Below are 57,671 nucleotides of genomic sequence, written 5' to 3' on the forward strand. Positions count from 1 at the left end.
CTCTGCCAAAAGCCTCTTTGAAGGAATCATGACCACCTGCTATACCCATACCCAGGTAGATTGCGGCATGGCTAACATCAATGATCTCGTAGCCACCCGAGGTATGGCTGGCATGCTCAATACCATCTGGCTCATCCTCTGTGCCATGTGTTTCGGTTCATGTATGGTAGCCAGCGGCATGCTCCACGCCATTACCCACATGCTCCTGAAAAGCATCCACAGCACCGTATCGCTTGTCTGCAGCACCGTGACATCAGGTGTCTTGCTCAATCTCGTTATGGGCGACCAGTTCCTGAGCATTATTATGAATGCATCTATCTACAAGGATGAGTATGCCGAACGAGGCTACCGTCCGGAACTCTTGAGCCGTAGTACAGAGGATAGCGCTACCGTAACGAGCGTATTGGTTCCATGGACAGCCTGCGGTATGACGCAGAGTACGGTTCTTGGTATCCCGACACTTGTCTATCTCCCCTTCTGCTTCTTCAACATCATCAGTCCTTTGATGAGTTGTCTGGTTGCCATCCTTGGCTTCGTACCCAACCCACAACCCAGGGAAAACAAAGCATCTGCAGCGGAAGAGTCTGATATCCATTAATATGAATAGGAGATTCATAGATATAGGAGGCTAATTTAATACCCAACTTGCATTTGATATCTTGCCAATCTATACCATCATCGACATGATAGAGACTGTAGAATAACCCATAATATAATGAAAGAGAGTCCTTTAAAAAACCGGACTCTCTTTTAATACTGAGCTCCTTTAAACCAGTCCGTTTAAATCAATGGAATATTTGGTAGGCAGCTTCTGCTCCTTCTTGATAAACATCAGCATGTAAATAGGGAGATAAGTGATTTTTCCCACCTTCTTCACATTATCATTACACAGCACATAGGCTTTAGAAATCTGATAAGTTGTTGAGTTCACCACATTCGTAAGCGCTTTGTGACGCTCGTAATCCTTGCCCGATTTAACCTCTATCGGCAACACCTCACCATTTTGCTCTATCACAAAATCCAGTTCACCCTGGCGCTTGTTGTTATAATAATACAACTGGAAACCGTGCGCCCAGAGCTCTTGTGCTACGGCATTCTCATATACCGAACCAAAGTTGATGGACGGTTCGTTATCCAAAATCTTCAGTTGAATGCCATCCGCATAAAGACTTGCCAAAAGACCAATATCTGCCATAAACAGCTTGAATAAGTTTCTGCTGCTCGACAAAATCAACGGCACAGTAGGCTCCTCAACATTATATACCGGCAAAGCTACACCGGCATCCTTCAACCACAAGAAACTGTTCTGATAACGTGCAAACTTGATGTTTTCATTCAGGTTCTTCAATATGAAACGCTTGTTCTTGGCATCAAGCTCAGCAGGGATCCTGTCAAAGATTTCCTGAATATACAATTTATGGTCAGGGTCATATTTCGCTATATCCTGCTTATAGAGACGTATGATAGCCTGCTGCTCTGCCATTACATCTTGCAGATTATTGGTAGCCAGATATTTATCAACAGCTGCAGGCATTCCACCTACTATAAGATAAAGGCGGAATACCTCCATCATCTTTTCATGGATGAATTCATCTACAGCAGTTCCTTCAGTAAAATGCTTCCTCAAAGCATCTATAATTCTATCGTTGATACCAACTGCTGTAGCAAACTCCTCCAAATCAAGAGGATACATATCTTTCACATCCATATATCCCACTGGTGCAGAACGGAGATTCTTGATCTCCACACCCAATAGGCTACCGCTTAAAACATAGCGATAGCTCCCCTCTTCCACCAGAAATTTGATGGCAGTTACGATTTCCGGGCATTCCTGCACTTCATCAAAGAACACAAGGGTACTGCCCTTGATCAAATCCTGGCTGGTCACAGTGGAGAGACGCAACAAGATGTCCTGACTATTCTTCGCCTTGCTGAAGACCTTTACCAAGCCTGGATTTTCGATGAAGTTGATTTCTATGAATCTTTCAAAATGTTCATGACCGAAACGACGGATAGAATATGTTTTTCCTATCTGTCTTGCTCCTGTCAACATCAAAGCTTTCTTATTCGTTTCGAAGAAATCAGCTAAATATCTGTCTATCTTACGTTTAATCATATCCTTGTCCCCTTTTCTATTATTAAACGGACGTATTTTGTCCGCTTTTCCATGGCAAATATACGATAATTTGTCCGTTTTTCCAAGGTATTTACGCATCTTTTTGTCCGTTTTTCCAAATTTTAACACTCACAATTGTAGCAGTTCCCCAAAGTGGACACAAAAAATGATTATTAATTATTTATATTTTTAAAAGTACACATATCTATCAAATTTCGTTCCTTTTCATTTGCAAAAGTAGACAATCTCATCCATATTTGCAAGTTTTTCTTTATAAAAGTGAACAAAAGAAGCATTATTACGAGACAAGATCTAAACATAAAACGGGGCATCAAAGCCCTGCGCCATGTTTTTGCGGGATGGGACCGCCGGGGGGCAACTTGCTGATGGGACCGCCATGCTAATGGTGGAGATACATTGGAGACTGAATAATATAATTATTCTTTGTCTATTCGTTTAAGTTCTGTTTTCATCTTTTTACCATAGGCTTCGCCTCGTGGAGCAAGATATTGAAAGAATATAGTATCGCCAGAAAACTCAATTTCTAGAGTAAATAGTGCTCTATAGTCACCTAAACGAATTCTATATATATTACGATACCCAACAAGTTTCTTGCAGTCAGAGATATCTTGAATACCTTTGGCTGCTTTAACTTCTACAATCGTACGTCTTAAAGAATCGAGCATCTTGCCTGAAAGACGTTTGGAAGCTTTGACAAAGGCTTTGGAAAATTCGACATTCATACGCCTAACCACTTTTCAAAATCTTCTTGTTCTTCTTTGTTGGCACGGATGAGACCCTCTGGCTGCTCTTTTCTTAATTTAGCATAGAGCTTTGCGTCTTCGTAATCTTCGGCTATGCCATTGAGTATATCCTCAATATAGTTTTTGAGGTTGGTTCCTTTCTGAATAGCCATAATGGATAGAGTCTTAAAAGTATCATCTTTTAAGTCAATGATCTTTCTTTTAGAAGGTGTTACAGAAACTGTACTCATAAGTGTATTTATTTAAATGGTTCTACTTTGGTGCAAAGATACATAATATATTTCATATATATGGTATATCTCTATGTATAATTAATAAAGATTAATAGTTAGATGGATGATAAAACTGCTTTTCAACACATTAAGTATTTACCTTTGCATCCGAATTCTTAAAAATCAGAATTATGGAATTGGCATTAATCACAGCCAGAGACATTTTTTCTACTACCATACTTCTACCCCTATAGGTTCTTTACCAGTACGTTCCAGACAGCTTTTGCGAACCATGTTCTCCAGTTTCTCCACCATTTTACGTTTGTTTTCCTTAGAAGCATTCCAACGGCGTAGAGCCTCTTCTCTTGTTAACTTTGTAGTATCCAAATATTCTTCCTCCTATTTATTCTAGTTCAACATTCAGCCACCAAAATTACACATATTCTTCGAAACCACCAAGAAAATCACAAGAAATCTGCAAGTTATCATCAAATTACCACGAAATTAACCGTAAACTATAAACTATTAACTGTAAACTATAAACTGCTATCCCCATGCGGTCCCATCCCGCAAAATATGGCGATGGCTTTGAAGCAGCATTAGGTCTCCCCCGCAACAGCCTGGCGGTCCCATCCCGTACAATCTGGCGAGGGCTTTGATGCCCCGCCAACCTTAGAGCGTAGCGGTTCCGAGCGACGAGGAGGAGCGGTTTCCTCCCTCTTCCCTGAGGGTGAGAGGGTCGGGGTGAGAGGTGGAGCCTTCCTTAACGGTAAGGAAGGACGGGTAGGTTTTCGAAAAAAACTATTGCCCTTACGCATATTTGTGCAAATTACACTTATAATCATGTGCTTTATGATGTGTGTGCGCAAACAGATTGCATGAATGTGCAAACGTTTGCACAAATAAATAGAGCCTTTTTGAGAAATTTTCTTGCCTACTATAGATAATCCTCTTATATTTGCAGCCGAAAAAAGATACCAACTAGCGAACGAAGGCTAAGTTTAATATAAACGGAACCAATATATAAAAGTAAAGATATGATGAAGCAAACATTCATTAAATCAGCAATGTTGCTGCTGCTGATCCTTTCAACGGCAACGACGCGAGCGCAGGAGGTCGCTCTGAAGACCAACTTACTGGGATGGGCTTCCACATCTGCCAACGCCGGCATCGAAATCGGCACGGGCAAGAAAACAACCTTCCAACTCTTCGGCACCCTGAACCCCTGGAAGTTCTCGGGCGACAAGAAGATGAGATTCTGGAATGTTATGCCAGAATACAGATGGTACACCTGCCAGAAGTTTGGAGGCCATTTCTTCGGAATTCATGCCTTAGGCGGTGAATACAACATTAAAAACATTGACATGCCCTTCGGCATCCTGCCGAAAACTCTGGAGGGCAGGCACTATGAAGGCTGGTATGTAGGTGGTGGCCTCACCTACGGCTATCAGTGGTTACTCAATAAGCACCTCAATTTCGAAGGGTCTATCGGTTTGGGATATGCCTACAGTCCTTACAAGCTTTACGGACGATGCGAAAAATGTCTCGACAAAGACCACCGCAACTATGTGGGCCCAACAAAAGCCGCACTATCTCTCATATACGTGTTCTAAGAATATAACTTAACAGTGGTTTTAAACTGACAATATAAACACGTAATAACTAGACAGAATACAAAAAAATTTAGGGAAATCATAATATGGATAAGATGAAGCTTTATGCGGTCATTTCGCCCCTCTACATACTCCTTTCTCAGGGCATCATGCCTGCTCAGGCTCAACAGCTGGCAGGGGGAAAGATTCAGGTAGACAGCGTCTTGGCACGCAAGAACGGCAACCGGATGGACGTTGCCTTCCGTATGAACCTGAACGATTTGAAGATGAAATCAGAGCAGCAGATTGTTTTCACACCGGTAATGGTAGGAACTGATTCTATCGCTCTCAACCCTATCATCATCCAGGGTAGAAACCAGGCTGTAAGATACCGCCGGCTTGCCGACAGCAAGAAGAATCCGCAGGCACAGGTTCTTACCCGCAAGAACAAAACCAGTCAGCAGGTTTACTTCGCCCAGTCTGTTCCTTATCAGAAATGGATGAAGAAGTTCAAACTCTCGGTAAAGGAAGATCTTTGCGGATGCGGAAACCTGATAGAACAGGACAATACGCCGATTGCGGATATCGACCGTACACCTAAGATTACGAAGGATTTCTTCGTGCAGCCGAAGGCGGAAGCCAAGAAGGTGAGAGCCGAAAAGGGTGAAGCTTACCTGAGCTTCAAGCTCAACAAGAGTAATATTCTTGCCAACTTCCGTGAGAATGCTACTGAGCTGAAGAAGATTACTTCCACCATCGACCTGGTGAAGAACGACAAGAATGTTGAAATCACAGATATTGATATCCATGGTTTTGCTTCGCCTGATGGTTCGTATGCCAACAACAAGCGCCTTGCCAACGAGCGTGCAGCTGCCCTCCGTAAATATGTGAGCAGCCTCTACACCTTAAACAGCAAGCTCTTTACCTATCAGGCTACACCGGAAGACTGGGAAGGATTCAAGAAGAAGATTCAGGCTAGTCATCTGGCTGATAAGGAAGCAATTCTCGAGATAGCTAACTCCTCGCTGGCTCCCGACGATAAGGACCTGAAGATCAGAAAGCTCCATCCGGCTAGTTACCGCTACATCCTGGATCATATCTATCCTCGTCTCCGTCATAGCGACTATACGGTAACCTACACAGTTCGTCCGTTCAGCATCGAAGAAGCCAAGGAGATATTGAAGACCAAACCACAGCAGCTTTCTCTGCAGGAGATGTTCCTGGTGGCACAGACTTACGAGCCGGGTTCGCCAGAGTTTAACGAGGTATTCGACATCGCCGTCCGTCTCTTCCCAGATGATGAGACAGCGAATCTCAATGCCGCCTGCACCGATTTGCAGAAAGGTGATCTTACTTCTGCCGAAAAGCATCTTGCCAAGGCAGGCAACTCGAAAGAGGCAGAGCGTGTAAGAGATGTCTTCAAGCAGATAAAGGAATTGGAATAACAGAAAATTAGAGAATAACGATTATAAACAAGCTTAACTTTCAAAGATTATGAAGATTAAACATTTATTTGGCTTGGCTGTCATCGCAGCTATGACAGCAAGCTGTTCAAGCAATGAGGACCTGGGAACCGCAGGTCCAGGTACTGGTACTAATGAAACTGGTGTTGGTTATGCAACTTTCACCATCAACTTGCCTTCTACAAACGGCACTCGTGCAGCTGGCGACCCTGAATTCACACCAGGTGATGCGAAGGAGTATGATGTAAACGATGCAACCTTGCTCATCTTCAAGGAAGCTGGAGCATCTGAGAATGAATACACCTTTGTGGAAAGCGTAAACTTGGGTTCAATGGCTCCTTGGAAGGATCCATCTGAACCAGGCGTTACAACTCATGCCAAGATTACCGTAAAGTTGGACAAAGTAAATACTACAGAAAAGTTCTATGCATTGGTTCTTCTGAATAATGGAACAAAGAGCAGCAAAAAAGTGGACCTCCCTGGCGAAAATCAGACTTTTTCAGCATGGAATGAAGCAACAGCAAATGTAACTGACAAAATCGCTAATACTGATGATGGTTTCTACATGGCAAACGCTCCTTTGTACAAGGACAACAAGGTTACAACATTGGTTCCTATCGAAAGCGCAAAGATTTACCCTACCGAGGCACAAGCAGCTTCTAATCCTTCTACAGACATCTACGTTGAGCGTGGAGTTGCTAAGGTAACGGTAACTTCTGCTTCAAGTGCCAAAAAGACTATTGCAGATGGTACATATAAGGGTGACGAGGTAACCATCCAAAAATGGGGCTTGGACGTAACCAACAAGAAGAGTTTCCCTATTCACAAAACTGATGGTACTGGCTATGATGATATTTGGTCTAACACAGCAACCCCTAGCAGTCCTACTAACAATGCAACAACTTTACGCTTCGTAGACAATAATACTGCAACAGCTGCTAAGCGTGTATATTGGGGTGTAGACCCTAATTACGACATCGCTGAGTTGAATGATATTGAGACTGGTGTTGGCAAGAGAACTGAGAATTTCAACTACGTCGTTAAGGATGAATTGACAGCAACCACTTCCGATGCTCAGTACTGTCTTGAGAACACATTCAACCTTGACAATATGATGCAGGGTCAGACCACTCGTGTTGTCTTCAAGGCTAAGTATACACCAAAGGGTTTCACAAAGGACGCAACATTCTATATGGTAGGTAAGAATACTGCCATTTGGGATGAGACAAATCTTAAGAAAGAAATTGTGGCAGCCGTTACTAAAGTTGTAACATCAGCAACTACGGCTAATACAACCGTCGAATTGACAGCTGCAGGAAACGACATCACAAAGGCAGGCAATCATTTGTTGGCATTGTGTAACATCTCAGTAGCTGGTGTAACTCTCGACCAGACCAATATAGATGCCATCAACGCAAAATTAGGTCTCAAGGAAGGCGAAGGAATCAGCACCTACCAGAATGCAGAGGCTTATTATATAGCTCGTGTTAAGCACTTTGGAGTCCTCACTCCTTGGGAAGCTGGACAAAGTTATGGAACTGACAACTTAAGTTTCCTAGGACGTTATGGCGTTCTCCGCAACAACTGGTATGAATTGACCGTTGACAAAGTAAGTGGTCCAGGCTATCCTGATGTTCCAGATGTTAAGCCAGACGTTCCAGATGATGAAAACTTCAAGTACATCAGCGTCAGCGTGAAGATCCTCGACTGGGCTAAGCGTTCACAGGACGTAGATTTGTAATCCATTACACATTATTATATATAGCTCAGCCGCTCTAGCGCTAAGGAGCGGCTGGCTATCTCGGAAAAATAAGAATCTATTTATACACTTTACTTTTTCATAAAACAGATAAGCATCATGGCAAACAAGAAGTTTAACAGTTGGATCAAGAATATATGCATGGGATGGGGCTTCATCATGGCCGGCAGTATGCTCAGCAGCTGCAACGACTTGATGCACGACGACCTGCCTCCTTGTGACATGGGTGTTGACTTGCAGTTCAAGTACGACTACAACGTGCAGCGTGCCGACATGTTCAATGATCATGTGGGCGGACTCTGCGTATTCGTATACGACGAGCAGGGCAACTTCATTGCTCGCCATGATGCCTATAACGATGCGACATCACAGCCGCTCAAGGACCCTAACTATGCCATGCGAATCAATCTGGAACCGGGCAAATACAGATTCGCAACCTTCGCCTTCCAAAAGAAATACGAAGATGCACTCGCGCAGCCAGGTGCCAAATTCCAGATAGCTCTGCCACAGCAGGGTGACAACATCACCTCCCTCCATGCCCGTCTCGACCGCGAACAGGGCAAGGTAAACAACCAGAGCCAACCGCTCGATACACTCTGGCAAGGACTCAGCAACGAACTGGTTGAAGTAAAAGACCTGCAGGTTACACGCCATACCATCGGTCTGGTTCGTGATACCAAGCAGCTCACCATCAGCCTGCATCAGACCGACGAGCCTGCCAACATCAATGCCGATGACTTCAGTTATCAGATAACCAATGCCAACGGCGATATCAGTTACGACAACTCTCTCCTCCCCGACGAGGAGTTGACATATACCCCATACTACACCTGGACCACTGAGTTTAAGGATACCGAGGGCAATGTAAAGGAGCGTACCGCTCATGCCGCCCTCATGTTCTCCCGACTCATCTGGCATCCGGCAGAAGAAAACGACAAGAACGCCATCCTCACCATCACGAACAAGACTACTGGCGAAGAGGTGGCACGCATCAATCTTGCAGACTTTCTGGCTCAAGGCCGTGGTGCCTTCGAAGCCCGCCATTATTCAGAGCAGGAATTCCTGGACCGAGAGTACGACTACAAGCTCGACTTCTTCCTCCAGGGCAACCAGTGGAAGTATGTGCAGCTCAGCATTTCCATCCTGGATTGGAGCAAGCGCATCCAGCGTGTCGATTTCTAACCGTTTCAGGTGTCAGAGCCCCTTCCGGGCATTTAGCTCATAAGAGTATTTGACTTTTAAAATTAGAAACAATGAAAATACGAGATTTCATTTTAAGTTTAGTTAGTTGGTTTATATTGTTGGTTACAGTAAGTTGCTCTGACGAACTTGGAGGCGAGCGCGCCCCCATTTCGTCAGAAAGCAACTTACATGTACTCGTGCCAACCGTGCTCAGCAGCCGCGGCACCCGTACCGACGATGCTTCCGGCCTTCCTACCTATAATGCTACGGTAGATGAATGCCAGATCAACGACCTGACCCTCTATGCCTTTCCGGTAAATAATGACGGCAAGCTCCTGGTAGAGACGCTCCCTGCCCCATTGGCTACAATGATGGTAGAGCAGCATGTAGCTAACTATCAGCTCACCATCGAGCCGGGCACTTACCATATCTATGTGGTTGCCAACATGAACAAGGTGTTGAGTGGTAAGACTATCAAAACTGAAGATGAACTCAAAAATATAGTACTCTATTACAGACCTACAAGTACACCAGGTATGCCTGTATGCACCAATATCCCGATGATTTACGAACCTAAGGATGTGAACGGTACTATCATCGATACAAAAATAGAAAAAAGTGGTAAGAAATATACAGAGGTAGCAGCTAACCTGAAGTTTACATGCGTAAAGGTTAAGCTCAACCTCATTATGGACCCAACTGCGAGCGATAATCTTTATGACAAGAGCTATAGCATAACAGATATTGCTGCTCAGAAGCTTACTCCTTCTACCCATTTATTATGGGATGGAAAGTTTACCCAGACAAATGTTTCTTCTGAATATGCTACAGGTATCGAGAACACCATTTACCGTAGTTCATCTACTGGCGAAGCTAGCACTGGACGCTATTATCAGAACGGAGAATATACCATCGATGAAACCAATGCTAACGAAAACAACAAGGATGTGGTATCTATTACAGATAGAACCAACAAGGGTACACCAATCCCTACGAACTTTAAGCAATGGCTTTTTCAAGGTACTTACTATCTGCCAGAGCGTTATATCTCTAAAGTAGAGGAACAGTCGGTATTGAAGATTAACGGTATAGTTAATAGCAGCAACAAGAATCAATATACCATTAAGCTGGGACATAAGCAGAACGCATCAGATGCTCTGCCTACATTCCCTCGTGGAACCTATTATGAGATTATCGGCAAAATCAAGAGTCTGGGAAACATGACTCTCGACTGTAATGTGAGCGTAAAGGACTGGACTCCTGTAACGATAGATGCCGACTTCAACCATACTACTTTGTGGGTAAGCAAGACGAAGGCGAGCGTAACATCTACCACGACAGACTCCATCGACTATGAGTCGAACGTAATGCTGACAGACGCAGATTTCGGTTGCGATGAAAAGGTAACAACATCCAGTGGTGTGAAAGATGTGATTGTGTTAGATGCAGTGAAGAATCATAGAATCACATTCAAAATCAACGAGGACATTAAGTTCTCCGACTATAATAGAAAGTACAAGGGTACGGCAAAGGTTTGGATTAAGGCTGGTAACATTAAGAAGTATCTCGATGTAGAGTATGATGCCTCTCCTTATTTTGAGGTAAATCCACAGGAAGTAACCATCTATTGGGGTAGCGACAACAATACCAAATTGGTACAGTTTAAGACCAACCTGGGCGGTTTGGCTTTCACCGATAACGGAACCTCTTCCACCGTAGGTAAGTCAACCATTCAGGCATCTTGCGATAAAACTGATACTCCAGAAGGAACCTTCAAGATTGTGGCAACCAGTAACCCTGTTACCACGACAGTACATTATCTCACTGTGCAGCCAAAGGAATCTCCAGAAGGCTTCAACTTTGTCAAGAAAATCAAGGTAACGGTAAAGCCTGCCGTAGGTAACTATCGTATCAACTTCCGTGCCATCAACGACCGCGCACATTATAAAGGAGATAATAGTAATGGAACTGATAATTATAAGGGTACACCTGAAGAAAAAAAGGAAGAGACTTATAATGGAACTCCAGGAAATACCAACTGGGCAGATGGATGGTTAGACCTTTCGGATGATAATGACAAGCGAATTTATATACCTCAAACAGACAATCATCGTGTCTATGTCTATACCCAGATTGGTGAAACAACTGGAGCTGTAGCCAGCTCTAAAGTTTGGAAATTTTCAGTTGAATGGCCTGGTGATAAGATGGTTGAGGATAATACGAATGTGGGGTGGTATTACAAGGACTTCTCCAAGGATGCCCAGTCGATATCTACAGATTTTGGTGCTACGGGAACAAGAACCATCAAGCCTGGTGAAACATTGATTATGTTCAGTAACAATACCAATACGAATTGGGGTTTTACGCTTCATCGTTGCCCTCACCACTTGGAGCCGGGTATTCCTCTCTTCGACTATGAGGATAAAGAGGGTTGGATTGTCTATGATCCTACATCAGATCCTACTTGGAACATATATGATGACATGCCAACTATTGAGAACATCAACTTTACCATTTACACCAAATTCCAGACTTATGGATGGTTTAATGTATATGGTGCCGCCAATGGCAAAAATGGTAATAACGATAATACAGAGCGCGAGTCTTTTACCATCTATGATACAGCGGGTAAAAGTTGGTCATGCGAGAATTTGAATAATGGTTGGTATAAGACTGTGATTACCCTCAAGGCTGTTAAGGGAGACCACGGGAAGGCCATCAGAATCAAAAAAGACAACAAAGCTACGGGTGGAGAAAGCGTCCTGCTATTCAATGGCAACAGCTATGAGAAGCATAGTGACACAGGCTGGTACGATGGCTCCTCTTGGCACGCTGGCAAGCCATTCTGATGTGAAATAAATAAGATTAGTATCAGATTTGAACACTGTTATAAATCAGTTTAAGCAATGAAGAAGATCAAACATTTAATGATATGGATTGGATTGCTCCTCAGCCTTGTTTCCTGCAAGGATACGATGGAGGCTATCGGACTCGGCGGGGATGAAATCCCTGCCGAGGGACTTGTCTTGAACCTTCAATTGACCAACTTCACCAAGCAACAGATTGGTACAAGAGCGGGGACCTCGGAGACATTCAATTCGCTCTGGGCTGTGTTCTATGGAGATAATAACGAATACTTAGACAAGGCAGATTATTCTACCTTAGAACAGCAGCCTGATGGCAGCTACAAGGTAAAGATAACCAATGTACCTGCTGGTACCAAGAATGTACATCTTGTAGCCAATGCCAGCGACATGACGGAGAGCGAGGCGCATGACTTGCAGTCTCTCACTGCTGCAGAGGAGAGAGACCCTCAGCTTGATGCCCCTATCTGCTGGGGTGAAATTTCAATAGATAAACTTTTGGAAGCTAATCCTTCTGTTACGATGTTGCGCCAATGCGCCAAGATTAGTTTGGAGATAGACAATAGCATCCAGAGTAATTTCACCAATGCAGGCTTGTACGTCTATAACATGGCAACCAAGGCAGCCATAGCTCCTGCCAATTATACCGAGCTAACTACTACCGATGACTTGGCGGAATCTACCGCTCTCAGAACGAACCCATTGGGCGGCGGTACCGCAACCACCGTGGCAGTAAATGAAACTTCTGCAGGCAAGGCAATGGTGATTATCAAGGCGAATTATAAGAAAAGTGAAGAAGAAGATTATAGAGAAGGATATTATAAGGTGGCACTCTACAAGAATGACAAAAAGGCCCAATATGCCTTGCTCCGCAACCACCATTATACCATCAAGGTAACCAAGGTAAACGACTATGGCTTCTCTACGCTTGATGAGGCTAAGAAGAGTCAGCCAGAGAATAGACTGGAAGTAGAGGTGCGGGACGATAACCCTGAAATCACCAGAATGATAGCTTGCAAAGACTATGAACTGGGAGTGAGCGATTATCAGGAGGTAAATGCAAACACAACAGAGGCTACCGTAACCATTGTTACTACCTTGCCAAAGGCAACGAGTAGTAATGGTAAGCTATATGATGTCAAGATAAGTAATTCTTGGATAACCGATTGGCAGCAAGAGACCGAGAATAATATACAAGAGACAAGCAGCTCTTCTAAAGGCAAGAAATATACCTTGAAGCTTAAGCTTGAAAAGAATAACCAATCAGAGAATCCACGTCCAGGAATCATCACCGTTACTTCTGGCGACCTTTCTCTTGATATAACCATCAAGCAGGCTGGTTTCGACTTTAGAAAAGATGATTCTGAGAGACGCGTTACCATGCAGTATAATAACTCCACCGTAGCTGACAACTATTTCAGCTGGTTGGACACTGATGTGCAAGGCATCACTCCTACAGATATGCAAGGGGCTGTGAGAAATGATGGTTTGCATTTCTGCGTGGGAACAGCAAATATCACGTATCTTATCCCTTATCTAGATGGAGATTATAAGATTAACGATGATAGTAGAATCAAAGTGGAAAAAGATAATGGCAAATGGAAGGTAAGCCTTACCAATACTACGGCAAACAATGATTTGTGGAAGTCTTCATTTACCATCATCAACAAGGCTGGCATCAAGATCACCTATCCTGTTTATCATACTGGTATCTTCCATAAGATAGATGATACTGATTATCAGCTGACAGAAAACGGGGATAACACGAAGGTGAAGGGCTGGTTCTATTATGGTGTGGTAAAGGTACAGGGAAAGAAGGCCGATGGAACCACCACTACCTATTATATGTTAGACCGCAACCTAGGTGCATCCAACAATGGTTACTATGCCCCAGATGTGGTGGCACTGGAAAATAACAAGAAAGCCATTGGTGGCTATTTCTGTATCTCTAAAAAACAGAACACCAGCGATGCCAATCAGGATCTCTCCAGCGCCTTGGCACCAGAAGGCTATACCATTCCAACTGATGCCGTGTTCGAAGAGTTAGTTAATGCTGGCAATCTGGAGGTGGTACCACAGTCCACATCGTTAGGAGAAACTTACAACTGCGTGCGTATCAAGACGGTGGATTCCGAGTTGCCGTACATCTATCTGCCTATGGGTGGATTCTTGGAGGGCGAGAGCCATAAGAACCCTATCCATGTAAATCTCTGGACCAAGACTTTGCTGTCAGGTACGCAGGGCTTCAGTACCACCAGTCATGAATATGGTTTCTGGTATAGATACTTTGATGTTTACAACAAGAGGATAGGATTATCCAATATGAGATTCGTGAGTGGTAGCAACGGCATGAACAATGGCCGCTACAAGGGGATGCCAATACGCCTGATTCTGTCAGATAAGTGATAAATATAATAACATCTTTTACTTATATATAATTAAAGTATAAAAAACAGCTGTTTTACAAAGAAGAGGGTGTGTCATAAGCCACACCCTCTTCCTTGATTCTTAGCTTCACTCAAATCTGCAACTTCATTTCATCAATACGAACGCCAAAATCATCCATATAGCGCTTGTATATATAAGAGGCAACTTGTAATATTCCCATCATAGTCATTATTCATTTTATAGTTTATTGCCGCAGAGTTCCGCTTTTTTATTGAAACCGCCAAAGAAAATCAAAAGAAATCTGCGAAAATCCGTGTAATCCGTGCCTTATCTATATCCTAAGAAACTTATGACACACCCTCACAAAACGGGTGAATGAGAGCAAGAAAACGAATGAATGAGAGCAAGAAGAGGGGTAAAACAAGGATTTTAACCTACTAAAACAGTTCTTTCAACTGAGAAAAGAAACATTTATACTTAGATAAAATCTCCGTTCATAGACGTTGAATGTCCGTTCAACGTCGATGAACCGCCATTCATAGACGCTGAACCGCGGTTCAACGTCGATGAACGGAGATTTCAATAGGGTTAAAGAACATTTTATCCTATAATCAACCAAGACTTTTCCCGAGATTAACCCATTATTAATACAGCAAGAAGGAAGAAAGGAGATAAGAGGAAGCCTGAAAAGAAATAAAAGGTATAAGGAAATGAGATAAGGGGCATAAATGAAGAAAAGATGTTTTTAATTTGGTAGTTTCACCATTTATTCGTATCTTTGCCAACAAAGAGAATATCACTTAAAAGAAAGGCGAGCAATTATGGCAAGAAAACTATATCCGATAGGATTACAAACTTTCGAACGAATCAGAGTAGAGGATAAGTTCTACATTGACAAGACGGAATATGTATATCGTATGGCACATACTGATGGTACTTATTTCTTCCTGAGCCGTCCACGCCGTTTCGGAAAGTCGCTGCTGCTGACTACCATGAAGAGCTATTTTGAAGGAAAGAAGGAGCTTTTCAAAGGACTCGCCATCGAAAAGCTAGAAAAGGATTGGATAAGCTATCCGGTGCTTCATTTCGATATGAGCATGGGCAAACACATGGAGATAGCCCAGCTGGAAAGATATTTCGACCAGCGACTTGCAGAACAAGAGCAGAAATGGGGTATTACGAATCCGGCTATTGATGCCAACGACCGCCTCATCTCACTTATCCAGACTGCCTATAGGGAAACTGGCAAGCAAGTGGTAATACTGATTGACGAATATGATGCCCCTTTGCTTGATGTGGTGCACGAGGATGAAAAACTGGAAGAACTTCGCAACGCCATGCGCAATTTCTACAGTCCGCTAAAAGGATGCGAGAAATTGCTCCGCTTCGTATTCCTCACAGGCATCACCAAATTCTCTCAGCTCAGCATCTTCAGCGAATTGAACAACATCACCAATATCAGTATGGACGAGCCGTATGCCGGCATTTGCGGAATTACGGAAGATGAACTGGTGAACGGAATGCGGAATGACATAGATGCACTTGCTGAAAAATTAAACTTATCGTATGAGCAGACGTTAGCTAAGTTAAAGGATAATTATGACGGCTATCATTTTACATGGCCTTCTCCAGACGTTTATAATCCGTTCAGCTTATTAACCTGCTTTGCCAAGCAGAAAATTGATTCCTACTGGTTTGGATCTGGCACTCCTACTTATCTGATCAATATGATGCGCAATTTCAACTTTCTGCCAGCGAACCTGGGCGAGAGCATGGAAGCCGGAAAGGATGACTTTGATGCTGCCACGGAAACCATGACCACCATCATGCCGCTGCTCTATCAAAGTGGCTACATCACCATCAAGGATTATGATGAAGAAACGGAACTCTATACCCTAGCCATTCCCAACAAGGAAATAAGAGTTGGATTGTACAGAAGTTTGTTGCCTCATTATCTGACCTCAAAGACTGCAATGTGCAATACCACCATCGCCAAGATGTCGGTGCTTATTAAACAGCGCAAGATAGACGAAGCATTACAGTTGCTGAAATCGTTTTGGGAGACGGTGCCTTATTGCAACAACACCCATTACGAAGGGCATTACCAGCAAACGATGTATATCATCTTTGCCTTGCTCACGAATTTCAGGATTATAGTGGAGCAACATACGTCAAAGGGGAGAATTGATATAACCATGGAGACGGATGAAACTATCTATGTAATGGAGCTGAAGTTTGGAAAGACTGCCCAGGAGGCTCTTGAGCAGATAGAAAGCAAGCATTATGCCGATGCCTTTGCCATGAGCGGCAAGGAAATTATCAAGGTAGGTATGAGCTTCAATATCAAAGAAGACAACACCATCGTGTTCGATTGGAAATCATCAGAAATTTAGATGACAAAAAAAGCGTGCAGGCGACTATGATGTGGCTTGCACGCTTTTTCCTTTTATATTTATCCTACAGCCACGCTGCTCTTGATAGTTCAGTATCACACCGAAGTACCTCTCCACCATCAGCAAGAAAGTCAGCGGCAAATCACCGAATAAAAGTTCTACAAATCACCGAATTTCTTCCTCAGTTATTCTCATGGTTTATGCAGTATAAAGATTTAATTGACGCAAAAGTTCCCTACCTCAGCAAGCTTTCCCCAGGCGGTCCCATCCCGCACAACCATGGCGAGGGCTTTGATGCAGCATTAGATCTCCTCCCGCAACAGCCAGGCGGTCCCATCCCGCAAAATATGGCGAAGACCTTTGATGGTCCGCCAACCTTAGAGCGAAGCGGTTCTGAGCACCGAGTAGGGCGGTTTCCTCCCTCGCTCCTGAGGAGAGAGGGTCGGGGTGAGAGGTGGAGCCCTCTTTAAGGGTAAAGAGGGACGGGGTGATTTTCGAAAAAACAGCACAGAGGGCGGTTACATCCTTCTCATTTCGAGAAGGGTTTCTGTCCCCTACAAGGGGAAGAGGGCACTGAAAAAGTCCCTTCATGGGTTATGGTAGTTTAACATTCTGCTTTTAAAATAGCCTCCCTAAAAGTTGCATATGTGCAATATTTTTTGTATCTTTGTAGGAAAATACAAGGATTATGCTAGAGCAACAACAGACCATATCATTCAGTGATTATTCAAGTTTGTATGACTTGATTATACCAAAAGACAACCTGCTCCGCCAGATTAATGACCTGGTGGACTTTAGTTTCGTATACCAGGAATTGCAGGATAAGTATTGTCATGACAATGGGCGTACGGCAGAGAGTCCTATCCGTATGTTCAAGTATCTCCTGTTGAAGGTGATTTATAACATATCTGATGTTGATGTTGTTGAACGTGCTCGCTATGATATGTCATTTAAGTACTTCTTAGGATTAACTCCTGAGGAGACTAAGTTGATAAATCCTAGTTCCTTGACCAAATTCCGCCGACTTCGCCTGAAGGATATGGAGTTGTTGGATCTGCTCATCAAAAAGACAGTTTCTATTGCTATAGAAGTAGGTGTCCTAAAGTCTAAAACCGTCATTGTTGATGCTACCCATACATATTCTCGTTCTAACCCTATTAGTGCAGCAAAGAGTTTGGAGTACTATTGCAAGACCGTAATCAAAGTCATAAATTCTATAGATGATAGTATGGTATTGCCAGAGCTTCCTGAAGAGAAGAAGTATTCTTCTATCATGAAAGCTGCCAAGGCGATTGTTGCTACAGTAGAAGCTGACGCTGCAACTGCCAATATGCCTGCAGTCAAGGAGCGTCTCAATATGCTGAAAGAAACCATTGAGGATGCAGAGATACGCAGTATAACCTCTAAAGATGAAGATGCTCGCATTGGGCATAAGACAGCAAATTCTTCATTCTTTGGTTATAAGACGCATATGGCTATGAGTGATGAAAGAATTATCACCGCAGCTACCGTCACTTCTGGCGAAAAGTGCGATGGACAGCAGTTGCCAGCACTCATAGAAAAGACTGAATCTGCAGGAATGGAGATTGATGCTATTGTTGCAGATACTGCATATTCTAGTAAATCAAACATAGAACTCACAAAATCCAAAGATATAAAATTGGCAGCTCCATTGAATCCTTTAGTAGAAAAAGGAAATCGCCAAAATACGCTCAATTTTGAATATAACAAAGATGCAGATATGTATGTTTGTCCTGCAGGACATATGGCTGTAAGGAAGGCTAGGGAATTCCGTACAAATGATAAAGCTCATAAGAACGATAGATTCCGTTATTTCTTCGATATCGACAAATGTAAAGTCTGTCCTCTGCGTAATGGCTGCTATAGACCTGGAGCAAAATCTAAGTGCTTTAACGTAACAATAAAGACTGAAGCTCAGAAAGAATTACTTGAATATCAGAAGACACCTGAGTTTGCTCAACTTCAGAGGAAACGATACAAGATAGAGGCCAAGAACTCGGAACTTAAGAATACCCTTGGATATGATAGAGCACTGTCATATGGTTTGTCGTGCATGGAAATGCAGGGCGCATTGACTATTTTCGCTGCAAATGTCAAAAGAATCCTCAAATTAATGCATAAAGCATAAGAGAGAGGATATCCTCATGAATATGCCCTCATATAACCCTCTGTAAGTCGTTATAAAGGTATCTAAGCCATTGTGTCAGGCAGAATAGACTTAAAATCTGTCCGTCTGAAAACTGCTCAGAAGTACAGTAACTGGCTGCTTTTTTATTTGTTTTTCCAAAAACAGGCACCTTTTTCAGTGCCCTCGGGGAACCGAAGGGGTTGTAAAGACTATTGAAGAGAGGCTTGGTGAGAAAGGTGGAGCTCTCCTTACAGGAGAGACGGAGAGGTAGAAATACAGCACTGCAGACTTTACGTCTGCCCTATCCGTGAGATCCGTGAAATCCGTGTGCGAATGAGCAATTGCCTATCATTCACTGCGGACTTCACACCCGCCCCATCTGTGTAAATCTGTGAAATCTGTGGGACAGAAAAGAGTTAAGAAGGATCAAAAAGATTACCTCTTGTTTTTTATCTTATATATCCCAACAAATCAAGATACATCATTCTTGACTCTAAGTGTTCATCTTCAGGAATATGATTTGCTTCTTTCTCTAAATCTTCTGTAGAGTACAAGAATTTGAAGCCATTCTTTTCTTAAAAATGAAGCACATTTTCCTTATTATAAGCATCAACAACAATGAAACGGCAACCAGTCTTATTGTCTGGTAACAAAAACCAAGATATGATATAGTCTATCGCTTGTGATCCAATACCATCATGAGTACTTTGAAAATCCTTGGCTACTCCAAGTCTTCCAATCAATACTGCAGGATAACTCCTTGTTCTTTTAGAATTAGGAATTTTCCTCTGTATTCGATTTCTTGAAGCATTTGGAATTAAAGCTGCCTTGATACTGTCGTTAGCTAATGTAAAGGCACAGACTATTTCATCCTTACCACTTCTTTCAGTTGCAAAGAAATATGTCTTCCCTAATAATTGCCCATCATAGAGACAAGCCTCTCGATGAAAGAAGTCATCAAGGTCTTTATCGCCACAGCTAAAAGTATCAAGCTCCTCTTTTGTCGTAACTCGATAAAGAGAGCAATTACTTTGCAAAAGGACTCTTTCCTCCATGCGCTTTCAAATTAGCAGTTGAGCGAATCAAAATCTTCTCAACGTCATCAAATGACATTCGCAATGCCTTTCTTTGTGGATTGCGTTCATTCTCCTCTGCCTCACGAACAAATCGTTCAGCGGTCTCACCTGTCAAAACAGGAATGCTTCTTATCTCTAATGCCATAATCTTCTCCTTTTAAACGTTTAACTCTGCCACAAAAATACGCTTTTTCTTCGAAACCACCAAGAAAATCACAAGAAATCTGCAACTTATCATCAAATAACCACGAAATCAATCGTAAACTATAAACTATTAACTGTAAACTATAAACTGCTATTCCCAGGCGGTCCCATCCCGCACAACATGGCGAAGACCTTTGATGGTCCGCCAACCTTAGAGCGTAGCGGTTCTGAGCACCGAGTAGGGCGGTTTCCCTCTTCTTCCCTGAGGTTTCTGTCCCCCGCTAACGGGGGAACCGAAGGGGGTGTAAAGACCATTGAAGAAGACCGAGATGAGAGGTGGAGCCTTCCTTAAGGGTAAGGAAGGACGGGTAGGTTTTCGAAAAAACTACTTCTTTGCCAAAGAAGAGCCAGAGCAATTCGAAAGTGCATACGTTCCAATCACCCCATAAATTAAATTCATTTTTATTGTTCCTCATCTTCCCAGAACTCAGGAAGAAGAGTATAATACTTATCCTCAGGCGTAGAATCTATGTGCTTCAACACATAACAAAGCCAACGCTCAGGATTTTTATCTAGCACCTTACGCTGTAATGGTGATATACCAAAACCAGTACATAAACCTATATCCACTTATCCAAATAACATTTAAAATCCTCTATACCTATAACCTCCACTTTAGGAAAAGGAATATTTTCCAGGACCTTAAAGTGCTTGTCTTCTGTAACAATACACTTTGCATTTGCAGCAATGGCACAATCTACAAACTTATTGTCATCTTTATCTGTCTCAATTAAAGCAAAAGTATAATGAGGATCTTTGCGAATTACATTGGGTCTAGTCAATATAGCATAAACGATGGCCTCAGAAACTTGAGGGGATATATTACGAGATAAAACCTCTGAATACTCCTCTATTATTTCATTGGACACACAAAGGTTATAATCGCCACTAAGAAAAGCATTCCACACCTTACGATACGGACTTCTAGGGGCGATTGACATAATCAAACTATTTGTATCCAATACAATATTCATAACCTAAAGATTATAATATTGGTTTATTGTACGGAGTACGTTCATGGAGATGCCGGAAACTCTCGATACGTTCTTCATTCAGGGTTCCTTCATTCCACATCCTATCTAATTCAGCATCAGCCATCTGAACAAAATAATCGGAGATTACCTTATTCAAATCTCGCAAAGCCTCAGGAGTCTTGATAAATGACAGCATATCGAGGATTTGCAATTGAGCTTGATTCATTGTTGCTACCTGTGCCATAATAATTCATTTTATTAATATCTAACCGCAAAATTACGCTTTTTCTTCGAAACCACCAAGAAAATCACAAGAAATCTGCAAGTTATCATCAAATAACCACGAAATCAACCGTAAACTATAAACTATTAACTGTAAACTATAAACTGCTATTCTATAATGAATTGTGCATGCAAAGTTAAGAAAAAAACAATATTCAAAGGCAAAAAAACAAGAAAAATCTCAGAAACTTATAATTTTTTATAAAAAGAACAATATATTATACCTTTTCTTACGTAATCTAGATTTTTTTGTTAACTTTGCAGGAAAAGTACAATATAATACACTACTTGATATGAAAATTCAAGAAGTAATGAAATTGCAGCATAAGAGTCTGATATCCATTAATATGAATAGGAGATTCCTAGATATAGGAGGCTAATAGAAATGAAAAAAGAATCAAAAGTAAACCAAGCAAAATATGTAGAACTTAATTTGTTTCCTGAGGAAAAAGAGGATCATCAGAAAGACTCTATCTCTTCAGAAGACATGGAAAGCGATACTTCTCCAGACAAAGAGTATGACTTGACTGATTTGTTTGAAAGACTTTCCCAATCAGCTTTTCGCAGCCGATTCCATCTCTCGAAGAAGGATAAGGAATATATTGCAGAAAAGGGTTTGGCTACCATCCGTAAGCATGCGGAGGATTTCGTTGCCAAACGCCTTGCTCCTGCCGTGATTCCCAATGACGGCAAGCAGACGCCTATGAGAGGGCATCCTGTATTCATTGCCCAGCATGCTACAGGCTGCTGTTGCCGTGGTTGTTTCTTCAAATGGCATCATATACCTGCCGGAAGACAGCTGACAGGAGAAGAACAGCAGTATGCTGTAGCAGTACTGATGGCATGGATTGAAAAACAGGTTTAAAAAGCATGAAGTTTTAGCAGCAAAGTTTAAATTAATTATCCATTGTTGTCAATTTTGCAGAATATTTAGTCAAAATTGGCAAAAACTGTTTACTCCAAATCTATAAACCGGGTTGGCACGTAACTTGCTCCTACATAGAGTGAAAGCCGAAGCCGAAAGGGCAAGGGGAACGACAAGAACCCTAAGTAATGACAGTTGAGGGTTTCTAGAAATCCTTGAGCCTCGTAAGCCGAAGCAATCGTTATTAAAAAGGATATATTAAAAACAATGAGAAATCCCGACTGAGCCGGAAGGCGAAGAGAGGACGAGAAAAATAGAATTAGGAGGTTTTACATGATGTTGTTAGCTCGTAGAAATAACAGTGTTTCAAATTGGTTGAACAGTTGGTTTAATGACAACTTCTTTGATACAGGCTTGATGCCACACATGAACGCAACAGCTCCTGCAGTCAACGTCAAGGAAAGTGCTACAGCTTATACGATGGAGGTTGCAGCTCCTGGTTTGAAGAAAGATATGGTCAAGATGAACATCGATAAGGATGGCTATCTGAATGTATCTATCGAGAACAAGGATGAGAAGAAGGAGGAGAAGAAGGAAGAGCATTACTTGCGTCGTGAGTTCTCTTACAGCAGCTACTCTCAGAGTTATGCTTTGCCAGAGGATGCTGATCAGGAGAAGATTTCCGCTGAGGTCAGTGACGGTGTCTTGAAGATTGAGATTCCTAAGATAGCCAAGGAGGAGAAGAAAGACGATGTTAAGCACATTGAGGTTAAGTAATCTTTCTTGAAGTGCTATGCAGCTTTCAAGATACATTCATTGCATCGAGGAAATAATTAAAACTGGGGGCTAGTCCTGATTATGGGGCTAGCCCTTTTTTTGAATATATGAATTTAATTTTGGGGGTGTAATTTAAACTGTGTCAAGGCTTGTTCTTAACTTTCATTCCCACTCCCTGCTGGGGGCATGCCCCCAGCAGGGAAGTCTTTTCGGCTGCAAAGTTACATAATTTTAAATCTATCTCCAAATTTTATTGCCAATTGTTGAGAAATTTGTCCCCAATTTGCCAGTGGCATAGTCCATTTCTTACGGATGTTGCGGTAAGCTAAGTACACAAGCTTCTCCAAAGAATTATCCGTAGGAAAGACCCCTTTAGTCTTTGTGACCTTTCTTACCTGTCTGTGATACCCCTCAACCGTATTGGTCGTATAAATGAGTTTACGGATGGCTGGAGTATATTGGAAATACTCTGTCAGACGTTCCCAATTGTCACGCCATGACTTGATGACAATTGGGTACATCTCTCCCCACTTAGACTCTAACAGGTCTAAATTAGCAGCAGCGGAGTCTTTGTTTACTGCACCATATACTGTTCTTAAATCCTTGATAAACTCCTTTTGATGCTTACTGCCAACATACTTGATAGAATTGCGTATCTGATGGACAATACAGAGCTGCACAGAACTCTCAGGAAATACGCTTTGGATGGCATCTGGGAAGCCTTTGAGACCATCAATACAACAAATCAAGAGGTCTCGAACACCACGGTTCTGAAGATCCGTAAGAACTTCTAGCCAGAAGTTAGCTCCTTCACTCTTAGACACATACATACCTAACAGTTCTTTTTGGCCTTCCTTGTTGATACCAAGAATGTTGTAAATGGCTCGTGTGACAGCTCTGCCATTCTCATCCTTTACCTTATAATGGATAGCATCAAGCCAGCAAATGGCATATACAGGATCGAGCATGCGAGACTTCCAGGCGGTGATTTCGGGTAATACACGGTCTGTTATAGAGCTGATAGTATCGGCTGATAGAGTTGTGTTGAACTCACGCTCAAAGTAGCTGCTGATGTCACGTGTGCTGGTGCCCATGGCGTACATCTCAATAATCTGGTCTGCCATGCCATTGGCAAGAATAGTCTCACGCTTCTTTACGGTCTCAGGTTGGAAAGTTCCGTCTCGGTCACGAGGAGTCTCTATAGTGACCTCACCATATTTTGTTTGAACCTTCTTACCCATCTTACCATTACGACGGTTGCCGGAAGAGCGTTCCTCTTCACTTAAATGAGCGTCCATCTCACCTTCGAGAGCTGAGTTGAGAATACGCTCTAACAATGGAGCTAATGCTCCGTCCTTGCCAAATAAGGCTTCACTACTACGCAACTGCTGAGCTGCTTTCTTGTAATCAATTTCTAAGTTGTCCATAATATAAAAACTGTGTTAAACTACTTTTATTGTAGCTTGACACAGTTTAGTTTACACTCTCTTAATTTTGGAAAGGATCAAGGATGATTAGAATATTTATTTCACTTGCTTTCTTCGTCTTTCTGTCCCAAAAAATATGATTTTATGTCCAAAACTCTTCTTCGCCAGTGGGTTGCATCTTGCCCCCGCACTTTGGGCAAGTATGCATATCCCACCTGTGAATCCTGTCAGAACCACATCTTAGACATAGCCTTCCTACAAGAGAATTAAAACTAGGTGCAGCATCACCAATTACTCCACCCACCACAAGAGGTACTATGTTCCTGCAGTCAGGACAAGACATGGCTTCGATATGCTGTCCCATGAAGCCACGTCCCTCATATACTTCGGTCTCGTACCCACAATCCTGGCATCTGAATATCTTCTTTTGTGACATAAATAATCTCCTTTCTTACCATTTTAACACCCAACTTGCATCGGATATCTTGCCAATCTATACCATCATCGACATGATAGAGATTGCAGAATAACCCATAATATAATGAAGTAAATAGGTTTGATGCTTCATTATATTATAGGTTAAGCTTAAACCTTTCTTTAAACATAGCCATCTCTCTGGCAGGGATTTGAAGCAGAGTAGCTAAACTTTCCCATTGACTAACTGCTGCTTGAACCTCTTGGATGATGATTTCAGCTTTCTCCCTCTTAATCATGTAGCTTTCAGATGAATCAAGCAGAATATTGATGTCTGCCTTGTTTGAAGATTCATTGATCAGAAGACTCTGATATTCATTGAGGGTAGGATTCATATCATAGGCTGGTGATAGAGTCCAGCCCTTTGGTGTGAGTAGAAAGCCATGGTTTCTGAAGTGGTCATCAGAATTTCCAATGCAGATGTTGAAGACAACCCTTCGGTAGAGTTCCAGAAGATTTTTCTCTACGTCGCAGTGTCATAGCTTTAATCTTAATTATAATATGCAAAAATACATAATTTACTTTATTATAAGATGGGTTATCAAGTTTTTTTAAGAATAATTAGATGTATTAAATTAAACGCAGAAATCTGCCGGCATTACTGCCAGCAGACCTCTGCGTTTTAATTATATTGAAAATCAGATATTTGTTACTCTGAAACAGCAGCCTGTTCTATCTCTGTTGACTCCTGCTGGGCGTTCCCCCAAAAACTGGGGAATAGTAAGATTATGGCACCACGTAACATCATCTATAGCAATAATGCTTCCTTCGATTTAAATATTCCAGGTCTTCTTGGTGAGCATAGGCTTCCTTTTCAAACCTGATGATTTTGATAATCCTAGTCATAAGCCACAAGATTGCTGAGTTCGTCGAGGAAGTTAATCATCATGCTTCCGGTTCCTCTAGACTGGGAAGCTGCCCTTTCTCCGGCAATTCCCATGGCTTTCATGGCATGAAAAGATGCTTCCAGAGGATCGGAGTTCACAGCAAGGAATGCCCCAACGATACCAGTGGCAGTACATCCCATTGCAGTAACCTTGCTCATCATGGAATGTCCTTCATGAACATAAGCCATTCTTTCGCCATCCGTGATGAAGTCTATGGCTCCAGTTACAACTATGATACAGGAAAGTTGCTGAGCCAGTTTCTTAGCCTGTTTCTCAACCTCATAGGTTTCCTGGTGACTATCCACTCCCTGCATGCCTATCTGGTGAGAGTACAATGCCTGAATCTCACTGGCATTTCCCTTGATGACTGTAGGGTGACACCTGAGGATAATCTGTGATGCTATATCCATACGAAAGCGGGTGGCTCCTACTCCAACCACATCAAATACGATAGGAATTCTTTTTTTCATGGCAGCTTCCCCTGCCAGTATCATCGAGTGAGCTGTGGTGCTTTCCGGAACGCCCAGGTTGAGAGCCAAGGCATTGCTCTTGCTACTGATTTCCTCCACTTCTTCCTCGGCACGCGCCATGATTGGTGATGCTCCAATAGCCAATAGGCTATTGGCAACAAAGTTCATAGCCACATAATTGGTTATGTTGTGTACGAGAGGCTGCTGCTCTTGTATCAATCGTAAATCTGTCTTCATTTGTTTCACTACATTATTAATATATACTGTACCCATTGTCCCTGCACCATTGTTTGGCATGCTCAAATCCTTGGGCAGTGGCTCTGAAGATGTCCCCTTTGAGCAGCTTTCAGCCACCATTGGTGAGCCTTTACGTGGTCTTCTTTAGTTCCCTGACCCAGGTAAAATGCATTGGCAGCGTTAACCTGTGATTGTACATCTCCTTTTTCTGCTGCAATCAGATACCAATGAAGAGCTCTTTCGAAGTCCTGTTCCACTCCATCTCCCTGGTAGTAGCATTCTGCCACATTGTAGCATGCGTAAATATCACCCAGTTCAGCAGCCTTCATGTACCACTGAAATGCCATCACATGATCCTCCACAACACCGATGCCTTGCGCATAGCAGACACCCATGTTGTTCATCGCCATTAAATCTCCTTCAAGAGCTTGCTGACGATATTTGTTTGCCGTTTCACGTTCCTTTTTCATTTCTGTAATCTCAACTTGGGTGCAAAGGTACAACTTTAATTTTGAATTTCGACACCCTAAAGATACAAAAAGAAAAGGCAGCTGCAAGCATCTTCACAAACGCCTACAACTGCCATCTCTATAATATATATGGAAACTTCTTTCTACAATTCTCTCAAATTTTCATGAAACATCGCCTGTTAAGCGAAGTTCTTCATGTTGGATCTTGCACCATACTCAGCGCATGCTGCAACTACCAAAGCTAAAATCATTCCTAAAATCATCATAATCTTATCCTTTCTCTATATCAATCTGTTATCCTTATTTACATCTTCTTTACCTCATCTAATATCCATTAGAGAAGCTTCATTGGAAGCATCCTATGGATGCCTCTCAAAGCTTGCTTACTTGCCGAGGCTGATCTTCTTGTTTACATTTACAACCTCTGCAAAAAGAGCTGCTACAACTGCCAATGTCATTCCTAATATCATCATAATGTTACCCTTTCTTTACTTTAATTATTCGTTATTCAATCTTTTCGAGTGCAAAGATAATGCCTTTTTGTGTGCGCACACATTTTTTGGGAAAGAAAATGCAGAAAAGGGTATGATTTCTTGATTTCCGTCAAAAACAGTCATGACAATTGGAACAAAATGGCATACCAGTATGGATATATAAATATTAAAAATTTGGATAATACATCTAAAATTAGTAACTTTGCACTCATGAAGAATTTTGCAGCGATAGATTTTGAGACTGCCAACCAGCAACGAACCAGCGTTTGCTCCGTGGGCATTGTGATAGTAAGGGATGGTGAGATTGTGGATAGCTACTACAGTCTCATCAAGCCAGAGCCTGAGTATTATTCCTATTGGAATACTAGGGTGCATGGACTAACCATGGAGGATACCATGAACGCCAGGGTATTTCCTGAGGTATGGGCTGAGATTGAGCCAAAGATAGAGGGACTGCCATTGGTAGCCCACAACTCTCCCTTTGACGAGGGATGTCTGAAGTCTGTGTTCCAAATGTATCAGATGGACTATCCCGATTATGAGTTCCATTGCACATGCCGAGCCTCCAGAAGAAAGTTGGGATCTCTCCTACCCAACCACCAACTACAAACCGTAGCTGCTTATTGCGGGTACGACCTAACCCAACACCATAATGCCCTAGCTGACGCAGAAGCTTGTGCTTGGATTGCCAGGAAACTACTATAACTCTTACAACTCATTTTAATGTTTTTTGTCACAAAAATGACAATAGCACTACAAGGGAGTTGCTTTCACGGGTTCATACCGTGAAGCACTCTTTTTGGATTGGTACATCTCTCATTATCCAATAAATAATGTGTATGAAGAAAATAATTTTTCTCGATTTTGACGGTGTACTAAATACCGAGTACAACCAGAACTTGCTTATGTATCATGGGAAATCCTGGAAAGACAAGTATGGAGCTTTCTTCGACCCGGAGACAGTGGCTGAACTAAAGAGAACAGAGCCATTAAGATTCTTAACGGATAAAGGATTGTTTTTCTACAAGTATAACCGTAATTTATGGAATTAAGATATGGACATAAAACATGTATTTGAAGACTCTCGCATAGTCATGCTGGAGAAAGACATTGCAAGAATAAACGAGTATTGCCGATACTCGGATGAAGAAGAGCTTGTGATGAAGCACTTGCTCAAAAAGCGTTGCAACGTACTATGGCAATTGAATGTGTATGACGATGAGACGAAGCAGCTCCTCATCGGTTTCAATGATGCACTTCGAAAGGCATGTACGCAGCTTTATCACCGGACGATGACAGTTTATCAAGAATACCTGCATCGTAAGGACATTTCTGGAGATTTTGAGGTGGAAGGAAAGATATTCCTTGGTTACGAATATCCTGCACATCACCCCATTCAGACAGAAACGGCAAAACAGGTGTGGGATACTCTCACATGTGGAGGTTTCAATACACTCTATGATGAGGGTTGCGCATGGCCGCTCCGATTCAGTAGAGAGCGGTCTTCTGAGCAAAGTATCAATGAGAAATTGGAGAATTGGTTGGGGATGGAAATTAAGAACGACAATTGGAATGAGGGACTGGATAGAGAATGGTCGAAAGATATGCATCTTATACAGCCCTTTCATAATCTATACGATCATTGCTACTTCTCATTATACGACCTCATATATGTCCGTGAGTTCAACCTGGAAGTACATATGGAGTTTGATGATAAAGTAAAATATTAAACATCAAGCCAAACAAGCCGCTGGAACTCTACAATCTGCGAGAGGATCCTGAAGAGAAGCATAATCTCGCCAAGAAATATCCGAAAATGGTAATCGGTTTTGACAAGGTGATGAAGGAAATGCGTACTCCATCAGAAAACTGGCCAATACCGGAAGATGCGGAAAGTGGGAAAAAGTAATCGGCTTTGTAAAACTGAGGGCGTGTCATGGACTTATGACACACCCTCAGTTTTTTATCCGTTTTTCAAGATTTTACGGTCTTTAAGCGACGTGTTTTGCGACAACGTGTTGGCTGTAGAATATGCATCGAGCAGCCAGCGTAACAATTATCCATCACCAAGACTTTCTGAATTGGAGATGTTGTAGCGATAGCAGCCATTCTGTCGGCAATCGATATTTACCCAAATGTTTTTCCTGTGTCGTCATACGTCACTCACGTTATTTTTTACTTATCCAAAAAGCTGACAACCTCTGGAATCTCTTTATTCAAGAAGTCGTACCAAAGCTGAGGGCTATATCCCAAAGATGTATGATGAATCATATAGAACGGCAGCTTGTAGCCGTTAGCAAATTGCAGTTCACCTTTCTTAGGATAAGAGTTGTTGATTTTTTCATCCAATGTTTGGATAGAATACTTCACACCTTTCTCGTCAAGAATATTCATGCCTTTGTCGTTTCTTAGACCAACAAATATGCAAACATCTGGCTTGATGATCTGCACGACATCAGCTAAGCACTTCCATGCCGTCTCGTAATCAGCCAAGGAGGGCACCTCATGTGTGCCTTTCATAGGCTCCTGTATGAAGTTATAAGAAGCTATTTTGTTCCAAAAGCCCTCGACATCCATGTCGCTTTCATCCAAGAATGTTTTCTGAAGGTTAGTATGGAATTTCCAGCCACCTTTTTCTATTGCACAATTAATGATTCCTCTTGTATACTCCTTGTCTGTAACACATCTATCATATTCCTCTGGGCAGAATTCGCCTTCATCATTCACCGTATAGTGCGAGTCACCCATGATAAGCACACGCTTTGGTGCCGAAGCATAGTTGCAACCTATCCAAGGATAGTGTACAAGATTCTCAACTTTATCAAACTGCGAATCAAATTGTTTGTCTGATGTTGTCATAATAACCTAATTTCCGCAACACTATAATTCAATATTATTTATAAGAACCTGAGCAACAAAAAGTTGATTAGTTTTTTGCCATGTCAGAAATCTCACTTGTCTTAGTGTTGCATTTAAAAACAAATAAAACTCTGAGTGACACGGCAAAAATACAAATAAAATCTAAGAAACACACTCCTTTTGGGGACTTTTTTTCAATTATGGAGCCATTTGATGCTTTTTTAGCTCAAACCATAGATTCCACCTTGGGATTGAGATGTACAGTGTTTGATTATCAACATAGTGAGATTCTACGCTCTCTGATATACGTATATCTTTGTGGTGGTTCATGTCTTGAGGATATTTCAACACACCTTATAAAAATTTTATAAAAATATCATAGCCTTCAAAGATATTTTTAATCTGTGCCATTTAGACTATAGAGAAAAATATGAAGGCCTCCGAGATAAGTTCATGGGTGGAAAGGACATCACTTTTCATGACATAGACTTCATCTATGATGGTTTCTCTATGTTGCTAACCAACATGGAGACTCATACTTATGGAGAAAGCAGCAGAGTGGATTACCTGAAGAAACTGATAAAGTACATCGAGATGGATTCTGACAATGAGTTTTTTAATCTGCAGAAGCTAGTCGTATTATGTAAGGTGTCCTCACTTCATCCTCTTTCTTTGAAGGAGGAAGAAAATATCAAGAGTGAGTTCCAAATGTTGGCAGGAAAAGGAAAATTAATCTTTGGTACGAGAGAGGTAAGTTCCTGTGTAGTTGATTTGCATTTTACGATACTTATTCAGAAATACGAAAAACGTCAACCATAAACCTACTCGGATGACTACAGGCATTTCTTTGACTGATATTTAAAAGACTTGTCACCAAGGTGGAAACCATTCTCTATTGACCTCCATCTTGGTTTTTAAGTTCATTAAACTGTGAGACATTGTAAAACTCCGTAAAAGCACCACTCTTGCTTTGATTTCCACAAGAATGAGCATGACCAAAGACATGAAAACGAGGTTGAGAACGATAGACCTCTAACAAAAGAGGAAGGCTTCCCCTACCCTCGTCAAGTATGCCTTCCGGTGGAATATGGGTTTTCAGGAAGTCCATTTTGCCAGCAAGGTGGATATTTTGCTCCTTACTTTGCAGGCTTCGCATGGATATATTCCCAAAACTTATCCCATCAAACTCAAAGGAGGAATCATGAAGGAAAACTACCTTTTTAGGTAAAAGCGAAATTGTCTGCTCTAAGCTGTCTTCCAAGAACAGCTCATGATTACCTGCGGCAAAAATATAAAGTTTGGCGGGATGGCTTAACAACCAGGAAAAGAAGTCCTCTGTGCCATCCTTGCCAAAGCCAGGCACTACATCGCCAGCACAAAGCAGGATATCAGCTTCTTCTGGGATATGAAGCCGATTGTGCATCCCATGAGTATCAGAGAACGCAAAAATCCGATGTTCCTTATAGTTGAATAGCATAAATCTAAATCTTATAAAGTTAATACTTCAATGGTGAATGTGGGCGGAATCTCTTCCGACCACATTTTTTGCATTGGCTTCCTATTTCATTTTTTAAGTGATACGAAACCTGTTTTCTTATTTTCCCTGGCACATTTTATAAACATCAAACCATAAACCATGCAACATGTCAAGCAGTTTGATTTTATCGTCTGAAGATATGGGTAAGCCGGCAATCTCCTCTGGTTCGAAGCTGACGGATGAGACTTCATTTTTTAGCTCTAGCAAGAGCATATCCATTCGTTTCTCCAAGTATTGTTTCAACCAAGAGAGTTTGTCAAAATCACAAGTTGGAATTTTGATGTTTGATACATATTTTTGTTTCTTATCACCTGTCACTGAGTACAAATTCGCAAACCATATATCGCCAAAGCCAACACTCAAACTGAGTTCTATGCTATATATCTTTCCCATATAGGAAAAAACATACTCACTTTGAGCTTCATCACCTATGTCAAAGTCAACCCATTGATTCATCTTCATATGCTTGAATGATTAACAATAGTTGTTCTTCACTTGTGCCCAATGTCTCCTGTACAAGATCCACCTTTGTTGTATCCATAAATGATTGTGACACAGGAAATATGTTCCTTTGCCACAAAATAAATATACAATGAAGAGGAGGAACATATGGGGGCAATGCTCCATCTATAAACAGATTTTCTTGCCGCCCAAGATTGTGGTTTTCCCATTGGAATTGATAGACGAGATTATCCTACATGAAATGAGTCATCTCAAATTTATGCATCATAGGAAACAATTTTGGGAGTACTTTAGTTTCCTGCAAGGAAGAGATGCCAAACTATGCAAGATAAAGGAAAGTGTATTTTTCGCCAAATACGACGAAATGATAGAGTTCTTACTAAAATAATTCAACTTGTGCAACATATTTTCCTACTTTTCCGTTATCTTTGTACCAAAATTTTAAGAAACAAAATAAAACAAGATAATATGGCAATCAACCAATTAAACAAATATGTCTGGCTCGTGGAAACCATCCACCGGGCAAAGAAAAGGGGCGGCATCACCCTGAAGGAAATCCAAAGCAGATGGTTGGACTCTGACCTCAGTGAGGGAACGGAACTCTCCCGAAGAACCTTCATCAACAACATCCATAGCATCGAGGAACTGTTTGAGATAAACATCGAATGTGGCAGCGGATACCGCTACAACATCGAGTATGGCGACTGTTTCGATGAAGGAAGTACCCGAAGTTGGATGCTCAATGCCTTCTCCCTCCATGCCATGGTTGGCAACAGCCGCAAGCTCAAGGAACGAGTCCTTTTGGAAGATATGCCTTCTGGCAGAAACTTTCTGGAAGACATCATCAAGGCCATGCGTGACAACCATGTCATTTTCATCTCTTACTATAGTTACAATTCCGAGAAGTATTATGAGTTTGACATCCATCCTTATTTCGTGAAGGCTTTCAAGAAACGCTGGTATGTGGTTGCCTATAGCCCTGGCACGAACGATATCCGTTGTTATGCCCTTGACCGTATGGAAAATGTCATCATCTCAGACAAAGTTTTCAAGATGCCAAAGGATTTGGAACCGGCCGAATATTTCAAGGATTGCTTCGGAATCATCAATAACGAGGATTCCGAAGTTCAAAAGGTAGTGCTCAAGGTAGATGCCTTCCAGAGCAACTACATACGTAATCTTCCTCTCCATGAGTCTCAAAAGGAAATGAAGCGTACCGATGAATACTCCATCTTTGAGTATCACCTGAAACCAGAGTTTGATTTCGAACAGGAGATTTTCTCTAACATGGACACCATGGAAGTACTGGAACCACAATGGCTAAGGGAAGAGGTGAGTGAAAGGTTGAGAAACCTTGCTAAGAAATACAAGATCTGCCCTTCTTCTTAACTCCTCTCAACAAATGATTAAGGCGGTAAATACGTAATTTTGTATTTACCGCCATTTTCATTTCTGCCAAGGAAAATGATATTGATGCAAACTATTTTGAATCATAAGGAAACGACGATTCGTGCCTATCGCTTTCTGATCAAACTTACCTTTAGGAGTATTGAGCACTCCATCGAAATCCAAAAATATATACTTCTCCATAGGGGATATTTAATTTTGATTATACATTAGAATCCTATCTTTCTCTTGGCCCTGGCACCTTCCAACCTCTCGCTCTCGCAAAACTCGGTAAGAGACTTGACCATCTTCTCCGGGCTACCATGCAAAATAGTCTGAATGGTGTAATGACGGGCAATATTCTCAATCTCACCACCACTGAAATCATAGCGGGCAGCAAGGAAAGAAGCATCAGCATCCTCCAAAGAAGGTATCATCGCTTGCCAAATCTGTGAACGGCAAGCCAAATCAGGCTTCTCAAATTTCACTTTATAGAGGAAACGACGCTCAAAAGCCTTGTCCATGTTCTCTGCGAGGTTGGTTGTGGCGATGAGAATACCATCCAGCTGCTCTATCTCCTGAAGGATGATGTTCTGAATACTGTTCTCCATCTTTTCCACAGCTCTTTCCGCTCCCACCTGACGCTTGCCGATAATAGCATCAGCCTCATTGAATAACAGGATAGGAGCCTTGACAGATTGCTTCACCTTCTGCTTATAGTCATCGAAGATACCCTTGATGTTCTTTTCGCTCTCGCCAACCCACATGCTCTTAACCTCTGACACGTTCACCTGAATCAGGTCACGCCCTGTCTTCCTGGCTATCTGAAGAACAGTCTCCGTCTTGCCAGTACCAGGCGCGCCATAAAAAAGACAAGCAAAGCCACTCCTGAAATTGGTTTCCCTCAGACGATTTCTGATACTCTGGTAGTGCTCTTCCTCCAAGAGTGTTGCCAGCTCATCAACTTGCTTTCGTTCCTTACTGTTGTAGAACAGCTGCTTGGGTTTGATGTCCTCAAATGACAACATCCCTCCCTTCGGCCGGACACCACGCATGGAAGACAGGTTGAGCTCAGAGAAGAGCAGTTTCTTGGCATCGTCTGTAATCTTGAAGGACTCCCTGTCCACAAAGCCATCATCATTGGTATACTCGATAAACTTCTCCACTAAGAACAAATGGTCACCTTGGCTCAAGCCTCTCTTTGCCCATCTCCAGGCAGCCTCTCCCTCCTCGTAGAGAAATTCCAAGTCGTGATAGCGGATATCGTCATCACCATCTATGACAAAGAGTGTACAGAACAACAGAAAAAGGGAAAATTCTGTATCCTCCACATCTATGTCAAATGAAGACATGGCCTTGACAAAAGCCAGGTTCTCATTCTTGCGAACCAATGCCCTGAGCTTCTTTTTCAATATTTGCCTGTCAAGTTTCCTGCGACGGCATTTTGTGAACAGTTCATTGAACTTGTCAAACAATTCCCTGGCTGTAAGCTCCTCCACATCAGAGGGTATATAACGTTGATTCTGCTAAAATGCCTCCATCACCTCCATGGGGATGCAGTAGTAAAGACCTTCATCCTTACTCCGGCAGACATATTCCTTGTCAACAAGTTCCTCTGTCTCCTTGGAATATCGAAGCAAGCTAAGGATTCTGCAATCCAGAAAATCCGTATAGTCAGAAAACTGGATGTGATTGTCATCACACCTGTCGGCAAACAAGGCCATGATGGCACTGGCACGCTTGGAGATACACAACTTGTCAGAAACAAATCCAAGATATGGGTCTGCCTCCTGATAGAACTTCTCACCAAGTGAAGAACCCTTGGCTTTGTCTACGATAATCTCGAAGGCTTGGAGCAAGTCCATCTGCTCCATACCTTTCTTACATGACGTTTGCATAACCATAATAGCACTACATTAATACATACAATTTTCTCCATGAGGGAAAGACTTTTGAAGTCAGTTCCTCCCAATATGGTTCTCAAATAAGGTCTATTTCCCATCAGTCATCATTTTTTAAATGAAGAAATCATCCTCTTCTTCGTCCTCACCATTAGGAAACATAACACTTCTCTCATACTCAGGGTCATAAATATTATACCCATTCTTCACCTGCCGGATTTTCTTCTGGATGGCACCAATCTTCTTCAGCTCAGAAAGCTGCAGATGATCCTGCCTGGACTCCGATATCTCCTCCAACTCTCTCTCAAAGGAATCTACCTCAGCCTGAAATTCATTAAATTCAGACTCAGATTCTTCGAAGAGGTCAGTATCAAGAGCCTCATTCAAACGTCTGTTCATTTCCTCCAATTTCATCTTTAATGCCGTATTCATCTGTCTGATATTTTAAAAGTAAAACAATTGACACTCATATACTTTGTGCCTGATTCTGTATTCTGGTGCAAAGTTACGGGGCAGCAATGAAAGTTCATTTCACAGGTTGAGAATATTTTCTCCAGAGCAACTATTTTTCTCACCATTCAGCTAATTTTGCAAAAAAATAGAAAGGAAAAAGCCCTATCCGCCATCAAAACCAGTTACCTCAACAGCTATAAGATTCCTAAGCCTGTCATCACGAATCGGCATAACATCTCAAAGGCAAAAGACCTTTGGGAAGCCATGATAATAAGGAGATCTTTATCAAGGAAGGACAACCCCCAATACCAGAGAATGTAAAAGATTGGGGAATAGAAGAAGAGGAAAAAACTGTTGTTGAAAAAGAGATTCAAAGAATTTCTTTGCATTTAGACAAAGTCTTTGATTTAAAGAATCAACAGGCAACTTCAAGGTTGGAATTGGAAAACCTCAAATTTGAATGGACTCACTTCAAGAGCAATCATAACATTTCAGAGAGAGTGTAAACTAAACTGTAAGGTCGTAGACAGCAAGGTGTTTTCTATCTTTGACTATCTCTATAGTCAATATACTGATATGCGCATTGCATTCTTGGAAAGCCATCCGAAAATCTCAGAGTATGCTTCTGAGAACATTGCGTATTCTCTGATCAAAAGTATACTTGAAAGTGACCGGAAGTATTCCTGTCTCCATGTATTATGCCATATCCCTTTGCGTTCAATCTTCAGGCAAACAGACTTAATGAGTGAAGAAGAAAGAATTTATGCAGGCAATTTCAATACCCATGTAGATTTCCTGATCATAAATCGGGCTACCAAGCAACCATTACTCGGTATAGAAATCGATGGTTATGCCTATCACCATAAAGGAACCGTACAAAGTAGTCGTGACGCCCTAAAGGACCACATCTTCAAATCATATCATCTCCAACTCTTAAGATTATCAACAAAGGGTGCAAATGAAGAAGAAAAAGTGAAGGAACGGCTGGATACGATTTGCTGACACAAATGCAGACACAAAAGTAAACACAAACATATGAATAAAAAAAGAATGAAATGAAAGTATTTGCACACTATATGGGAAATGAAAAAGATTGGAATCTTTCTGAGGATGGATTCCATGAAGAAGGCTTCAGAACAAGAACTGTGGTATGAAAATATCAGATACAGGTTCTACCCAGGACTCCAGGTAACCTTTGACAAGAAAACGGTCAAAATACGCTTTGCCTATAAAAAGAACAATGGCTTTTCCATAGCGGATTACAACAATCCTGATGAGAAAAAAGCAAGAAATCTGCAAGTTATCAGCAAATAACCACGAAATCAATCGTAAACTATAACTATTAACTGTAAACTATAAACTGCTATTCCCAGGCGGTCCATCCCGCACAACATGGCGAGGGCTTTGATGCCCCGCCAACCTTAGAGCGAAGCGGTTCCGAGCACCGGAGGGCGGTTACATCCCTAATCCCTGTGGTAGGGATTTAGGGCTTGGGTATAGGGTAAGGACCCTCCCGCAGGGGAGGGACAGGTGGGGCAAATATAGCACTAAGGGCGGTTTCCCTCTTCTTCCCTAAGAGAAGAAGACCGAGATGAGAGGTGGAGCCTTCCTTAACGGTAAGGAAGGTTTCTGTCCCCTGTAAGGGGAACCGAAGGGGGCGTAAAGACTTTTAAGCCCATCAAGAATATCAAAAGAAATTAGTCATGACTATTAGGTTTTACCCTAAACATAGCCACAGTGTTTGAAAATTCTGCAACAATATCTAAAACATTCGGATTATCTTTTCGAATAATTAAAGCTGCAAAATTTTCAATTCCCTCCATATCTTCGATACTGACAGGCATCAAAATAAACTTATCTTTCATTTGATAAGAGGAAAACCAATATTCAAACAGACGGCTTCGCATATGCTGCTTACCATCCCCACTCTCACAAATATACAAGAGAGCTGCTTCGTTCATATTAAAGAAGTTCTCTATGATAAGCATCACCGTATCACGCATTTTCAAGTCTCGTGGAGAAGGTATTTTATTTACATTGATGATAGAAAAGACATATGATTCTGCATTTTCAATGATGTCATCATCATCAAAGCCAATAGCAAGTACCACACCAAAATCACTTTTAAAGCGATAAGTTCGAGACGTTTCATGCCAATAAACCTCATAAGGAGCAGAAGCATTAATTATATCCAAAGGAAGTGGTTTCATTACCAAACATTTATATATTTAGGATATACCCCCGTTCGTTCCTTATATTCCTCACAAAGGCTCTTAGTAATTTCAGCTACACGAGCCTTTTTACGCTCTTTTGCCGCCATAAATCTTTTCATAGCAGCTTCACGTTTTTCCCAAAATTCTTTATCTAATGTATCCATAATAGTTCTCCTTTTAAATTCTTTAATTGCAATCTGCCGCAAAAATACGCTTTTTCCTCGAAACCACCAAGAAAATCAAAAGAAATCTGCAACTCATCAGCGAATTACTACAAAATCAACTGTAAACGATAAACTATTAACTGTAAACTATAAACTGCTATTCCCAGGCGGTCCCATCCCGCACAACCATGGCGAGGGCTTTGATGCAGCATCAGGTCTCCCCCCGCAACAGCCTGGCGGTCCCATCCCGCAAAAAATGGCGAGACCTTTGATGGTCCGCCAACCTTAGAGCGTAGCGGTTACGAGCACCGAGAAGGGCGGTTTCCCTCTTCTTCCCTGAGGGGAGAAGACCGAGATGAGAGGTGGAGCCCTCTTTAAGGGTAAAGAGGGACGGGGTGATTTTCGAAAAAACAGCACAGAGGGCGGTTACATCCTTCCCTTTTCGAGAAGGGTTTCTGTCCCCTTTGAGGGGAACCGAAAGGGTCGTAAAGCCTATTGTGGCTTGGTTAGGATGTGGAGCTCTCCTTGCAGGAGAGACGGAGAGGCAGAAAGTAAATCACCGTTAGAACGCAACTGCTGATTTTCAGCAGTTAGCACATCCAACATTTTTCAAAAAAATAATCAACTGCCTTATCTTTACAATACTTGCGCAAGCTACGACCTTTACGATTTTGGTTGTAATCCTGCATTACTTTTTCGAAATATTCCCTTGTTTCCATTATCAAGCTGTTTTGATTACGGATGCAAAGGTAATATATTATATAGGTACCGCCATACGGGCTAATGGTAATTTACTGGACGCTTACGAAGATTACTAATGGAGTAAACGGATATCATCGGAATTAGTGAACGAGTATCGACTGGAATACGCAGAAGAGTTACGAAGTTTTCTATCTCTACGATTCTTATTACGGCTATCACAAAATACTTACTATGTATCTAATAGCCTCCATATTTTCTGAAATAATGATATTGCAGATAAATGAATCCTCTTATATGAACTTCTAATCCCTTCAAAAGACAGAAACACAACAAAGGCATTCAGAATTACTTCATCAATTTCTTTGCTAAACAAAAATTCTGCAAATTGAAATTTCTTTATGCATATGATACAAACAAAAACAGCATAGGCCACATTCAAAAGAAATTCTACAGAACCAGCATCGTAAATATATATAATTAATTCTGCAATTCTTTTTTTAAACCTTTTTCCTTCGGTATGAGTAACGAATGGAGTTTTACAGATTACTCGCTTTATATAAGATGGACAATATACTAGAATAAATGAACTCAGTACTAATATAACAAAATACTCTGTAGGCTTACAAATCAGTCCCGGAGCGACTTTATTTGTGAGAAAAATAACAATATATACAGGAAGCACAGCCGAGATAACAGATACAACACTCACGATAAGCAATGCCATAAATGGCAAGTTTAATGTAGAAAAAAGATAAATTACACTAATCGGAGTTTTCATTACTTTAAACAGGGCCATCTTCCAAGTCACTTTTTGGACATTATGTGACTCCAGTTGCGGACATAAATATATAAACAACATTATTAAAACTACCCCCAAAAAGATAATGATGGAAAATACTTCTGGTGGCAGAAAGGTAAATATACAAAACGATATGCCACCTAAAAATAAAATTAAGAATGACACAAGCTTAAGCCAACTATTGAAGGACAGTTCCGGTAACAAACTTTTTGCTTCGGATATTCTCCTTTCATTCTTACAGACATAATGAGTAAGACTTAAAGATCTCACGATTACAGCCCCCTTACATTTTTCTGCCATAAAGGAAAAAGGATATTCACAAATGCTACCATCTCCAAAGAAAACGACAACAGATTCACTGGGGGAATCTATAGAACCATCTTCTATACTTATAAGTTTTCTTCTTTTTACTCTACATTTTCTTGAAGATAGTTTTGTTGATTTGGCTAGTAACCTATCAACGATAGGATATACTATTTTCTTTTCAAGACCTAGATTTCTATAATCAACTATCTTACTCCATGCAGCCATCAAAAAGCAGTATAAGATGATTAATATAAAACCTGCACCAAACAACATTTTAAATTCTTCATTCCAAATAAGGCTCAAAAGTAATATAGAATGACAGCCATAATAATGTAAGAAAAATAAATACCCAGTTATGAAGAAATCTATATCTTATATACATTACTACAACCTTTCCTGGAAGAAAATGTTCATCTACTGTATAAGAATGATTATTTCGATTTAACATCATAAAAAACACACGCAGCTAAACGCTTATTTTTTACATTTAATATTATTTATAGGGTGAAGGATTGCTAAGCTCGATATGAGAGAAGTAACATCATAACTTTTGGTACCAATATACCGCTATTATCATATAATTGTAGCGGTGAATCAGTACCAAAAAGATATCAGGCTCTCAAGGAAGCAAAAGCCCTATCCCTTACAATCTGCGGCATATATGAATTCTTCTCAACCTGATTGCCAAGACCAAGTTTAGGATACACCATACCACCAACTCCCGGTAATACGACGCCATTATCATCTCTGACATCATCAATTGCAAATGTAAGGAATTTAAATTTTGATGAAACAGAAGCAGGAAACTCCTTCATTAAACTATCCTTAGCATTTACATACATGACAGGAGCTGCGATTATAATATTCTGAGGGTTTACACGTTTCACAAGATAGTTCAACTGTGATTTTACAACACAGGAAGTACTGATAATCGATTTTACGACTATCATCGTATCACAAGTATCACCCTCCATATCTACATAAGATTTATTGATTTCAGAAACCTCTATCTTTGGATCTTGGCTGATAGTAATCCTATTAGACCACAAAACAGCCAGTCCAATATCATGATGCAAACTATCAATCAAACCTTTCGCCAACCAATCAGCATCTTCAGACGCACAGACAAGCAGCACATTTCCTAACTCAGGATATCTTTCAGTAATTAACACCCCAAGTTCTGAGCCTAATTCCGAAAAGGCCATACGATATACTGCAGAATCAACATTTGGCATTATGAGCTGAGTTAAAGCTTGTTTAACCTTCAGTTTATTCTCATGATTTAAATTTTCAAATATTCTTGCCATAACCTTTCCATTTTAAATCAAGTTTTGGATCATAGTTTCTACATCTTGAATTTCCAATAAGCTACTCATCTTTTTGTCGTTTAACTTAAGAGTACCCTCAAAATGCCGAAAACTCCATTCTATCACATTTTTATCAACCTTTAAAGAGAAGCCCATGCCACTCAGCAGTGTAACCAATTGATTTTTTAAAGTTTCATCTATTGGCATTCCACCATACCACTTATCTTCCATCAGAGTCCAATACCCCTTTACATCCAAGTTGCTATACGCATCAGCTTGCCATAGCGAAATGAGAATCATTGAAACTACTTCAATCTTGTTATTCTCGCCAGGTTTACAACCTACAGCCTTATAAGCAACATCTGCAAAATCTTGCCAATAAATGTATTCATTCAAGCAGTGCAACATCGGATAGGATTCTACAGAGGTAACCCCTTTCAAGCCATCAGGCATACGCTCTATTAAACTATCTTTTCTGCCACTAACCACGAGTTTTAAAGAGAACCTTTCAGCCCGCTCTTCACATAGCTTCTTCTGCATGGAGAAATCATATTTCAATTCACCATGTTTCATACTCCCCCAAGATGGATTTTTCTTATTCTTTAATTGATGATAAACATTCGTTGTACCATCAGAAATAAGCAAATCATCCACATAAGCATCTTCAACTTGCCCTGAGACGATAGTCGAATCATTCCCATTAGCTATTTCACGGAATATTGCGAAAACAGCATAATAGGCTTCATAGAGATTACCTCGTCTACCACTTTCACCGCCACGATGCTTATTGGTTAAGTATAATTTTTCATCTTCATCCATAACGATGCATTTTATTTAACAGCGCAAATATACTTATTTTTTTCAACATCAAGCAAGTTTTTTATCAAAAATAATATCTTTTTAACGTAAAGTGTCCCCTATTTCATATCATTTGATAGGAATCAAGATAAAAGAGCATCAGGATAAGATGCTTTCAACATTATCACTGCGAAAACTCCCGATACGAAATAGCCCTCAATATAAATCATTATTGTTTCCAAACCCTACTCTCCTTCAAAGTAATTTTTAAACTTCACAATGGGAGTTATATTCGGTAAATAGTGTTTAAAAGCCATTTTAAACTGTTTTTCTATATCATCTTTACACGCCTTATCCAAATTATCAACAATATACAATGCAGCATCATGCATAGGCATAACAAGTTGATACCTGTTTGAATAAATGGAATTCTCTACATTTAGCAAAGCCTGTTTGAAAATCAAGGAGGAAGTACTTTGAATAAGATGGTTTACAACCCATTTGTTTTCACTAGTAGCATCCAACATTCTAGCATTTCCTAATGGAGAACTAACATAACCTTTTTGAGAATACTCTTTTATAATTTTATCTATTTCTGATTGCGGACAATACTTTTCAAAAAAATTCTTTGCACCATCAACAACTATACCTCCATAAACAAAACAATAAAAGTAAGTTTTGGCCATATCCTTATCTACTTTTGTCAAATTCATCAATTCTTCATAGATTGTACCCTTATTGTATAAATCTATAAGATTTTTATTTTTTGTAATTCCAGCCAAAATTCCAGCTTCAAATTGACTATAATCTATATAGATGTATTCCTTATCTGGATCCTTCAGAAATTTTCTGTATTCTCTTTTTAAATTCTGCAAAGCCGGTTCCCTCATCATTATCCTTCCTGTGGCAGAACCAAAACCTTTATATTGAGGTTGACATCTTCTGTTTTCAGAAAAAGATGACATATATATCAAAGACTCGAAGGCCTTCTCTGTTTTATTCAACTGAATATAAGTACTTAATTCTGGATGTTTTTTTGCCAATATTTTAAGTTTATAATGATCAATTGTCCACTGAGAAATATGATGATCAAGCATATATTGAGTAACGTCTGGTACAACCTGATTATACTCTATTTGAATTTTATTTTTCAGATGATACATCTCAGAAAAACAATTTTCACATTCATCCAAAATTGCCTCATGGTTTACATAGAATCCTCTGCGCTGAGCTCTAAATAATAATGAATTGACAGGAATTTCTATCTTCTCTATTCTCTCCCATTCACCATTTCCCTTATTTTTCATTTCACAGAAGCACTCCTTTAAAAGAAGTAATACCGCATCAATTTGATTCTCTTCTCCTTCCAAATCTTTATCTAGATAATACTTGATCATTTCCGCTTCGTTCCATTCCCATTTATGTATATCCACATAGTTTAAGGATTGTCTAATTTCCTTATCCAGACATTCAAAATCTAAGATCTTAGCCATACAGCCGTCATCAAGACAGCTTAACAATTCAGATACATGAGGAGTCACAAACAGACAGTTCGGATACAATCGGTTTTTCTTTATAGTCTCTATAGAATCACTTTCTTCAGCACTAATGGCATAAGCAACCTGTTCATATACTACTACGATATAAATTTTCATAAGCCAGAATAAAATTCAGGAAACAAACTACTACTACTTTTTAGATAAGTAGAACTAATACGATGAAAATAGATTAAGCCTCTTTCTTTATGCTTATTCAAGAAAGAATGGCATACCTGTAAATCGCTAGGAAGTACAGCTTTTACCGCATCATCTATCGCCTCACTCTCAATAGCCCGACATGCAATCAACGCACATCGTTGCTGAACATAACCATGAATTTGCCCATTTCTCAATTTATGCAATAAGATTCTATTGTATTTAGGCTTGATTGTTGCCATATAAATCATAATAGCAGCAACTTCTATTCTTCTAGTTTCATCATTAGAATCAATCTGCTGGGCTGCATACTTTAGTAATTCTGGAGTCTGATATTTGAGATACGCCAATAACATCCACAGATTGTATGTTTGCCATTCATAAGTAAAATGTCCTTTCATCAGAGAAGCAGCTATCTTTTCCTTTATGTTACTGATATCTCTAGCCTTACTTAATGAAGCCAGTATTTGACACAACAATGGTGTTAAAGAAGGATCATTCTCTTGCATATCTACAAGTTCAAGCAGAGCATTAAGAAATCCCTCCCAACCTGTATATAGTTTAATTGGACAAGTACTAAGTATATGCAAACAGAATTTCAGCGATCTTTCTGCTCTATCAATGTCTTGCGCATTTCTATTAAACAATGCCTGATTCACCTCCTCCATTAGTTTAGCCATTGCGTTCATACGTCTTGCCTTTTGATGACTGCGCATTAGCACATAAATCATTTGCTTGGTGTGATCATAAGAATAAATGTTCTCCCTGAAACGAAAAGTTTTTTCCTGGTCATCTAAGCTTATGAATTCCACTTTTTGAGCATTTAGGGCCAAGCCGATAGAACGCAATTCTTTCTCCATAAGTTGTAGCAGATGCCTAGCTTCGTAAACATCAGCTGCAACGAAGTAGATATCATCCATAAACCTACAATAATTCAGAGCTCTTGATAGCATAAATTCATCAACATGGCTTACATAGAAAGTTGCCAACAACGAAGAAGCGTCACAGTTTTGCGGAATCCCCACCTTGTTTTCAGGCTCATCAATCTGCTGTAAGAACCCATTTAAAAAAACTACTGCTTTTTTTTCTTCATTTGAACTAGCTATCTCATATAATAACCTGATGAGAATTTCCTTGTTGTTTGTATCATAATAATTGAGTAAATCAACTTTAACCAGGCAGCCTTTTCCTTCCTCAATCCAATCCTTGATAAGATAATTCATTTTTATCCACTGCTGGACCCCATTTACTATCAAGCCTGGAACATTCTCCTTATTATATCTAGCCGAAAAGACATAAGGGCTCAAGTTTCTATCTATAGCAGGACCTAGGATTTGCAGTAAAGAAGTGTAAACAAGGCGGTCTATGAATCTACCTATCATAGCCTTTCTTAAGATAAGTGTTTTTTTAGGCAAATAAGCTATTGGCATTTTTTCAGCCTTATAGTTTATTCGATTTTCTTGAATTGAGAAATATTCAAGAACAAATGCCTTATTACACATATCAGCATAATGCAAAGGATCGAAAAACCAATCATCTCTCAAATCATATCCAAGATTATCTATACCTCTGTAGAAATCAAATGAAACCCCATTAACCAGAACATCGCCTATATTGATGATTTCTCTATTATCTGAAATCTTTGAATATTTCGACTCATTCATTTCCAGCTGAAACCATTTACGTGCTTTCAGATCTAAGTTAACGATTCCCCAGTCTATTTTAGACACGCAAATCTCATTCAGCTCAAAGTTTTGTAGCCTATATGAAGCAATCACTCCAATCAGATATGGAGCAGATTTCAAGAATATTCCAGATCCAGAAATCGCACTAAAATGGGCTATGTCTTTAACAGCATCCTTTAATCTCAAGCAAAACTGCTCATTGTCTTTTACTTCAAAAGTCAGCTTAGTTCGCTCATCCCTCAATATTGTTGGAAAGGATACCGATTCACACAAAGATTCATTTTCTACATCCATAATATTCCGGACATATATTCTTTTAGCTTTAGGCATCCATTCCTTGTCAATCTTCAAGATGGCTAAATCCATTTTATCCGAGCAATACAATCTGTTTGCCAAAGAAGCTTGCTTCACTATAAGCTCTTCTAACTTAGACTCAAGTAAATACCTCTTTACGGTAATATCACTTAGCCTATTAATTGCAACAGTTGAATTACCCTCCTGGAATATATGTTTCGCCGTTATGATGTAATTGTAATCACAGGTAGGTGGAGTTACATAGATAAAACCAGATCCGCTTTGCATAGATCCAGCTACTAACAGAGATATACTACAAGAGTTATAATTATAGTTCAAAGATTCGTTTACCATCACAGAAGAAATGATTATTTTGCATATCTTGTTCCGAAATATTCAGTTTTGGAAACAAGTCTGCATAGTAATTAAGATGAATTCGAATTTTTTCGGTCGCCTTTTTTCGCCCCCACTTGAAAATCTTCATTAAAGCCTTTTTATCAGGCAAATAATATCTATCCCCATTAGAGCAAATCACATAGTCAAAACAAACAACCTGCTCTAGAATATCCTTTGTTAAATTTCTGTAGCTGCCGTGATGAGGAAGCTTGATTAGCTCAAAACAATTAGAGTTTCCCTTTTCCAGATATTCTCCGAGAGCAGCAAACAATTTATCAGGAGTAGCATCACCCGTTAAAAGCACCTGTTTGTCTTTGCCGATATGTAGAACCAATATCATTGATTGAGCATTTACAGGAGATACATCCTTTACTTTGTCATCAACAAAAGGTTCCAGAACTTGAAATGTACTTTTCCAATCACAATAAACACTACTTAAGTTGGTATTTTCAGCGTTTATTTCAAATATTTCACCTCCATAAATCACTTCCAACCATCCATCATTTCCAATATTGAATTGCTTACCTGTTTGCACTTCGGAAATCCAATTTACATCATTTCGTATAAGCAATTTTCCCATTTTCAATGCCTGATTGGCTGATAACATATATGGATTTCCTTTAGCCCCTATTTTAGTTGCATTAAACCACACTTCGCCAATCATATTTTTTAGCGATACTGTTGAGGACAGTTTTGATAAGATTTTATAAATTCCCAATATATGGTCTTCATCGTAATGAGTAATTATTAGCAAATCGATGATTTCGTGATTAGCTACAATTTCCCCAACCAACGACTCCAACTCCTCACACTTTGGTCCACCATCGATTATAACATGGTGCCCATCGTGTTCTATGTGAATGGCATCGCCATTATAAGCTTGCAAAAAAGTAATAGTCATAAAAGTATTCATATAGTGTCCTTTGTCAAGAGGACGAAATAATTATTCTTCAGAATCTTATATATCGCCAATACTGCATCCCTACTATATTACAATCAGTAACACATATCAGTATTTTTGAATAAAGTTTTGATTTTCTAAAATTTAACGGCTTGAGAAACTTACCGTCAGTAAACCACTTCGAGCAAAGAACCCAACCATTTATATCATAATGCAAGATTTTTACCTTACGATAGTCCTTGGAATAAAAGACGATAGTTCTTCTTGTACTGGATGAGCCAGTCATAATCCACTGCTTCATCTTTGCAATACTTACGCAGGCTACGTCCCTTTCGGTTCTGGTTGTGGTCCTGCATGACCTTTTCAAAATATTCTTTGCTTTCCATTTTATGTGAATTTAAAACGGTTGCAAAGATAATATATTTCATTCAACCCACCTTACGCTGTATTGGTGGTTTACACTATAACCTGTATTCCCCAGGCGGTCCCATCCCGCATAACATGGCGAAGACCGCTTTGGTCCGCCAACCTTAGAGCGTAGCGGTTCCGAGCACCGGAGGGCGGTTACATCCCTTGCCCTTTTGGAAAGGGCGAGGGCTTGGGAGTGGGTTAAGGACCCTCCCGCAGGGGAGGGACAGGTGGGGCAAATATAGCACTGTAGGGCGGTTTCCCTCTTCTTCCCTGAGGGGAGAAGACCGAGATGAGAGGTGGAGCCTTCCTTAACGGTAAGGAAGGTTTCTGTCCCCTGTAAGGGGAACCGAAGGGGGCGTAAAGACTTTTAAGCCCATCAAGAATATCAAAAGAAATTAGTCATGACTATTAGGTTTTACCCTAAACATAGCCACAGTGTTTGAAAATTCTGCAACAATATCTAAAACATTCGGATTATCTTTTCGAATAATTAAAGCTGCAAAATTTTCAATTCCCTCCATATCTTCGATACTGACAGGCATCAAAATAAACTTATCTTTCATTTGATAAGAGGAAAACCAATATTCAAACAGACGGCTTCGCATATGCTGCTTACCATCCCCACTCTCACAAATATACAAGAGAGCTGCTTCGTTCATATTAAAGAAGTTCTCTATGATAAGCATCACCGTATCACGCATTTTCAAGTCTCGTGGAGAAGGTATTTTATTTACATTGATGATAGAAAAGACATATGATTCTGCATTTTCAATGATGTCATCATCATCAAAGCCAATAGCAAGTACCACACCAAAATCACTTTTAAAGCGATAAGTTCGAGACGTTTCATGCCAATAAACCTCATAAGGAGCAGAAGCATTAATTATATCCAAAGGAAGTGGTTTCATTACCAAACATTTATATATTTAGGATATACCCCCGTTCGTTCCTTATATTCCTCACAAAGGCTCTTAGTAATTTCAGCTACACGAGCCTTTTTACGCTCTTTTGCCGCCATAAATCTTTTCATAGCAGCTTCACGTTTTTCCCAAAATTCTTTATCTAATGTATCCATAATAGTTCTCCTTTTAAATTCTTTAATTGCAATCTGCCGCAAAAATACGCTTTTTCCTCGAAACCACCAAGAAAATCAAAAGAAATCTGCAACTCATCAGCGAATTACTACAAAATCAACTGTAAACGATAAACTATTAACTGTAAACTATAAACTGCTATTCCCAGGCGGTCCCATCCCGCACAACCATGGCGAGGGCTTTGATGCAGCATCAGGTCTCCCCCCGCAACAGCCTGGCGGTCCCATCCCGCAAAAAATGGCGAGACCTTTGATGGTCCGCCAACCTTAGAGCGTAGCGGTTACGAGCACCGAGAAGGGCGGTTTCCCTCTTCTTCCCTGAGGGGAGAAGACCGAGATGAGAGGTGGAGCCCTCTTTAAGGGTAAAGAGGGACGGGGTGATTTTCGAAAAATCCTCCTTTTATTTAAAGATTTTGCAAATGAGCGCAATGAAAGTTTGCTTTCAAATTGCCGAGTGCAGCTAATCTTATTTAAAGAGGAACGTGGCGTTTCGATAACGCATACCCTCCAATCACCCCATAACATACCAGCGGTATGAGAAAGGCAATCGCCATACTGCCCGTAGTATCCGCTATATACCCCATGATTACTGGAGCAACCGCACCACCCACTATCGTCATGATAAGCAATGAAGAGGCAAGTTTGGTCTTTGTACCCGCATCCCTCAATGCCAGCGAGAAGATAGTCGGAAACATGATGCTCTCTCCCAGATACAGGGCGAAGAACGCAATGAGAGATAAGGTTCCGCTACATACCACCACTATCAATGTGGCTACAAAGGTGAGGATGGCACAGACCAGTAGCACCAGTGCCACAGAAAGCACGAAGATACCCACCAGGGCATAAGGAATGGCGATGTTGACACCCGAGAACAGAAGCTGTCCGCCAACCAGCGGTCCCACAATCCAGCCGATACCATTGAGCGACTGCGACAGGTTGATTCTGCTCTCCGCCTTGTCAGGATGTCCCAGTACCGTAGTATAAGGATTCGCACTCGTTTCCAGACACGTCAGTCCGCATCCTATCACAAACAGCGACAGAACGAAGAAGTAGAAACTGTTGATCCTGCTTCCCGGTATGAACATAAGAGCACCGATACCGAAGAGAACCAGTCCTGTTATCACTCCCCTCCTGTAGCCCCACTTCCGGATAATCCATCCGGCAGGCAGTGCCATCAGAAAGTAGGCACCATAGACAGCAGTCTGCGTCAGGGCCGACATCGCCTTGCTGATATGGAACGACTCCTGGAAATGCGGATTCAGCACTTCCAGGATGCCATGAGCAAAGCCCCACATGAAGAAGAGGCTGCTGATAATGAGGAAGGGCACCAGATAGTTATGCCCTTCGTATCTGAAGATGGATGGCTTCGTCATGATTCTCTGCAAATTTAAGACTGTCCTTTACTACCAGTGCCAGATAACCGCCGCCACCAGCTCCCGGCATCTTCCATGCCAGAACCTCCTCCATGTTGCTGTAGCGGTCAATCATCGGCTGTACACTCGCCTCCGGTTCTATCACACCATTGATAGACGGATTCACCATACCCGGGAACATTGCAATCTGGGCCTCGAAAGATGCCCTGTATGCTGCAGCAAAGGCATCAAGGTCGTGCGCCAGAATCGCCTTCCAGCAGGCATCAGCTGCATCAGCCAGCGCCTTCACCTTCTCAGGCGTGATATCCTTACCTTCCACCACACTGCATCCCGGTCTTCTCGGTTCCATCGGAATCATCACCAGATGGTCTTCCAGGAAACGGAGGGTCATCTCATCCTGCGTACTCTCAATCTTCTCCGGCCAGAAGTTGTTGTCATAATAATGACGCACCAGACCGGGCACACAGATACCGATAGAATCCTGGGCACCTGAGATGATACCGTCATGACGCTCCGGATTGTTCTCAAAGCAGAATACCAGTCTGGCAAGCATCTCCGGATCCATCTTCGGCAACTTCACCGGCCAAATCTTCTGAATCATCTTACGGGTAGAGGTAGACAGACCGCAGCGGTCGCGCACCTCAAAGGTCGGTTCCAGCGAGATGGTAATCGCCCATCCCGGATGATACATGCTTACATAAGGTCACCATACTGTGATGCCTGCTGGAAAAACTCCACATGACCAGAATGTAGCAGGTCATAGCAACCGCTTACAAAAACTTTTTTCTTCATTATGATTATCATTGATAATCGAAGTGCAGATAGTCATCCTCATCTAGCTGATTACCTATCTGCATCTCGATAAACATAAACAGAGTTATTTCAATTGATTATTTTATTTTTTATATTTTAGCCTCCAGAAGAAGTGCCAAGTACGGAACAATGGTTCACAAAGCGCTTCTGCAGGATAATATCTTACGAAATGCATATTCCTCCATATTTTCAGGAAATACTTCTTCCCCATACTCTGATGCGTAAACCCAGCATACTTCGTAAAGTGCCTACCGAAGTTACCACCATCCAGAATCTCTGCCAACAGCAACCTCCCACGCTTCTCATCCATTGGCACTATCATCTTATCCTCAGACAATCCAAGCACCTCATGCAGCACATACATCACCGCCCCTGCAAACTTCCACAATCCCAAATACTTCAATTTCTTCGGCAACCAAGTTAACATTTCACAGTTAACATTTAACATTGATACCACATAGTAGTAGTCAATGATTTGCCTCATTCCAATCCCTTCATCAAAGAAATGGTGATATAGATGCGTCAGCTGATAAACAACATTAAATGCCGTCGTTGGTATAGCAATATCCCCTGCCCCATCGGGCAGCCCCACAATATGCGAGCATTGCAGATCCGCATTCCGTTTGAACCACTTCTGCAATCTAGCATGATAGATAGGATTATTCATGGAGCAAGGAAAGAAATGCAACTCCACAGGCACACCATCCAAGGAAGTCTCCAGATGCTGCAGTCTGATATCATCTTCCAGTTCAAACTTCTTTTGAGCATATTTCATAATCCTCTCCCTACTAGCATCAATCCAAACATCAATATCTCCAGGAGTACGGGAATAAGGATTCGGATACATCAAGGCATTTCCCTGTCCTTTTAGGACACAGCACCTCATCCCATCCACTCTCAGCATAGCGAAGAGCTTACCTGCCACAGCATTCACCTTCATGTTCTGTCTGCGAATCTGTTGCGCCTTACCCATCCAAGTCATCAGCAGTTCCCTCCCTATCGGGTTCTGCTTCAACTCCTCAGGATATTCCTTCCCCAATCTCTCAATCCCATCAAAACATAGCCCCAGCAACGCCTGCTTAGAAGCAAAAGAATACAGCTCCTGCCAGTTCATACAAGCTATCACCCTACTCATATCCTCCTTACTTCCAAGGCAATACTTCAGGAAAGCGAAAATTGCAGTTATATCATTCATTCAACTATTTATATCTATATTAAATTATAAATATCATTCCACTAATTGACATCAAATCACCACTTCTACATCCCAGCCAATTATCATCTGGTAGTCCCATTCCTACAAAAGCTGGCGAAGACCGCTTTGGTCCGTCAACGAATCTCAATTCAATCCCGATGTTTCTGTTTATATATTTTTACGACTTTCCCAAAATTCTCCAAAGCTTTACTTTTTTCCTCATCCAAGATAGGCAATGATGACAACAAAGCAAGTAATTGTGTACGAACAGTATCTGGATTTTCCGTCTCCATCTTTTTCTTTGCCCTTTCCAAAGCCAAATCAGGCCTAAAGAGTTGACAAGTATCAATTGTAAAACGCCCCTTCTTTGTTTTCCCAATATATATAATACCATCCTTAAGCTCAATATGGTCTGAATATTTATCGAGAAAGGGATTAACAATCAAGAAATCTTTGCTATCAGATGGATAAGCAACTGCATATCGATTTCTCAATACCTCTTTATCTCCCTTAAAATTATTGCATTTATCACAAGCAAAACATAGATTGCGAGGTTCGAACATCCATTGAGGATGTGGAGCTTTCGGAACGATGTGTTCACGCTGCAAGAAACAACAAGCTATAGGCAATTCTGTACGACAATAAGCACATCTGCAGTTCTGTTCATAGTACATGTGTTCACGCATATGATTCTTAAATTCAGTTATACCAGTCTTTTTAGAATTCCAATCTCCAGAATCAAGTCCTTTATTTACTAGTTCCTCAATAGCAAGTTTTTCTTTCTCTGTAGGCTGATACGGATTTTGCACAATGTAGTCTTCCTCTTCGGTCATAGTCCATCATTTATATGCGTCTATAATTGTGTTCAGAACCATTTTCATCGGATCCACATCACTTAAATGCTGTGAAATTTCCTGTAGGTCATCCAATTCATCTGCTACAGCCTCTTTAGTAATTGTATCATTACCCATCTGTTCTAAAAGCTTGGCTATACGCTCGCCGAAATATCGGTTTCTATCGGTTGCCGTCTTGAAAACTTTAAGAAGCACTTCTTCTGCCGACCACCCATAAGTATTTTCTTCTATTCGATTGGCTATAAGATTACCATCTTTATCCTTTTCCCACTGAGAAACAGAAGATCTGTTCATAGGTAAATCAGATACAAGCATATGACTATGTGTGGCTATCAACAGATGACACACCTGATTTTTCAATGCCCTGTCAAGGTTATCGATGATTGTCATCTGCCAATTAGGGTGAAGGCTCAGCTCTGGCTCATCTATGAGAATTAACGTATGCAAATCACTTGCTGCTGTGGAAATACTAAGCACCATAGAAAGCATAGCAAACTCACCTGAACTCATTTCTTCAGAAGCAATCTGTGTTCCATTCTTATAGAATACAACACTTGCTGCTTGAACCAAATCATATTGCTTCAACTTATATATATAATTCAAATCTTCATTTGCAGCCAATGAATTTTGATCAATATCTATATCATAGTTATACGTAGGTTGCTTGGCAAACTCCTTGTTCTTGTAAAAATCATAGAGTTCCCTAACTTTGTTACTCCTTTGCTCAGATGTAAGTTTGCTGTATTCTTTGTCTTTTTGCACATGCTGAAGAACATAATCATATACGCTACCATTTTTCTTGGATTTTAAAACTATGGAGTAATTCAAAGTTATAGTGTGATCATATCCTATGAAATCCAAGATAGATGATAAATTTTGCCGCTGTCTATCGTCCATGTTCTCCTTCAAAGCGAACAATAACCGAAAAGCAATAGCAGAGGATGAAATCATATTTCCATTAACATGAGCCCCTACATATTTATAATATGGTACATCATACCTGGTTTGAGAAGAGCCATTCACCTTTTGAACAGGAAACTTATCGAATGCGCCAAAATTGCATGCAACGATAGTAGGAACGCGCAGTTTCTTTGAAGCCAGCAACCTGTTGTCAATCTTGGCAAGAAAAGTTCTACCGATTCTTATCACCTCACAACAGACACCATCAATATGATACTTAACGCCTTTGAGCCTCGCCTTATTAGCAGATGACATTTTCTGCTTAAAATTATTGATATAAGCATGCAGGTCTACAAAGAAATCCACCATTTCCTTTAACAAGGTACTCTTGCCAACGCCATTACAACCTATCAATACAGAGTAAAGAGGAACTTTATCTTGGCAACCAAAAGAAGCTATTGGTAAGCGTGTCGCTTTCCCCTGTGGTGTTAGCAATATCAGTTCCTCAACCCAGAAGTTTTTGCTGTCCTCTTTATATTGAGGTTCTTCAAGAGCCGTATAATTCTCTATCGCTTTCGTGAAGCTATTACTAGAAATTCCCATATCTCTTTTAGCACGACCAGGAGAACCATATTCGTCTAAAGCTATAGTCCCAAGAATTTTCAGAGGAGATTTGGGAGCACTATCAGATACATTCTTCTCTACACTCTTTTCAATCAACTTTATAAAATCCAAATCTACATTTCGAAGATTTAATATCAGATTAGCAAGTTCATCCGATATTTTGGTACTTGGCTCAAGATGTGGTTCATCAATATCTAAAGCCTTTAGAATCGCACTGAATGCTTGCAGCCCAATATTTGCTTCCCGTAATAGTTTATCCTCAAATCCGCAACCTATAGGTTTTAGTGGGATTTTGCTTGCAAAGCGACAAAATTCATTTTATTGTACATATTTCTTGCACAACAGAAATGTCGCAGACACAAAATCCCCTTACCCCATAAAGCGACTTGAGGTAATACGCTGGTTTAACCAGAAAAGCATGGTCTTTAACCAAAGTCTGTCTTGAACAGGTTGGCATAAGCATTGTTGTCTGAGTAAATGTTCAATACATGCCTACGTGATGTCTTAATCCATTTCGCAGGAACAGAGATGAACTTGAAAACAAAGGTCTTGATTCTGCTGGTGGCACGCAATCCAAATTCATGGGTTTTCAATCTCTGCATAATAGCTTTGTAGAAGTTTCTGATGAGAGCTGTCATAAGCAGGAATACAGTATTCTGTGCCATGAACGATTTTGGCAATCGATTCCAGCCAAAGTCATTGTTCATGTCATCGAAGATGCGTTCCTTGCCACCACGAAGATTGTAGAATTCCACGATGTCTCTTGCACTCGACTTGTAATCGTTAGTCAGTATACATCTGTAGGTATATTCGCCTTCCCAAATGTCAAGGTCTCCATCTATTCGCCTTTGTCTCTGTATGACAAGACGATACGGTTTTCCTTTCCATTTCTCAACAAGGATAGAATTCAACTCAAACTCAATACCGTTGATTTCAACAGTTTTCCATCCAGTTAAGGCAAACATGGAATCGTAGAAAGAAGAGCATCTGTTGGCACGAATATAAAAATGCCTGCAATGAGCCTCTACCATATCTACGATTTCCTCCGAACATGAGCCGCAATCCATGCGGGCACGAGAAATATATATTTCCGAAGCCTCCAATCGCTTGAAGATTCTTTCCAAAGTTTCTTTTTGGTTGAAGCGCACGTTTGTGTTGCCGTCTCTATTTTCAATACCAACAATCATGTCGTTAATGACAGCTACACCTGGACTATAGCCCAAGAACTTCTTGTAGGTTGGTTTTGCATCATACTTCTCTGTTTCAATGAACTGATGGTCAAAGTCAAAATCATACTCTTGACCGGATTTCAATTGACCAGTAGCAAGCAGGGCATTGACCAGTAAGCAGTTCATCTTGTCTGCAGTATTGAAATCATAGGATTTGCCAGAAGCAGACTTATAGGTGATGCTCTTAAAAGTCAGTTCTTCGATAGCACGTAATATGGTGTCTGCGCTGCAAGTGCGAAGAGTTGGATGAAGAGACAAATGTTTCATCAGGTGAGTTGTAACATCCTCAATACATGAGCCACCACAAAGATATACGCACATCAGAGAGCGTAGAATCTCGCTATATTGATAACCAAACATAGTGCATCTCAATCCCAAGGTGGAATCTATGGTTTGAGCTAAAAGAGCATCAAATTGCTCCATAATCGAAAAAATTCCCCCAAAAGGAGTGAGTTTCTCAGATTTTATTTGTATCTTTGCCATGTCATATTAGAGTTTTGCTTGTCTTCTTTTCGCAACACTAAGGTAAGTGAAAATTCTGACATGGCAAAATCCTGGGCAACTTTTTGTTGCTCAGGCACTTATAAATAATGTCAAACTATAGTGTTGCGGAATTAAGGTTTATTTAATCTTACAGACATAAGTTATGCTATTTTTGATATTCTACTAAGCCCCCATCCCCTAAAAGTTGCTCATGAATAAAAGGGGATGGGAACCTTTCGCCAACATGTTAATCTTTCAGTCTATCTTTACACCAGTCGAAGAACAGTATTTTCAACTCACTTTTTCGACTCTATATATTGATTAGCTATATCTAAGGCACGCTTCATATCCTTATTTTGAGCCGTTTCACCATTTTTCTTCTTAGACTTATCCCCATAATCACTCTTATGCCCTATTAAAGAAAATACGATATGATTCATGTCGAAAATTTTAAAGAAGAAGCGTATGCCTAATTCACTGTTGGATTTTAGTTCAAACATATGCTTATCATTAGTACAAGTACACTCTCTAAGTAAATTGTCGTCTTTTACCTGTTTTATCAAGCATTTCTTTTCGTGGGCAGTAACCAATCTCGAAATCATCACTTTCTTCTCATCTACTCGCATTCGAGTATAATCCTCCTTAAATTCATCTGCCAAATGTATCTGATAAAGATCAAGCGCATATTGTAGCTTTAACTCCATCGCCTCTTTAGACTCATCTGAGTCAAGAATGCTATACACTATATTTTTCTTATTCTGTCCATAATAGTTTAGTACTTGATAAGCCTGTCTGCCTTTAAATTCGAAATAATCCCTTTTAAAATCTTCTGAAACAGGAAGAGACAATAACCCCCATGAACAAATACTGGCAATACCTTCATTCATTGCATTTTTTTCTTTGTCATCAGTAAGATTCAGCAAGTCATCCACCAAATCATCAGGCCAGTTATCAACATGGTATTGATCTGCCAATATCTGTCCATGCAAGAACATGCCCATGGCATAAGTTTTCAAATCCCTATCACCAATATCCAAAATCATCTTTTTCAAGGTGCTACCACATATAAAAGTTTCTTGCGGTTCTTCAACAGTCAAGATTTTCTTCTCTATGCCCAGTTTCCTTTCGGCATACAAGTTAGAAAAAGATTTTATTGTATCAACAAATAACTTCTGAACATTTACGCCATCAATCTCTTCTGCAGGCATAAGTTCATTAAGCAAAAATACCTTTCCCATAAATTACAGCAATTTTTCAGAATCCAACAAGAACTGGTCGAACATATGCTCAGGCCAATGATCCAATCTGCCATTTTCCTGG

Annotated in this window: 58 protein-coding genes and 1 pseudogene (1 of these 59 running past the window's edge); 19 read left to right on the top strand and 40 right to left on the bottom strand. The window is 40.7% G+C overall.

Annotation, left to right across the window (positions count from 1 at the left end; all coding sequences use genetic code 11):
• A partial coding sequence (locus ONT19_RS15530; RefSeq protein WP_301332226.1) for a Na+/H+ antiporter NhaC family protein occupies positions 1-598 on the top strand: 598 nt, incomplete at its 5' end.
• 168 nt (positions 599-766) lie between these two features.
• Here the strand turns inward: ONT19_RS15530 and ONT19_RS15535 are convergent.
• The 4 genes from ONT19_RS15535 to ONT19_RS15550 form a co-directional block, all read right to left on the bottom strand.
• A complete protein-coding gene (locus ONT19_RS15535; protein WP_117695622.1) occupies positions 767-2,116 on the bottom strand; it encodes an ATP-binding protein in 1,350 nt (449 codons plus the stop codon).
• A 437-nt stretch (positions 2,117-2,553) separates the two neighbouring features.
• Positions 2,554-2,859 carry a type II toxin-antitoxin system RelE family toxin gene (locus ONT19_RS15540; protein WP_117695134.1) on the bottom strand — a complete coding sequence of 102 codons (306 nt, stop codon included), beginning with the start codon at positions 2,857-2,859 and terminating at the stop codon, positions 2,554-2,556.
• Positions 2,856-3,110 carry a hypothetical protein gene (locus ONT19_RS15545; protein WP_089542550.1) on the bottom strand — a complete coding sequence of 85 codons (255 nt, stop codon included), beginning with the start codon at positions 3,108-3,110 and terminating at the stop codon, positions 2,856-2,858. Before ONT19_RS15545 ends, ONT19_RS15540 begins: the two co-directional genes overlap by 4 nt.
• Positions 3,111-3,323: 213 nt before the next feature.
• The gene (locus ONT19_RS15550) at positions 3,324-3,479 is read right to left on the bottom strand and encodes a protein tyrosine phosphatase (protein ID WP_117729810.1); all 156 of its coding nucleotides are present in this window, start codon (positions 3,477-3,479) and stop codon (positions 3,324-3,326) included.
• 653 nt (positions 3,480-4,132) lie between these two features.
• Here ONT19_RS15550 and ONT19_RS15555 point away from each other — a divergent pair.
• From ONT19_RS15555 to ONT19_RS15590, 8 genes are all read left to right on the top strand, one after another.
• Positions 4,133-4,705 carry a DUF3575 domain-containing protein gene (locus ONT19_RS15555; protein ID WP_022121395.1) on the top strand — a complete coding sequence of 191 codons (573 nt, stop codon included), beginning with the start codon at positions 4,133-4,135 and terminating at the stop codon, positions 4,703-4,705.
• An 86-nt stretch (positions 4,706-4,791) separates the two neighbouring features.
• A complete protein-coding gene (locus tag ONT19_RS15560) occupies positions 4,792-6,129 on the top strand; it encodes a DUF3868 domain-containing protein (RefSeq protein WP_264953450.1) in 1,338 nt (445 codons plus the stop codon).
• Positions 6,130-6,178: 49 nt separating this feature from the next.
• A complete protein-coding gene (locus ONT19_RS15565; RefSeq protein ID WP_264953451.1) occupies positions 6,179-7,888 on the top strand; it encodes an Mfa1 family fimbria major subunit in 1,710 nt (569 codons plus the stop codon).
• A gap of 117 nt (positions 7,889-8,005) precedes the next feature.
• On the top strand, positions 8,006-9,088 hold the full coding sequence (locus ONT19_RS15570; protein WP_264953452.1) for a FimB/Mfa2 family fimbrial subunit: 1,083 nt from the start codon (positions 8,006-8,008) through the stop codon (positions 9,086-9,088).
• A 71-nt stretch (positions 9,089-9,159) separates the two neighbouring features.
• On the top strand, positions 9,160-11,937 hold the full coding sequence (locus ONT19_RS15575) for a fimbrial protein (protein WP_264953453.1): 2,778 nt from the start codon (positions 9,160-9,162) through the stop codon (positions 11,935-11,937).
• 57 nt (positions 11,938-11,994) lie between these two features.
• The gene (locus ONT19_RS15580; protein ID WP_264953454.1) at positions 11,995-14,358 is read left to right on the top strand and encodes a BACON domain-containing protein; all 2,364 of its coding nucleotides are present in this window, start codon (positions 11,995-11,997) and stop codon (positions 14,356-14,358) included.
• Positions 14,359-15,161: 803 nt separating this feature from the next.
• Positions 15,162-16,733 carry an ATP-binding protein gene (locus tag ONT19_RS15585; RefSeq protein WP_264953455.1) on the top strand — a complete coding sequence of 524 codons (1,572 nt, stop codon included), beginning with the start codon at positions 15,162-15,164 and terminating at the stop codon, positions 16,731-16,733.
• Positions 16,734-17,421: 688 nt separating this feature from the next.
• Positions 17,422-18,882, top strand: a complete 1,461-nt coding sequence (locus ONT19_RS15590; RefSeq protein WP_117729106.1) for an IS1182 family transposase — start codon at positions 17,422-17,424, stop codon at positions 18,880-18,882.
• Between the two features lie 575 nt (positions 18,883-19,457).
• Here the strand turns inward: ONT19_RS15590 and ONT19_RS15595 are convergent.
• The 4 genes from ONT19_RS15595 to ONT19_RS15610 form a co-directional block, all read right to left on the bottom strand.
• Complete coding sequence (locus tag ONT19_RS15595) at positions 19,458-19,937, bottom strand: N-acetyltransferase (protein ID WP_264953456.1); 480 nt, start codon at positions 19,935-19,937, stop codon at positions 19,458-19,460.
• On the bottom strand, positions 19,909-20,103 hold the full coding sequence (locus ONT19_RS15600; RefSeq protein WP_118066820.1) for a hypothetical protein: 195 nt from the start codon (positions 20,101-20,103) through the stop codon (positions 19,909-19,911). The genes ONT19_RS15595 and ONT19_RS15600 overlap by 29 nt, the downstream gene beginning before the upstream one ends.
• 619 nt (positions 20,104-20,722) lie before the next feature.
• Positions 20,723-21,136, bottom strand: coding sequence for a putative toxin-antitoxin system toxin component, PIN family (locus tag ONT19_RS15605; protein ID WP_264953457.1), 414 nt, complete (start codon positions 21,134-21,136; stop codon positions 20,723-20,725).
• A gap of 10 nt (positions 21,137-21,146) precedes the next feature.
• On the bottom strand, positions 21,147-21,380 hold the full coding sequence (locus tag ONT19_RS15610; RefSeq protein WP_006848704.1) for a hypothetical protein: 234 nt from the start codon (positions 21,378-21,380) through the stop codon (positions 21,147-21,149).
• Between the two features lie 423 nt (positions 21,381-21,803).
• On the opposite strand from ONT19_RS15610, the gene ONT19_RS15615 reads away from it, so the two are divergent.
• Both ONT19_RS15615 and ONT19_RS15620 read left to right on the top strand, forming a co-directional pair.
• Entirely contained in the window at positions 21,804-22,283 is a 480-nt protein-coding gene (locus ONT19_RS15615; protein ID WP_420493228.1) for a DUF4186 domain-containing protein, read from the top strand.
• 336 nt (positions 22,284-22,619) lie between these two features.
• On the top strand, positions 22,620-23,060 hold the full coding sequence (locus ONT19_RS15620) for an Hsp20/alpha crystallin family protein (RefSeq protein WP_117729553.1): 441 nt from the start codon (positions 22,620-22,622) through the stop codon (positions 23,058-23,060).
• Positions 23,061-23,281: 221 nt separating this feature from the next.
• On the opposite strand, the gene ONT19_RS15625 is transcribed toward ONT19_RS15620, so the two are convergent.
• From ONT19_RS15625 to ONT19_RS15645, 5 genes and pseudogenes are all read right to left on the bottom strand, one after another.
• Positions 23,282-24,487 carry an IS256 family transposase gene (locus ONT19_RS15625; protein WP_264952103.1) on the bottom strand — a complete coding sequence of 402 codons (1,206 nt, stop codon included), beginning with the start codon at positions 24,485-24,487 and terminating at the stop codon, positions 23,282-23,284.
• 142 nt (positions 24,488-24,629) lie between these two features.
• On the bottom strand, positions 24,630-24,923 hold the full coding sequence (locus ONT19_RS15630; protein ID WP_006848190.1) for a hypothetical protein: 294 nt from the start codon (positions 24,921-24,923) through the stop codon (positions 24,630-24,632).
• A 136-nt stretch (positions 24,924-25,059) separates the two neighbouring features.
• Positions 25,060-25,431, bottom strand: a pseudogene (locus ONT19_RS15635) (HipA domain-containing protein); the annotation flags it as partial.
• Positions 25,432-25,799: 368 nt separating this feature from the next.
• Complete coding sequence (thiM, locus tag ONT19_RS15640; protein ID WP_264953458.1) at positions 25,800-26,555, bottom strand: hydroxyethylthiazole kinase; 756 nt, start codon at positions 26,553-26,555, stop codon at positions 25,800-25,802.
• 62 nt (positions 26,556-26,617) lie between these two features.
• Positions 26,618-27,025, bottom strand: coding sequence for a tetratricopeptide repeat protein (locus tag ONT19_RS15645; RefSeq protein ID WP_264953459.1), 408 nt, complete (start codon positions 27,023-27,025; stop codon positions 26,618-26,620).
• A 704-nt stretch (positions 27,026-27,729) separates the two neighbouring features.
• Between ONT19_RS15645 and ONT19_RS15650 the strand changes: the two genes are divergently transcribed.
• Positions 27,730-28,224 (top strand): 3'-5' exonuclease, encoded by a 495-nt coding sequence (locus ONT19_RS15650; protein WP_217761418.1) that lies wholly within the window; start codon positions 27,730-27,732, stop codon positions 28,222-28,224.
• A 350-nt stretch (positions 28,225-28,574) separates the two neighbouring features.
• Positions 28,575-29,249, top strand: a complete 675-nt coding sequence (locus tag ONT19_RS15655) for a hypothetical protein (protein WP_264953460.1) — start codon at positions 28,575-28,577, stop codon at positions 29,247-29,249.
• 445 nt (positions 29,250-29,694) lie between these two features.
• Here the strand turns inward: ONT19_RS15655 and ONT19_RS15660 are convergent, their stop codons facing one another.
• On the bottom strand, positions 29,695-30,378 hold the full coding sequence (locus tag ONT19_RS15660; RefSeq protein WP_117729127.1) for a hypothetical protein: 684 nt from the start codon (positions 30,376-30,378) through the stop codon (positions 29,695-29,697).
• A 453-nt stretch (positions 30,379-30,831) separates the two neighbouring features.
• On the opposite strand from ONT19_RS15660, the gene ONT19_RS15670 reads away from it, so the two are divergent.
• Positions 30,832-31,197, top strand: a complete 366-nt coding sequence (locus ONT19_RS15670) for a hypothetical protein (RefSeq protein WP_117729125.1) — start codon at positions 30,832-30,834, stop codon at positions 31,195-31,197.
• A gap of 73 nt (positions 31,198-31,270) precedes the next feature.
• Here the strand turns inward: ONT19_RS15670 and ONT19_RS15675 are convergent, their stop codons facing one another.
• Both ONT19_RS15675 and ONT19_RS15680 read right to left on the bottom strand, forming a co-directional pair.
• Positions 31,271-31,855 carry a metallophosphoesterase family protein gene (locus ONT19_RS15675; RefSeq protein ID WP_117729123.1) on the bottom strand — a complete coding sequence of 195 codons (585 nt, stop codon included), beginning with the start codon at positions 31,853-31,855 and terminating at the stop codon, positions 31,271-31,273.
• 117 nt (positions 31,856-31,972) lie between these two features.
• Positions 31,973-32,377 carry a hypothetical protein gene (locus ONT19_RS15680; protein WP_117729121.1) on the bottom strand — a complete coding sequence of 135 codons (405 nt, stop codon included), beginning with the start codon at positions 32,375-32,377 and terminating at the stop codon, positions 31,973-31,975.
• A gap of 130 nt (positions 32,378-32,507) precedes the next feature.
• Between ONT19_RS15680 and ONT19_RS16360 the strand changes: the two genes are divergently transcribed.
• Together ONT19_RS16360 and ONT19_RS15685 are read left to right on the top strand one after the other, a co-directional pair.
• Positions 32,508-32,765 carry a M48 metallopeptidase family protein gene (locus ONT19_RS16360; protein ID WP_117729119.1) on the top strand — a complete coding sequence of 86 codons (258 nt, stop codon included), beginning with the start codon at positions 32,508-32,510 and terminating at the stop codon, positions 32,763-32,765.
• Positions 32,766-32,845: 80 nt separating this feature from the next.
• Positions 32,846-33,766, top strand: a complete 921-nt coding sequence (locus ONT19_RS15685; protein WP_117729117.1) for a helix-turn-helix transcriptional regulator — start codon at positions 32,846-32,848, stop codon at positions 33,764-33,766.
• Between the two features lie 227 nt (positions 33,767-33,993).
• Here the strand turns inward: ONT19_RS15685 and ONT19_RS15690 are convergent, their stop codons facing one another.
• From ONT19_RS15690 to ONT19_RS15700, 3 genes are all read right to left on the bottom strand, one after another.
• The gene (locus tag ONT19_RS15690; protein WP_264953461.1) at positions 33,994-35,175 is read right to left on the bottom strand and encodes an ATP-binding protein; all 1,182 of its coding nucleotides are present in this window, start codon (positions 35,173-35,175) and stop codon (positions 33,994-33,996) included.
• A gap of 114 nt (positions 35,176-35,289) precedes the next feature.
• Positions 35,290-35,661 (bottom strand): hypothetical protein, encoded by a 372-nt coding sequence (locus ONT19_RS15695; RefSeq protein ID WP_264953462.1) that lies wholly within the window; start codon positions 35,659-35,661, stop codon positions 35,290-35,292.
• A 117-nt stretch (positions 35,662-35,778) separates the two neighbouring features.
• Positions 35,779-36,096: a hypothetical protein gene (locus tag ONT19_RS15700; protein WP_264953463.1), complete on the bottom strand. Its 318-nt coding sequence runs from the start codon at positions 36,094-36,096 to the stop codon at positions 35,779-35,781.
• A 275-nt stretch (positions 36,097-36,371) separates the two neighbouring features.
• Here ONT19_RS15700 and ONT19_RS15705 point away from each other — a divergent pair, with 275 nt between their 5' ends.
• The 3 genes from ONT19_RS15705 to ONT19_RS15715 all read left to right on the top strand — a co-directional run bounded on the left by ONT19_RS15705 (position 36,372) and on the right by ONT19_RS15715 (position 37,431).
• Entirely contained in the window at positions 36,372-36,623 is a 252-nt protein-coding gene (locus ONT19_RS15705) for a hypothetical protein (protein ID WP_264953464.1), read from the top strand.
• A 70-nt stretch (positions 36,624-36,693) separates the two neighbouring features.
• Positions 36,694-37,119, top strand: a complete 426-nt coding sequence (locus tag ONT19_RS15710) for a DUF2726 domain-containing protein (protein WP_118191813.1) — start codon at positions 36,694-36,696, stop codon at positions 37,117-37,119.
• 81 nt (positions 37,120-37,200) lie between these two features.
• Positions 37,201-37,431: a hypothetical protein gene (locus tag ONT19_RS15715; protein WP_264953465.1), complete on the top strand. Its 231-nt coding sequence runs from the start codon at positions 37,201-37,203 to the stop codon at positions 37,429-37,431.
• A 383-nt stretch (positions 37,432-37,814) separates the two neighbouring features.
• Here ONT19_RS15715 and ONT19_RS15720 read toward each other — a convergent pair whose 3' ends face one another.
• The 21 genes from ONT19_RS15720 to ONT19_RS15810 form a co-directional block, all read right to left on the bottom strand.
• A complete protein-coding gene (locus ONT19_RS15720; protein ID WP_154482372.1) occupies positions 37,815-38,327 on the bottom strand; it encodes a DUF6169 family protein in 513 nt (170 codons plus the stop codon).
• Positions 38,327-38,494: a hypothetical protein gene (locus ONT19_RS15725; RefSeq protein ID WP_167529954.1), complete on the bottom strand. Its 168-nt coding sequence runs from the start codon at positions 38,492-38,494 to the stop codon at positions 38,327-38,329. Before ONT19_RS15725 ends, ONT19_RS15720 begins: the two co-directional genes overlap by 1 nt.
• 931 nt (positions 38,495-39,425) lie before the next feature.
• Positions 39,426-40,574 carry a hypothetical protein gene (locus ONT19_RS15730; protein WP_264953466.1) on the bottom strand — a complete coding sequence of 383 codons (1,149 nt, stop codon included), beginning with the start codon at positions 40,572-40,574 and terminating at the stop codon, positions 39,426-39,428.
• A 338-nt stretch (positions 40,575-40,912) separates the two neighbouring features.
• On the bottom strand, positions 40,913-41,608 hold the full coding sequence (locus ONT19_RS15735; RefSeq protein WP_264914352.1) for a uracil phosphoribosyltransferase: 696 nt from the start codon (positions 41,606-41,608) through the stop codon (positions 40,913-40,915).
• A gap of 12 nt (positions 41,609-41,620) precedes the next feature.
• Entirely contained in the window at positions 41,621-42,427 is an 807-nt protein-coding gene (locus ONT19_RS15740; protein WP_218487428.1) for a DUF4297 domain-containing protein, read from the bottom strand.
• Between the two features lie 224 nt (positions 42,428-42,651).
• A complete protein-coding gene (locus tag ONT19_RS15745; protein WP_264914354.1) occupies positions 42,652-44,061 on the bottom strand; it encodes a DNA polymerase in 1,410 nt (469 codons plus the stop codon).
• Positions 44,058-46,433 carry an RNA-directed DNA polymerase gene (locus ONT19_RS15750; RefSeq protein WP_264953512.1) on the bottom strand — a complete coding sequence of 792 codons (2,376 nt, stop codon included), beginning with the start codon at positions 46,431-46,433 and terminating at the stop codon, positions 44,058-44,060. The genes ONT19_RS15745 and ONT19_RS15750 overlap by 4 nt, the downstream gene beginning before the upstream one ends.
• On the bottom strand, positions 46,408-47,376 hold the full coding sequence (locus ONT19_RS15755) for a ComEC/Rec2 family competence protein (RefSeq protein WP_264964891.1): 969 nt from the start codon (positions 47,374-47,376) through the stop codon (positions 46,408-46,410). The genes ONT19_RS15750 and ONT19_RS15755 overlap by 26 nt, the downstream gene beginning before the upstream one ends.
• 49 nt (positions 47,377-47,425) lie before the next feature.
• The gene (gene tnpB / locus ONT19_RS16365; protein WP_218487681.1) at positions 47,426-47,677 is read right to left on the bottom strand and encodes an IS66 family insertion sequence element accessory protein TnpB; all 252 of its coding nucleotides are present in this window, start codon (positions 47,675-47,677) and stop codon (positions 47,426-47,428) included.
• Positions 47,604-47,762: a hypothetical protein gene (locus tag ONT19_RS15760; RefSeq protein WP_218487706.1), complete on the bottom strand. Its 159-nt coding sequence runs from the start codon at positions 47,760-47,762 to the stop codon at positions 47,604-47,606. The genes tnpB and ONT19_RS15760 overlap by 74 nt, the downstream gene beginning before the upstream one ends.
• Before the next feature lie 420 nt (positions 47,763-48,182).
• On the bottom strand, positions 48,183-48,695 hold the full coding sequence (locus ONT19_RS15765) for a DUF6169 family protein (RefSeq protein ID WP_154482372.1): 513 nt from the start codon (positions 48,693-48,695) through the stop codon (positions 48,183-48,185).
• Positions 48,695-48,862: a hypothetical protein gene (locus ONT19_RS15770; RefSeq protein ID WP_167529954.1), complete on the bottom strand. Its 168-nt coding sequence runs from the start codon at positions 48,860-48,862 to the stop codon at positions 48,695-48,697. The genes ONT19_RS15765 and ONT19_RS15770 overlap by 1 nt, the downstream gene beginning before the upstream one ends.
• Before the next feature lie 488 nt (positions 48,863-49,350).
• Entirely contained in the window at positions 49,351-50,253 is a 903-nt protein-coding gene (locus ONT19_RS15775; RefSeq protein ID WP_264953467.1) for an MFS transporter, read from the bottom strand.
• Positions 50,216-50,944, bottom strand: coding sequence for a hypothetical protein (locus tag ONT19_RS15780; RefSeq protein ID WP_181976517.1), 729 nt, complete (start codon positions 50,942-50,944; stop codon positions 50,216-50,218). The genes ONT19_RS15775 and ONT19_RS15780 overlap by 38 nt, the downstream gene beginning before the upstream one ends.
• 2 nt (positions 50,945-50,946) lie before the next feature.
• Positions 50,947-51,045, bottom strand: coding sequence for a hypothetical protein (locus ONT19_RS16370; protein ID WP_367379673.1), 99 nt, complete (start codon positions 51,043-51,045; stop codon positions 50,947-50,949).
• A gap of 103 nt (positions 51,046-51,148) precedes the next feature.
• Entirely contained in the window at positions 51,149-52,261 is a 1,113-nt protein-coding gene (locus tag ONT19_RS15785) for a nucleotidyltransferase family protein (protein ID WP_264953468.1), read from the bottom strand.
• 149 nt (positions 52,262-52,410) lie between these two features.
• A complete protein-coding gene (locus ONT19_RS15790; RefSeq protein ID WP_264953469.1) occupies positions 52,411-53,094 on the bottom strand; it encodes an HNH endonuclease in 684 nt (227 codons plus the stop codon).
• A 6-nt stretch (positions 53,095-53,100) separates the two neighbouring features.
• Entirely contained in the window at positions 53,101-54,750 is a 1,650-nt protein-coding gene (locus ONT19_RS15795; RefSeq protein WP_264953470.1) for an ATP-binding protein, read from the bottom strand.
• Positions 54,751-55,064: 314 nt separating this feature from the next.
• The gene (locus tag ONT19_RS15800) at positions 55,065-56,351 is read right to left on the bottom strand and encodes an IS1380-like element IS942 family transposase (RefSeq protein WP_217762389.1); all 1,287 of its coding nucleotides are present in this window, start codon (positions 56,349-56,351) and stop codon (positions 55,065-55,067) included.
• Between the two features lie 296 nt (positions 56,352-56,647).
• Positions 56,648-57,589, bottom strand: a complete 942-nt coding sequence (locus ONT19_RS15805) for a hypothetical protein (protein ID WP_264953471.1) — start codon at positions 57,587-57,589, stop codon at positions 56,648-56,650.
• A gap of 3 nt (positions 57,590-57,592) precedes the next feature.
• Positions 57,593-57,671, bottom strand: partial view of an AAA family ATPase gene (locus ONT19_RS15810; protein ID WP_264953472.1) — the 3' portion only. Its footprint extends 917 nt past the window's final position; only the last 79 of its 996 coding nucleotides appear in the window; its start codon lies beyond the right edge, outside the window; it ends in the stop codon at positions 57,593-57,595.

Origin of the sequence: Segatella copri, from assembly GCF_026015625.1 — a bacterium.
GTDB classification, from domain to species: Bacteria; Bacteroidota; Bacteroidia; order Bacteroidales; family Bacteroidaceae; genus Prevotella; species Prevotella copri_H.

Excerpts from the sequence above, each read along its gene's own strand:
- ONT19_RS15535 (WP_117695622.1), bottom strand. The coding sequence starts at position 2,116 with ATGATTAAACGTAAGATAGACAGATATTTAGCTGATTTCTTCGAAACG.
- ONT19_RS15540 (WP_117695134.1), bottom strand. The coding sequence starts at position 2,859 with ATGAATGTCGAATTTTCCAAAGCCTTTGTCAAAGCTTCCAAACGTCTT.
- ONT19_RS15545 (WP_089542550.1), bottom strand. The coding sequence starts at position 3,110 with ATGAGTACAGTTTCTGTAACACCTTCTAAAAGAAAGATCATTGACTTA.
- ONT19_RS15555 (WP_022121395.1), top strand. The coding sequence starts at position 4,133 with ATGAAGCAAACATTCATTAAATCAGCAATGTTGCTGCTGCTGATCCTT.
- ONT19_RS15560 (WP_264953450.1), top strand. The coding sequence starts at position 4,792 with ATGGATAAGATGAAGCTTTATGCGGTCATTTCGCCCCTCTACATACTC.
- ONT19_RS15565 (WP_264953451.1), top strand. The coding sequence starts at position 6,179 with ATGAAGATTAAACATTTATTTGGCTTGGCTGTCATCGCAGCTATGACA.
- ONT19_RS15570 (WP_264953452.1), top strand. The coding sequence starts at position 8,006 with ATGGCAAACAAGAAGTTTAACAGTTGGATCAAGAATATATGCATGGGA.
- ONT19_RS15575 (WP_264953453.1), top strand. The coding sequence starts at position 9,160 with ATGAAAATACGAGATTTCATTTTAAGTTTAGTTAGTTGGTTTATATTG.
- ONT19_RS15580 (WP_264953454.1), top strand. The coding sequence starts at position 11,995 with ATGAAGAAGATCAAACATTTAATGATATGGATTGGATTGCTCCTCAGC.
- ONT19_RS15585 (WP_264953455.1), top strand. The coding sequence starts at position 15,162 with ATGGCAAGAAAACTATATCCGATAGGATTACAAACTTTCGAACGAATC.
- ONT19_RS15590 (WP_117729106.1), top strand. The coding sequence starts at position 17,422 with ATGCTAGAGCAACAACAGACCATATCATTCAGTGATTATTCAAGTTTG.
- ONT19_RS15595 (WP_264953456.1), bottom strand. The coding sequence starts at position 19,937 with ATGGAGGAAAGAGTCCTTTTGCAAAGTAATTGCTCTCTTTATCGAGTT.
- ONT19_RS15600 (WP_118066820.1), bottom strand. The coding sequence starts at position 20,103 with ATGGCATTAGAGATAAGAAGCATTCCTGTTTTGACAGGTGAGACCGCT.
- ONT19_RS15605 (WP_264953457.1), bottom strand. The coding sequence starts at position 21,136 with ATGAATATTGTATTGGATACAAATAGTTTGATTATGTCAATCGCCCCT.
- ONT19_RS15610 (WP_006848704.1), bottom strand. The coding sequence starts at position 21,380 with ATGGCACAGGTAGCAACAATGAATCAAGCTCAATTGCAAATCCTCGAT.
- ONT19_RS15615 (WP_420493228.1), top strand. The coding sequence starts at position 21,804 with ATGAAAAAAGAATCAAAAGTAAACCAAGCAAAATATGTAGAACTTAAT.
- ONT19_RS15620 (WP_117729553.1), top strand. The coding sequence starts at position 22,620 with ATGTTGTTAGCTCGTAGAAATAACAGTGTTTCAAATTGGTTGAACAGT.
- ONT19_RS15625 (WP_264952103.1), bottom strand. The coding sequence starts at position 24,487 with ATGGACAACTTAGAAATTGATTACAAGAAAGCAGCTCAGCAGTTGCGT.
- ONT19_RS15630 (WP_006848190.1), bottom strand. The coding sequence starts at position 24,923 with ATGTCACAAAAGAAGATATTCAGATGCCAGGATTGTGGGTACGAGACC.
- thiM (WP_264953458.1), bottom strand. The coding sequence starts at position 26,555 with ATGAAGACAGATTTACGATTGATACAAGAGCAGCAGCCTCTCGTACAC.
- ONT19_RS15645 (WP_264953459.1), bottom strand. The coding sequence starts at position 27,025 with ATGAAAAAGGAACGTGAAACGGCAAACAAATATCGTCAGCAAGCTCTT.
- ONT19_RS15650 (WP_217761418.1), top strand. The coding sequence starts at position 27,730 with ATGAAGAATTTTGCAGCGATAGATTTTGAGACTGCCAACCAGCAACGA.
- ONT19_RS15655 (WP_264953460.1), top strand. The coding sequence starts at position 28,575 with ATGGACATAAAACATGTATTTGAAGACTCTCGCATAGTCATGCTGGAG.
- ONT19_RS15660 (WP_117729127.1), bottom strand. The coding sequence starts at position 30,378 with ATGACAACATCAGACAAACAATTTGATTCGCAGTTTGATAAAGTTGAG.
- ONT19_RS15670 (WP_117729125.1), top strand. The coding sequence starts at position 30,832 with ATGGGTGGAAAGGACATCACTTTTCATGACATAGACTTCATCTATGAT.
- ONT19_RS15675 (WP_117729123.1), bottom strand. The coding sequence starts at position 31,855 with ATGCTATTCAACTATAAGGAACATCGGATTTTTGCGTTCTCTGATACT.
- ONT19_RS15680 (WP_117729121.1), bottom strand. The coding sequence starts at position 32,377 with ATGAAGATGAATCAATGGGTTGACTTTGACATAGGTGATGAAGCTCAA.
- ONT19_RS16360 (WP_117729119.1), top strand. The coding sequence starts at position 32,508 with ATGAAGAGGAGGAACATATGGGGGCAATGCTCCATCTATAAACAGATT.
- ONT19_RS15685 (WP_117729117.1), top strand. The coding sequence starts at position 32,846 with ATGGCAATCAACCAATTAAACAAATATGTCTGGCTCGTGGAAACCATC.
- ONT19_RS15695 (WP_264953462.1), bottom strand. The coding sequence starts at position 35,661 with ATGCAAACGTCATGTAAGAAAGGTATGGAGCAGATGGACTTGCTCCAA.
- ONT19_RS15700 (WP_264953463.1), bottom strand. The coding sequence starts at position 36,096 with ATGAATACGGCATTAAAGATGAAATTGGAGGAAATGAACAGACGTTTG.
- ONT19_RS15710 (WP_118191813.1), top strand. The coding sequence starts at position 36,694 with ATGCGCATTGCATTCTTGGAAAGCCATCCGAAAATCTCAGAGTATGCT.
- ONT19_RS15715 (WP_264953465.1), top strand. The coding sequence starts at position 37,201 with ATGAAAAAGATTGGAATCTTTCTGAGGATGGATTCCATGAAGAAGGCT.
- ONT19_RS15720 (WP_154482372.1), bottom strand. The coding sequence starts at position 38,327 with ATGAAACCACTTCCTTTGGATATAATTAATGCTTCTGCTCCTTATGAG.
- ONT19_RS15725 (WP_167529954.1), bottom strand. The coding sequence starts at position 38,494 with ATGGATACATTAGATAAAGAATTTTGGGAAAAACGTGAAGCTGCTATG.
- ONT19_RS15730 (WP_264953466.1), bottom strand. The coding sequence starts at position 40,574 with ATGTTGTTTGGTGCAGGTTTTATATTAATCATCTTATACTGCTTTTTG.
- ONT19_RS15735 (WP_264914352.1), bottom strand. The coding sequence starts at position 41,608 with ATGGCAAGAATATTTGAAAATTTAAATCATGAGAATAAACTGAAGGTT.
- ONT19_RS15740 (WP_218487428.1), bottom strand. The coding sequence starts at position 42,427 with ATGGATGAAGATGAAAAATTATACTTAACCAATAAGCATCGTGGCGGT.
- ONT19_RS15745 (WP_264914354.1), bottom strand. The coding sequence starts at position 44,061 with ATGAAAATTTATATCGTAGTAGTATATGAACAGGTTGCTTATGCCATT.
- ONT19_RS15750 (WP_264953512.1), bottom strand. The coding sequence starts at position 46,433 with ATGGTAAACGAATCTTTGAACTATAATTATAACTCTTGTAGTATATCT.
- ONT19_RS15755 (WP_264964891.1), bottom strand. The coding sequence starts at position 47,376 with ATGACTATTACTTTTTTGCAAGCTTATAATGGCGATGCCATTCACATA.
- tnpB (WP_218487681.1), bottom strand. The coding sequence starts at position 47,677 with ATGAAGCAGTGGATTATGACTGGCTCATCCAGTACAAGAAGAACTATC.
- ONT19_RS15760 (WP_218487706.1), bottom strand. The coding sequence starts at position 47,762 with ATGGAAAGCAAAGAATATTTTGAAAAGGTCATGCAGGACCACAACCAG.
- ONT19_RS15765 (WP_154482372.1), bottom strand. The coding sequence starts at position 48,695 with ATGAAACCACTTCCTTTGGATATAATTAATGCTTCTGCTCCTTATGAG.
- ONT19_RS15770 (WP_167529954.1), bottom strand. The coding sequence starts at position 48,862 with ATGGATACATTAGATAAAGAATTTTGGGAAAAACGTGAAGCTGCTATG.
- ONT19_RS15775 (WP_264953467.1), bottom strand. The coding sequence starts at position 50,253 with ATGACGAAGCCATCCATCTTCAGATACGAAGGGCATAACTATCTGGTG.
- ONT19_RS15780 (WP_181976517.1), bottom strand. The coding sequence starts at position 50,944 with ATGTATCATCCGGGATGGGCGATTACCATCTCGCTGGAACCGACCTTT.
- ONT19_RS16370 (WP_367379673.1), bottom strand. The coding sequence starts at position 51,045 with ATGAAGAAAAAAGTTTTTGTAAGCGGTTGCTATGACCTGCTACATTCT.
- ONT19_RS15785 (WP_264953468.1), bottom strand. The coding sequence starts at position 52,261 with ATGAATGATATAACTGCAATTTTCGCTTTCCTGAAGTATTGCCTTGGA.
- ONT19_RS15790 (WP_264953469.1), bottom strand. The coding sequence starts at position 53,094 with ATGACCGAAGAGGAAGACTACATTGTGCAAAATCCGTATCAGCCTACA.
- ONT19_RS15800 (WP_217762389.1), bottom strand. The coding sequence starts at position 56,351 with ATGGCAAAGATACAAATAAAATCTGAGAAACTCACTCCTTTTGGGGGA.
- ONT19_RS15805 (WP_264953471.1), bottom strand. The coding sequence starts at position 57,589 with ATGGGAAAGGTATTTTTGCTTAATGAACTTATGCCTGCAGAAGAGATT.